Raw genomic sequence first — 57671 nt, forward strand, 5'->3', positions numbered from 1 at the left:
GGGAAAGTCCAGTCCCTTTTGCAATTTTCAAGGTGCGATTTACTGGAAATCGAAAAGTTTGCGGCCAGTTCCCATGGGAACTGGAAATCGGCTTAAAACTTGGTTCTAGAAATACTATACGAGGAGGGAACATCATGACAACGACGGCACGCATACGGGGCTTCATCACCGTAGCTCTGCTTCCGGCTTTTCTGCTGTACGCCTTTTTTGTCATCATACCGGTATTTTGGTCGGCATACTATGGTTTCTTCGATTGGAAGGGGATCGGCGCGGCTACTTTCATCGGATTCGATAACTATGCGGAGGTCGTGAAAGACCCGATATTCTGGAAATCGTTCAAAAACAACATGCTCATCGTCGCCGCCTCGGTATTCGGACAGGTGCCTATCGCCCTGATACTCGCCGTGCTGCTGATGAAAAGCACGCTGTTTCAAAGAATTATCCGCGCCTCGGTCTTTATGCCGATGGTTCTTTCGTCGGTCGTGGTCGGGATCATCTGGGGCTATATTTATCATCCGCAAATCGGGATTTTGAATTTTTTACTCGATAACATGGGGCTGGCTTCCTGGAAAAGAGCGTGGCTCTCCGATCCGAAAATTTCGATGTATGCGCTGATGGTGCCGATTATCTGGAATTATATCGGGCCTTACATGATTATGTTTATCGCGGCGCTGCAAAACATTTCCCCGGAAATCGACGACGCTTCGCAGATCGACGGCGTCGGACCGGTGCGCAAGCTGTTTGTCATCACCTTGCCGATGATCTGGGATACGATCAAGGTTGCCGTCGTGCTGTGCATTTCCGGCAGCTTGAAGGCGTTCGACCTCATCTACGTTATGACCGGCGGAGGCCCCGCCCATTCTACAGAGCTGCTCGCTTCGTACATGTACAACAACACGTTCAACGTATTCCGCTACGGCTACGGCAGCGCGGTGTCGACGGCAATTATTATTTTGAGCATGCTCCTCATTGCGGGCAGCCAATATTTAATGAAGCGCGAAGTTCGCTAACGACTAGGGGGGAATCCGATGGAACAGGCTTACCAAATAAAGACGACCGCCTTCCCTCAGGGAAAAAAGAGCGCGGCATGGACGCGAGGTCTGATCAACGCGCTGCTTGCGCTTTATGCTTTGGGCACGCTCTATCCGCTCATCTGGCTGTTTATGAGCGCATTCAAGTCCAACGAGGAGTTTTATTCGCAGCCCTTTGCGCTGCCTGCCGAGTGGCATTGGGATAATTTCGGCCGGGCTTGGAAAGTGTCGGCGATGGGCGTCTCGCTCGTCAATTCGACGATCGTGACGGTCGTATCGTTGGCGCTGACGCTCATTCTCGGCGCTTTGGCCGCCTATGCGCTGGCCCGGTTCGAGTTCAAGCTGAAGCCGATGATGATGGGTTTGTTTTTGCTTGGCATGCTAATTCCGATTCATAGCACGCTGGTGCCGCTGTTCATTATTATGAAAAAAGTCGGCCTGCTGGACACGTACGGAGCGCTCATACTGCCTTATACGGCGTTCGAGCTGCCGCTGGCGATTTTCGTCGCCGCCTCCTACTTAACCTCGGTGCCGAAGGAAATCGAGGAAGCGGCGCTGATGGACGGAACGGGATATTGGGGCATCTTCGTCCGGATCATGCTGCCGCTCAGCATTCCGGCTCTGTCTACGGTCGCGATTCTGGCTTTCCTCCGCTTCTGGAACGACTTTGCCTTCGCATTGGTTTTCATCAGCAAGCCTGCGCTCAAGACGCTGCCGCTCAGTCTCTCCGTCTTCGCCACCGGCTATGCGACCGATTATAAGCTGACGATGGCCGCCTTGTCCATCGCGGTGCTGCCGACGATTATCGTCTTCCTGCTGTTTCAGGAGCAAATTATGAAGGGGATGACGGCGGGGGCGGTAAAAGGGTAAAATGGAATCAGCAGGAAAACTGAGATTGCAATCTCAAAAATCGAGGAGGATGAAAGATGGCATTGACCAATCGCATCGGCGTGATCGTCGACAGCTTCGGCATAGGAGTGCGGGAAGGCTTGAAAAAAGCCAAGGAGGTCGGCGCCGACGGGGTGCAGATTTACGCGGTGAGCGGGGAGATGGACCCGGCCGCGCTGACGCCTTCGGCCCGCAAGGAGCTGAAGGCGTTTATCGCCTCGCTGGGCTTGGACATTTCCGCGCTGTGCGGAGACTTGGGCGGGCACGGCTTCCAGGACAAAGCCGCCAATGCGGCCAAAGTCGAGAAGTCCAAGCGGATTCTCGATCTGGCGCTGGATCTGGGTACGAGCATCGTCACGACGCATATCGGCATCGTGCCGGAGGACGAGAACGGCGAAGTGTATCTCAGCATGCAGGCGGCCTGCGAGGAGCTCGGGCAGTATGCCAAAAGCCTGAACGCCTACTTCGCGATCGAAACCGGGCCGGAGCCTGCCGCGCATCTGAAGCGGTTCCTCGATACGCTTAGCACGAACGGCGTCTCGGTCAACTTCGATCCGGCCAACATGGTGATGGTGACGGGCGACGACCCGGTGCAGGGCGTCCGCCTGCTGAAGGACTACATCGTCCATACGCATGTGAAGGACGGCATTCGTTACCGCGAGGTCGATCCGCGGGAAGTGTACGGCGCGCTCGGCTTCGAGCCGATGGATCACGGGAAAATCGCGCAGATGGTATCCTCCGGCGAAATTTTCAAGGAGGTGCCGCTCGGCGAAGGCAAAGTGCCGTTCGACGCGTATTTCGCCGCGCTGCAGGAGATCGGCTACCAAGGCTATTTGACGATCGAACGCGAGGTCGGCGACCGGCCGGAGGAGGATATCCGCAAGGCTGTCGAATTCATCCGGAGATACAAGTAAGGAAAGTTGCGAACGACTCCATGAAATTCCCATATTTCACCGCTGCTTGTTCAATGGTAAACTAATAGATAGCTATGGCGAATCATCCTATATCTATTAGCAGGAGGCTGTTATGTCCAAAATTTTGATGACCTACCCGGAAGGGAAGTTCAAAGCGCTGACGATGAGCTACGACGACGGGAGAGCCGCCGACCGCAGGCTGGTGCGCATATTTAACGATCACGGGATCAAAGGGACGTTTCACTTGAACTCCGGTCTGATGGGAACCGGCGACCGGATTGGGCAAGAGGAAGCGGCCGAGCTGTACCGGGGGCACGAAATATCCGCGCATACCGTGACGCATCCGACGATCGTCAGATCGCCGCGGGAGCAGCTGCTTGAAGAGATTGTCGAAGACCGGAAGGCTCTGGAGAAAGTCGCCGGTTATACGGTTCGCGGCATGTCTTATCCTAACGGCTCGTTCAACCGTCAAATCAAGGAGATGCTGCCGCACCTCGGCATTGAATATTCCAGAGTGGTTGAAGCTACCGGAGGCTTCGGTTTGCCGGACGATTGGATGGAGTGGAAGGCGACCTGCCATCACAAGCGGAATTTAATGGAATTGGCCGAAAGCTTCACACAATTACATAAACAGCAGTACTTGTACTTAATGTATGTTTGGGGACACAGCTACGAGTTCGACACCGACAATAACTGGGATTTGATCGAAGGCTTCTGCGAGTTTACCGGGAAACGGGACGATATTTGGTATGCGACCAATATCGAAATCGTCGATTATTTCAAGGCGTTCCGCCGGCTGCAATTTGCCGCTTCCAGCGAATTCGTATACAACCCGTCGGCGCAGTCCGTTTGGATCAGCGTGGACGGCACCGTCGTTGAGATTGGCGGAGGCAAGCAGGTTGAATTGAAGTAGAGGCGGGTACAATAAGGTATATTTGGAAACCGGACAGGAGAGGAAGCTATGGAAACGGGTAAAATGATAGCATATTTCGGCTCTTACGCCGGCAAACAAGCACCGGGCATTCATGTTTATGCCTGGGACGAGCAAGAAGGGACGCTGTCGGCGGTCGATGCGATTCCGGGGCTGATCAACCCGACGTTTATGGCTGTAAGCCAGCGGCAGGGGCTGCTGTACTCGTATACGCAGGCGGATGAAGGCCAGGACAGCGGAGCGGTGCTTACGTTCCGCATCGATCCGGCAACGGGCACGCTGGCCCCGGCCGGACAAGCGCTGTCGCTGGACAAATCGGCGACGCATATTAACCTGGATCACGCGGAGCAGTTTGCGCTTACCGTCAGTTATTCGGAAGGGACCGTCAATCTGTTCCCTGTGCAGGGCAACGGCGAGGTCGGCCAGCTTGCCGACAAGGCGCGTCATGAGGGTTCCAGCGTTGTAGCGAAGCGCCAGGACAGCGCGCATCCGCATTCGGTTTATACCGATCCGTCCGACCGGTTCGTCATCGTACCGGATCTGGGGATGGACAAGATCGTGGTATATCGGCTGGACAGCGAACAGGGCAAGCTGCAGCCGCATGACGAGGTTGCGATGGAGCCGGGCTCGGGCCCGCGCCATTTCGCCTTTCATCCGAACGGCAGACACGCCTATGTCATCAACGAGCTGAGCTCTACAGTGACCGCGTTCGTCTACGACGGGGACGCGGGCAAGCTGCAGCCGGTGCAGACGATTTCCACGCTGCCGGATGATTTCGCGGGCGAGAGCATTTGCGCGGAAGTTCAGATTTCGCCCTGCGGCTCGTACCTGTACGGCTCGAACCGCGGACATGACAGCCTCGCGGTGTTCGCTGTCGATCCGGAGAGCGGCGTCTTAAGCGCTGTGCAGACGATCTCGACCGGCGGCGCGCATCCGCGGCATTTCAGCTTGACGCCAAGCGGCGGCTACTTGCTTGCAGCCAACAAGGACTCCGATTCGGTCGTCGTCTTCAAGGTCGATCGCGACAGCGGCCGCTTGACGCCGAACGGACAGTCCATTTCGCTTCCGCAGCCGACCTGCGTACGTTTTTACCGGCTGCCGTAAGAGTCTGTCCGATGAACCGCGCAGAAGGTAAATATAATCAAAATGACAGCGGTCATGCAGCGTTAGCGGCAAAATAGGATATGCACAAAAGTAACTCCGTCGGACAGACTCCTTAAAAGCGCGGTGAGCAAGGGGCCGGAGAGTCGATAGAGAGTTGGAACGCTTCGCTTTTCGAGACTGGAAAAACGGCCCTCTCCATACGGAGCAGGGCCGTTTACTTTTACAAGCGCTAACGGACATAGAGGATGCTTAAGCTGTCGCAATCCGCCGATTTCAAATGCTGGCGGTCATCGCAGCGCTTATTGGGATTAATTGTCCATTAGAAATCCGATAAGCCGATTTTGGCAAAAATAGCGGCTGCGGTGTCCGTTTGGGATGGCTGCCGATTTTCCATTTTGGTTTGGTCGTCGCGGCTCTTTGTTTATTGCGGCGTTATCTCATTCGGCGAAGACGGCAAAGCTTCCTCCGCAAGTTCCCCGGCGTTCGCCGAGCGGCGGACGGGTTCAACGATATACGTGCTGCCGAACGGCGTGACGGTCCACTCGTGCCGATCCTCGGCGGATTGAAACAGCTTCTCCAGCAATTGATCGATATCCATAGTCATCTCCTGACGGTTTAAACGCGCGGAACGGATTAGACCGGAATTTATCTTCCGCCGCGGTACAATTGAAATTCGGTGCCGGGGTCGTCTTGAATCGGATCATAGTCTTGCTCGGCGATTCTATAGTAGGAATAGTGCCCATATTCATCGTAATAATGAAAGGGATTATCCAGTTGGTTAGGCAGGAAATAATCTTTGAGAAACGCGATGAATCGGCTGATCATGGTTCCACCTCGTCTTTGCGTTTTTATGTAAAGTATTTACATCTGTCGTTTTTCTATGCATCGTTTCGGACGAGAGGATAAGCGATAGCGCCGCGTTTTCTTGCCGCATTGGAAAGCTTAAGTTTACGAAAGCGTCAGCGCGGTAAAGATATTTCCCGTTGGCGACAAATTCTCATTTCCGCGCTCTGACGCTTAGATTGGCAAAGCTGAATAGAATGGTCAATACGCCGATGGCTGCGCTGATCCAGATCGTACGATCGGACAAAAGCGTGAAGGGCATAACCGCCATCACGAGACCTGTCAAAAGAGTGACAAGATGTGGAGGGGAATCGCCCGAAGCATAACGCAGCGACCAGAGCGATGCTATGATTTGAACGATGCCTAAGCCAACACTTATCCATGCCGCCGCATAAAGATCGGTATAGCCGAACACCGACGGAGCCGCAATAAACCATATGCCGAATAGTGTGATGAAGACGCTTCTTGTTTTCATGTAAAGCACCTCCCATAAGCTATCATATGAGGGGAGGATTGTCCTTGGTTCGCGGAATTAAAGCGATTTCATTTTTTTGTTGACAAAGCGCCGTGTTTATTTTAAAATTTTGGTAACGTTTCCGGTAACGTTACCAGCTGAATTAACTTACTGTTCACAATCCTATCGAAATTAGCTTGCGAATTTATTTTTAGCTTTAGGTTAAGCGCTTACCTTAGTTTTTCACAACGATTGCAAAATCTCGGCATTCATAAGGAGGCGACAGCAGGATGATGAACGTTTTGCTCATTACCGTCGATCAGCTGCGCTGGGACGCGCTGTCATGTGCGGGAGAGGGCGGGGCTCATACGCCTCATATCGACAGACTGGCCCGGGAGGGCGTCCGCTTCTCCCAAGCGTTCACCAACGCCCCGGCCTGCATGCCGGCTCGCTCATCTCTATTGACCGGCCGCTTTCCTCATGCGCACGGCGTTCGCGGCGGCGGTGTCCGCTTGTCCGAGCGGGAGGTGACTTTTCCGCAAATCGTAAGTCAGCGCGGCTATCATACGGCGCATATCGGCAAGCTTCATGTGCAGAATCATACGTACCGCGACCATACGGCGCCTCATCCGGGCTACGGCTTTCGGACGCTGCAGGTGACCGACGAGCGCGGCGTCTACCGAGATCCGTACACCCAATGGGTAGAGCGCAATTATCCGGAATATGCGGACGCGATCCGCATCGAGCCCGGTGCTTCGCGAGTCCGCAGCCGGACCGACCATGCGGAGACGACGGGGGCTTTTCCGGCGCGGGCTTCCCACAGCCGCTGGGTCGGCGAGGCGTCGGTCGAGTTTTTGCGCGAGTACGGGAACGCCCCGTTCCTGCTCTGGTCGAGCTTCTTCGACCCGCATTCGCCGTTTATCGTTCCGTCCGATCTGGCCGGCCGATACGATCCCGCGGATATGCCCTTGCCGAGAAAATGCGACATAACCTCCGATAATGAGGAAAGCATCCGCAAGAAGCGTGCCGCTTATTATACGCTGGTCTCGCATGTGGACGATTGCGTAGGAGAGATTCTTCGTTACTTGGACGAATCGGGCTTGGCGAAGCGAACGGCGATTTTGTTTTCCAGCGATCACGGAGAGTTTCTTGGCGATTACGGACGATGGGGCAAAGGACGTCCCGAAGATGAGAGCATTCGCATCCCGATGATCGTGAAGACGCCGGAGATGACGGAGGCGCCGCCCGTACCGCGCGTCGTCGACGACATCGTTCAGCTGTTCGATCTCGCGCCGACGATTTGCGACCTGACGGGGAGCATGAAGCCGCACTCGATGCAGGCTCGAAGCTTGCTGCCGCTGCTCGGCGGAGGGACGGACCCGGGGCGGCCGCCTTTTGCCCTGATCGAGCATAATTTCGAAACGTCGCGGACCGATGCGGCCGAAGTGTTCGAGAAAACGTTGCGCAGCAAAGATTTTCGCTTAACGGTTAGAAGCGGCCGCGATGACGGGGAGCTGTACGATTTGCGTACGGACCCTGCCCAAGATCGCAACGTCTGGGACGTCCCGGAATATGCGGAGATTCGCTTCGGGCTCGTCTGGCAGCTGCTGCAGCGTCTGCTGCAAACGGAAAATACGCTGCCCGTCCGCACTCAGCCGTTTTAGATTTACATTCGGAAGAAGGTATCGATTCAAAAGAACGAAAGGAGCATGATGCACATGCCAAGTCAAACAGCGCATCGGATTATCGATGTGGACAATCAGGAGACATTGCCCAAAAAATTCCGCATGACGACGACGCCGATTCCGCCGGGGACGGAGGAGCCGCCCAATCTGTCGGGATTAGCCGAATTGCGGGCGTCGGGGAGCGGACAATTTTCGCATAACGGGCTTCGGCTGATTCGGAAGGCGATAGGCCCGGGGCCGCTGACCGTTGTCGATTTGCGCCAGGAAAGCCACGGTTTTGTCAACGGGATGGCGGTTAGTTGGTACGGCGAGCATAACGGCTGCAATAAAGGCTTAACCCATGAGGACGTCTGTGCCGAAGAACGGCGGCTGCTGGATGAAGCCGGGCAAGCGCCCGAGCTTGTATTCGACCGGCTGCCGAATAAATCGGTGGATTTGGACGCAGCCTTGACCGGCCCGAGAAAGGTGCAGACCGAGGAGGAGCTTGTGCTATCCGAAGGAGCGGGATACATCCGGTTTTTCGTCACGGATCACCACCGGCCGCTTGACGGCGAGGTCGACCGGTTTATCCGCTATGTGAACGGGCTGCCCGCAGGAATGTGGCTGCATTTTCACTGCCGCGGCGGGGTGGGGAGGACGACCAGCTTCATGCTGATGTACGATATGCTGCGCAATGCGAAGGAGGTGGAGAGGGACGATCTGCTGCGCAGACATGTGCTCATCGGAGGCAAGGACGTGGGGAGGACGGACCCGCAGGACCAGTACAAATACGAGCCCGCGCTGGAGCGGCTGGCTTTCATTCATCGGTTTTACGATTATTGCGCCGGCAACCGGGACGGCTACGCTACGACATGGTCCGAGTGGCTTGCGGCGGAGGGCAAATAAATCGCGATTGCGGTCGGCGAGAAGCAAGTATCTTTTCGTTGACAACGATAGCGTTTTATTTTACACTTTTGGTAACGTTACCGGAAACGTTGCCAAAAGGAGAATGACACATTATGCCAACTATAAAAGATATCGCTAAACAGCTCGGGGTTTCCGTTTCTACCGTATCGCGGGCGCTCAATAACCATCCCGATATCCGGGAGGAGACGAAGCAGGAAGTGCTGGAGGCGATGAAGCGGTTCAACTACACGCCGAACGCCGTGGCGCGAAGCCTGATTCAACGCAAATCGAATACGGTCGGGTTAATGATCCCGGATATCACCGATCCGTTCTTCTCGGCGATGGCTCACGATGTCGAGGAAGTGCTGTCGGAGAACGGATATCAGGTCGTCTACGTCAACACGTCGCGGCGTCCCGATAAGGAGAAGCGGTTTTTGACCAGCGTGATGGAACGGAAAATGGACGGGATCATCGTGACGCCGGATTTTTTGGACGAAGAAGCTATAGAACTGCTGCAGCGTCTGGATATACCGGTCGTCTTTCTTCGCAGGCGGCCTCCGGCGGGGCTCGGGATGCCGTTCGTCGACGTCAATCATTACGAGGGTACCTGCAACGCGATGGATTACTTGTTCTCCTTAGGGCATCGGAGGATTGGATTTATCGGAATGCCGCGCTATTCGTTTACCGGTCAGGAACGGTACCGCGGATATGTCGACAGCTTGAATCGGCAAGGGATCGAGCCGGATTCGAAGGCTATATCGTGGAACGGCCGGACGATTGAATGCGGATATAAGGCGATGGGGCGGCTGCTCCAAGATGCGCCCGATATGACCGCGGTGTTCGCGGCGAACGACCTGCTGGGTATCGGAGCGCTGGAGTACTCGGCCCGCCATCATATTGCGGTTCCGGGGCGGATCAGCGTCATCGGCTTCGACAATCTGGAAATGACGAATTTGCATTGGATCAAGCTGTCGACGGTGGCGCAGCCGCGGAAGGAAATGGGACGCCAGGCGGCGGAGCTGCTCTTGCAGATGATGCAGAGCAACCAAAGGACGGCGGATTCGATTATATTGGATACCGAGCTGATCATACGCAGCACTTGTTCGCCCGTGAACGGGCCGGATGACAATAAGGAGTAGAGACTGCGCTAGAGTCTCTCCTTTTTCGCAAGGAATGATAACGCTTACTTTTTTGAAAAGCCCGGGAAATAGAGCTTAAACGACGGGCGAAAAGCGAAGACGCTGTTCGAATCGGCCGAATCATCGCCGGGAAGGGGCGCTTCGAGCGATGCTGAAATGCAGCGGAATAACAAGCGGCGCAGCGTTTATTTCGGCAAGGACCTAGTATGGCCCGAGTAAAAGATAAAGCGCTTAACCTGGGGCGGCTTATACATGCGGTGAAAGGAAAAAGCGGCCGCAGTCCGCGAATCCATCACGAATTTTAGAAGCCCGGTGAAAAAAGAGCGGAGGGGCCATTTGAATCTGGAAAAACGATTGGAAGATCAAACGGCACCGCAGCGGACTTTTTCGCCACATTTTTAGAAGCGTGGTGAAAAAGTGGCCGGAGAGTCGGTAGAGAGTTGGAACAGCGAGTGGAACCTCTATCGCCGCAGGACACGATGAAATCATCACACTCTTAGACAATAGGGGGATCACAATGCAGCGGACAAAGGTAAGATTGGCGGCAGCGGCGTTGATATGCTCGGCGATGCTGGCAATAGGCGGATGCGGCGGCACCGGCGGGGGAGCGGAGAGCAAAGGCAACGGGGCGCCGGGGGGCGCTCAAGCGTCGGCCGGATGGGCGGAGCAGGCGGGACTGAACAAGACGGAGACGGCGGCGGAGCTGTACGCCAAGGCGAAGGAGGAAGGAACCGTCGTCCTGTACTCGATGTCCAGCCGGGTCAGCGATGTGAAGGATTCCTTCGAGGCCAAATATCCCGGCGTGAAAGTAGAAGCTTATAATATCAGCTCGGTCGATATGCTCGAGAAGCTGATTCGGGAGCACGGAGCCGGCGTCTATAACGCCGATGTCATTTTCACGAAGGATACGGGCGGCACGTTCACGATGGAGCTGCTGAAGAAAGGCATCGTTCATAAATATATGCCGAGCGACATTGTAAGCAAAATGACGGAGCCGTACAAGAGCCAGGTGGAAGGGCTCGTGCCGTACGTGGAAGCCAGAGGCATTTTCTACAACTCCGAGGTATACCCGAAGCCGCCGATCACCAATTGGTGGGATTTGACCACGCCGGAGTGGAAGGGGCGCATCATGATCAGCGACCCGATGAAATCGGCCGATACGATGGATTTGTTCCTCGCGATGGTGCAGAACGCCGACGATATGAAGCAGGCGTACAAGGACAAATTCGGCAAAGACATCGATTTGAACGGTTCGCCGAACGCAGGTTATGAGTTTATCCGCCGCCTGTCGGCCAACGACCTCATCTTGACCAATTCCGGCGGGGACATCGTCAAGGCGGTAGGCAAAACCGGACAGACGAAGCCGCCGATCGGGCTCGCCGTATCGACGAAGCTGCGTGAAGCGCAGGGACAGGGGCTGAAGCTGGGCGTCTCCTACGACATCAAGCCGAAGGTATCCCATGTCGAGCAGGCGCTGCTGTACGTCGGCGACCAGTCGAAGCATCCGAATGCGGCCAAACTGCTGATCCGCTGGATGGCGGGAGAGGCGGACGGCAACGGAGCGGGACTGAAGCCGTTCAATATTTGGGGGGCGTGGCCGACGCGGTCGGATGTTAAGCAGGTGGAGGATTTGCCTCTGGAGAAGCTGAACGTCTGGAAGTACGATCCGGTATTTTTCTATGAAAACTCGCCCCAAATCCGCGATCTCTGGTTGAAGCAGCAGTAACGGGAGGAAGTTGCGATCGTAAGACCGTTTACGCATGCGCAGTCCGTTGTATTCATGTACGTATGATACAGGAGGTTTCATCACAATGAAGAAAAAGCGCAAAGCGGCGACCGGCCTGCTCGTCGCCTTTACCATGATGTTTATGCTTGCCGCCTGCGGCTCCGGCGCGGGAGAGAAGACCCACGGCGGAGGAGGCAAAGCGGGAGGGGCCGGCGGCGTGGCCGCAGCTTCCGAATGGGCGGAGCAAAACGGGCTGAACAAGACGGAAACCGTCGACGAGCTGTATGCGAAGGCGAAGCAGGAGGGCAAGGTCGTCGTCTACTCGCAGTCGAGCCGGATTAAAGACGTGAAGGCGAGCTTCGAGGCCAAATACCCGGGCATTAAGGTGGAAGCCTTCAATATGTCGACCAACGATATCGTGGAGAAGGTCATCCGCGAGCAGGGCGCCGGCATTTACAACGCGGATGTCATCTTCGTCAAGGATGCGAGCGGCGCCGTCTCGACGGAGCTGACGACCAAGAAGCTCGTTCACAGCTACATGCCGGCCGATTTGACGGCGAAGATGGTGGAGCCGTATAAGAGCAAGAGCGGGGGGCTGGTGCCGTACTTCAGCTTGCGCGCGATCTTTTACAATACGGATGTGTACAAAACGCCTCCGGTCACCAACTGGTGGGACCTGACGATGCCGGAGTGGAAAGGCAAGGTGCTGATGAACGATCCGATCGATTCGGCCGATATGATGGATCTGTTCCTGGCGATGGCGCAGCATGCCGACGAAATGAAGGAGGCGTACAAGGCCAAATTCGGCAAAGATATCGTTTTGAACGGGACGGAAAATGCGGCTTACGAGTTTTTCAAACGGTTTCTTGCGAACGATCCGGTTCTGCTTAAATCGAGCGACGAGGTCGTCGAAGCGGTCGGGTCTGCGGCGCAGGGCAAGCCGCCGATCGGCATCGGCGCATCCAGCAAGCTGCGGGAGGTTATAGAGAAAAAGCTGAGCATTGCGGCGACCTACGATGTGCTGCCCCGTATTTCCGTTGTCGGTCCGTCCTACTTGTACGTGGCCGACAAAGCGCCGAACGTGAATGCCGCCAAGCTGATGATCCGCTGGATGGCGGGCGAAGCGGACGGCAAGTCCGACGGGTTCAAGCCGTTTAACGTCATGGGCTCCTGGTCGACGCGCACCGATAACGGCCGCACCGATCAGCCCGGGATCGATCAGCTCAAAGTGTGGGATTACGACTCCGATTACTTTTACGCTAACTTCGTAAAGTTCAGAGAATTTTGGCTGAGAATGCAGTAGGACAGGGCAGGTACAATTTGTTTTTATTAAAGAAACAGGGGTGTTTTGGATGAAAAAAGCGAGGAATGTTTGCGCGTTACTGATGACTTTCAGCATGGTGATCGCAGCCTGCAGCACTTCAGCACCCAAGACGGCGGACCAGCCCGCAGGCGGAGCAGCCGCCGCAGCCGGAAGCGGCAAATCGGAGTGGGCCGAGCAGAACGGATTGTATAAGACAGAGACGGTGGAGGAGCTGTACGAAAAGGCCAAAAAAGAAGGCAAAGTGACCGTCTATTCGACCTCCGGGCGCATCAACGACGTAGAAAAGACGTTTGAGGCCAAGTATCCCGGCATTCAAGTGGAAGCCTTTGATCTGAAATCCAACGTCATTATGGATAAACTGATTCGCGAGCAGGCCGCCGGCATTTTCAACGCGGACCTCGTGCTGACCAAGGAAGTGGGCGGGGGCATCGAGGAAGAATTGGTGAAGAAGGGCGCGCTCTTCAAATACTTGCCGGCCGATATCGCCGAGAAGGTGTATGAGCCGTGGCGCAGCAAAGGCATCGCGTTCGTGCCGTATCTCGAATTCCGCACGCTCTTCTACAATACGGAGCAGAACAAGACGCCTCCGGTCAATAACTGGTGGGATCTGACGACCCCGGAATGGAAAAACCGGGTGCTGATGGTCGATCCGCTGCAATCCCCGGCGCAGATGGATATGTTCGTCTCCTTCGTCGTCAATGCCGATGAGATGGCTGCGGCTTACAAAGAGAAGTTCGGGAGCGATATCGTGCTGAACGGCACGACGAATGCGGGCTATGAATTTTTGCAGCGGTTTTACAAAAACGTTATCCTCGTCAAGGCGAGCGGGGACGGCCAGGATGCGGTCGGCAAGGCGGCTCCGAACAAACCGGCGCCGGTCTTCATCGGCGTATCCGGCGATATCCGCAAGATGGCCGACAAAGGCTTGAAGGCCGACATCATCTGGGATATGAAGCCGAAGCTGTCGGTCGTCGACGAGGGACTGCTCTTCGTCGCCAACAAGGCGCCGCATCCGAACGCGGCGAAGCTGCTCGTGCGCTGGATGGCCGGCGAGGCGGACGGCAAGGGCGAGGGCACGACGCCGTTCAACGAGGTCGGCTCGTGGATGACCCGTTCGGACGTGCAGCACAAGAACGGCAAAAACATCGATCAGCTGAACGTATGGCAGTACGACAGCGAGAAGTTTTACAAAGTATATCAGGATGTCGTCAACTTCTGGATCAAAAATCAATGATCTTCTTCCTAAAAATCGGTGACCTTCTTAAAAGTCAGTGACCTTCTAACGAAACGGAGTGTTGTTCCATGTTAGGTTTTTCGATTCAAAGCCCGGTGTTTCTCGGCAAGGCGAGCAAGGACAGCCCGAACGATCTGATCGCGCATTACGACCGGGTAGAGCAGCTGCTCGATGCGCTCAAAGCAGGCGGCGTCCGTTCGGTCGAGGTGCGGATATTGCCCCGCGGAGCCGACGAATGGGCTTACCGCGATCTGATTCAGCTGATCTGGGATACGGGGCTGCAGCTGACGGTTCACGGCCATGTGGCCGGAGAGCATCCGGGAACGAGCTTCGCCGAAATTTATCCTTCGATGAGCTATATATTGAAGCATTTCCATAAATACCAGAGCGGCTTGACGATGGCGCTGCATGCGTTCGACGCGAAGACGGGCTCCGAGGAGGAATTGCACCGCCAAACCGTCGCGCTGCTCGGCGAATGGACCGCGCTGATCGATGCGGAGAGCCTGCCGCTTCGGATCGGCATCGAGAACAACCGCAAGAAGGCGAGCAAGGTCGATCCGGGCGATTCGATCGGCGGCGTGCTGCGTATCGTAAGCGAGGTGAACCATCCCGCCGTCGGCGTTACGTGGGATATGGGACATTTCTACTCCAATCTGCTCGACGCGCATCAATTAAAGGCTCCTCCCGAGGAGCTGCTGACCGATCTGCCGGATGCGGAGTTTGTGGCGAGGGCGGTTCATACCCATATCCACGGCATCGGCAAGACCGGCACCCATAACCCGCTGACCGAGCGCAGCAGCCTGCCTCTGGAGCAGTACGTATCCGCTTTGCGGCAGGCGGGGTATGACGGCGTATATAATTTGGAGCTGACGATGAATAAATTCGAGCAGGATAGACCGCTGCGCGAGCAGGTTCTGGCTTCGGTAGAGCGCTTGCGAAATGCGGTTCGGACGGAAGCGACAACATAACAGCGACAGGCTGGAAAAAAGAGGTGTAGACGCGGTGAACAAAGTCGAATATCCCGGCAGACCCGTTCCGAAGTTTACGATGACGCGCTCATTGAACAGGGTTAAGGGCATCTTTACGAATCCACTCAGCTTGATCAGCATCATAGCGATTATTTTCCTGGGCTATACTATCGTCATTCCGCTGTGGGAGATCGTAGCGCATACGTTCACCTGGCATCCGGAGGACATTCGGGCCAATCCCGGCGCCGTACCGGGAGAGCTGACGATCAATCATTGGCTGCATGTGCTGTACAGCGATATCAGCTCGTCGATTTTTTACAAGCCGCTGCTGAATTCATTCAATATCGCCGTATTCGTCTCGTTCTTCTCGATGGTCATCGGCGGAGGGCTCGCCTGGCTCGTCACGCGCACCGACCTTCCCTATAAAAAGACGTGGGCGTTTCTGGCGATCATTCCCTACATGCTGCCTTCCTGGATCAAATCGTTCGCCTGGCTGATTGTCTTCAAGAACGACCGCGTCGGCGGAACGCAAGGGATGCTGCAATATGTGCTCGGCGTGAACCCGCCCGACTGGATTTCGTACGGCTTCTTCCCGATTTCCATCGTACTGGTCGCCCACTACTATACGTTCTTTTACCTGCTGATCGCGGTATCGCTCAGCTCGATCAACAGCTCGCTGGAGGAAACGGCGGATATTTTGGGGGCAGGCCGGTTTACGATATTGCGCAAAATTACGTTCCCGCTCGTCCTTCCGGCGATTTTGTCGGCGCTCATCCTGACCTTCTCCAAAAGCATGGGCACCTTCGGCGCCGCCGCCTTTCTCGGGCTTCCGGTCAAATATTATACGATCGCTACGATGCTGTACGGCAGCATGAAAAACCGGATGATTTCCGACGCCTACGTGCTCAGCCTGATTCTGATCATCATCTCGTCGCTGACGATCTACTTCAATCAGCGGGCGATCGGCAAGCGCAAGAGCTATGCGACGATCGGCGGCAAAGATTCGCGCAAAACCGTCACTCCGCTCGGGAAGTGGAAAATACCGGCCGTCGCCGCCGTCTTCCTGTTCATGTTCTCGGCGGGCATCTTCCCGCTGCTGCTGCTCTTATGGCAAACGTTCATGCTGCAGGACGGCAATTACAGCTTAAGCAACCTGACGACGCATTACTGGTTCGGCGATTCGGACTTCTCCATCGCTTCCGGCGAGGTAGGAATTCTCAAGAGCGACACAATCTGGCTCGGCTTAAAAAATTCTTTACAAATCGCATTGCTGGCAGCGTCAATCGCGGCTATAATGGGTTTAATATTCGGATACGTCATCTCCAAAGGACGTAAAAGCTTTTCCGGAAAATTGGTGGAGCAGCTTTCCTTCATGCCCTACCTCATTCCCGGCATATCCTTCGCCGCAATCTATCTTTCGATGTTCGCACAGCCGCATTTGCTGCTGCCTGCCTTGTATGGAACCTTGTCCATCGTCATTCTGATCACGATCGTCAAAGAACTGCCGTTCGCCACCCGCTCGGGTACGAGCACCATGCTGCAAATCAGCGGGGAGTTGGAGGAAGCGGCCAAGCTGCACGGAGCCTCCTGGTTCCGGAGATTCTTCAATATCATGGTGCCGCTGAGCCGCAAAGGGCTGATCAGCGCCTTCCTGCTCTTGTTCATAAGCGCGATGAAGGAGCTTGATCTGATCATTCTGCTGGTGACGCCGAAGACGAGCACGCTGACGACATTGACGTTCCGCTATGCGGAAAAAGGCTATCAACAGTATGCCGACGCTATCGTTATCATTATTATCGCGATTATTTTGATTACGAATTTCGTTGCGACCAAATACGGCAAAGCCGACCTTTCGAAGGGCATAGGAGGATAATATGAGCGGGATACAGCTGAGAAAGATTAATAAATATTTCGATAACAATCATATACTGAAGGATCTGGATTTGTTCATTGAAGACGGCGATTTCATGACGCTGCTCGGACCTTCGGGCTGCGGCAAGACGACGACGCTGCGCGTGATTACGGGACTAGAGAACCCGGAGGAAGGCGTCCTTACCATTAACGGCAAGGAGATGGTCAACGGCGCGAAGGGCTATTATGCGCCCCCTTCCAAGCGCGGACTGAATCTCGTATTCCAAAGCTATGCTTTGTGGCCTCATATGACGGTATTCGACAACGTGGCCTTCGGGCTGTCGATCAACAAGACGCCGAAGGCGGAAATCCGCGCCAAGGTGGAAAGCGCCCTGGAGAAGATGCGGATTATCCAGTACAAGGACCGCTATCCGTCGGAGCTGTCCGGCGGCCAGCAGCAGCGGGTGGCGATTGCGAGAGCGATCGTGACCGAGCCGAAGATTTTGCTGCTGGACGAACCGCTCTCCAATCTTGACGCCAAGCTGAGACTGGAAATGAGAGCGGAGCTGAAACGGCTTCACCGCGAGCTGAAGACGACGATTATTTACGTTACGCATGATCAGGTTGAAGCGCTTACGATGTCGACCAAGATCGCTGTGTTTTTCGAAGGCCATTTGGTTCAGGTGGATACGCCGAGAAATATTTACCGCCACCCGGTCGACTTAAGGGTCGCCGACTTTATCGGCAATCCCAAAATTAATTTCATCGACGCGGATGTCGCTTATCTTAACGGCAGCCTGACCGCGGAATCGGAGCTCGGCACGCTCGTCCTGCCGGGAGCTTCATCCGGAGCGGGAAGCGGCAAAGCGGTGCTTGCTGTATATCCGGAGGATATCCTCATCTCGTCCGAGAAAACGGAAGGCGCCGCAATGCTCAGCATTTATTCCGTGATGCCTGCGGGATCGGAGACGCTTATTCAGCTGACGACCCGGGGCGACAATCTGCTGCTGGCCAAGGTGATCGGAGAGCTGGACTATCCGGTCGGCAAAATGGTGTGGGTTACGATCCCGCAGGAGAAGGTCAATGTGTACGACAAGGAGACGGGCAGGCTGATTCCCCGAACGGAGGAGTCGGCGGCAAGCCCCGAATTGAAGCGAGGCATTATTTAATACATCTAACTTATTTTACTGGGCTGGGAGAGAAAGAAATTGACAATGACAAGCGGAAGCGTATGGGAAATCACTCACTGGGAGCTTGTGCTCCGGATGATATTGTCCGTCGTATTGGGCGGTTTGATCGGAATGGAACGGGAATGGAGCAATCATGCGGCGGGATTCCGCACGCATATTCTGGTTTGTCTCGGTTCGACGACGATTATGCTGCTGTCCAGCTACGGCTTTTCCCAATTTGTCAATGAGGCGAATGTGCGGACGGACCCGGCCCGTTTGGCGGCGCAGGTCATTAGCGGTATCGGTTTTCTGGGAGCCGGGGCGATTCTCCGCAACGGCAATATGATCAAAGGCTTGACGACGGCCGCCTCGGTATGGGTAGTCGCCGCCATCGGCCTCAGCGTGGGCGCGGGATTTTATATGGGCGCGCTGTTCTGCACCTTTCTCGTGCTGATCAGCCTGTTCCTGCTTAATAAGTGGGAGAAGCATCTGATGCGCCACCGCCGATATCAAGAGGTCGCCATTCAGATTATCGATAACCCCGGAGCGCTGGGCAAAATCGCTTCGATCTTCGGGGATCACGACGTACAGATCACCAACCTGAAGATGCTCCCCGATGAGCACGCCCCGGAAGACGGGTCCGCTCCGTCGATGCACCTGCATTTTAGCCTGAAGCTGAAAAAGCAGGAGCAGCTCATATCCGCCATGGAGCAAATCGCTTCGATGGATATGGTCGTTTCTTTGGAATCCCAGCTGGTCACAGGCCTGAAAAACAGTGGAAATAAGGAAGGTTCGGTTTCCATATAAAACAGACAGGGTGGCTGGAGCATGTGAAAAATATACTACTCATTTCCGATTTGGACGGAACCTTATTGAATCAAACGCAGCAAATTAGTCCCGAGAACGAGAGCGCGATCCGGCGGTTTATGGAAATGGGCGGCTTGTTTACTTTGGCCACAGGCCGGATGGAGGCGGCGGTGGAGCCGTTCGTGCGGAAGCTTGGCTTGGAGCTGCCCGTCATTTTGTACAACGGGGCCAAAATCGTACGCCCGGCAACGAATGAAGTGTTGTACGAACGCCGGCTGACCGTCCCTCCCGGCATCCGGAGCTTGCTGATGGCAAGCTTGCCGGGGCCGGAGGAAACGGCGCTGCTCGTGTACCGCGACGGCCAAGTATACGCCCCGGCTCGGAACGAGGTGCTTGAACGGCATGAACGCAAGGACGGCGTCGTCTGCCTTCCTTGGAACGACGAGATGATGGACGGTCCGGTGACCAAGCTGATGCTGATCAGCGCCTCTCCGGAGAAAATGAAGGGGATTGAGCAGGCTATTAGGGATAGCGCTTACCCTTGCGAGCTGGTATATTCGGAATCCAATTATTTGGAAATTTTGCCTCCGCATACGACCAAAGGCAGCGCGCTGACCGAGCTTATCCGGCTGCTTCAGCTCGATAAGCCCTACACGATCGCGGTCGGAGACAATCTGAACGATTTGGCGATGATCCGGCAGGCTGACCTCGGGTACGCCGTGGCGAATGCGCATCCCGAGCTTGCGGCCGCGGCCGATGCGGTGACGGTGCATCATGAGCGGCATGCCATCGCTGCGATTATAGGCGATTTTATCGAGAAGAGGAGAGAGCTGGCATGAGTTATTTGGAAACGGCGGGGAGAATCGCCAGGGAAGCGGGGCTGATGATTCAGGCGAAGATGGGCAGCGGCTTTGCCGCGGAAGAGAAAAGCTCCGTATTCGATGTCGTCACCGAAGTCGACCGGGCTTCGGAGCAGCTGATCCGCCAGAGGCTGGAGGAAGCTTATCCGGAACACGGGTTTCTCGGAGAGGAAGAATCGTTCGCTCATGCCGGCGAGCTGGCGGACCGGTTAGAGCGGGCCAAGAGCGAACCGTTCGTCTGGATCGTCGATCCGATCGACGGAACGAACAATTACGTGCAGGGCATTCCGGGATTTACCGTATCGATAGCGCTCGCTTCTTACGGAGAGCTTGTCGCCGGGGTCATCTACGACCCGTGCCGCGATGAAATGTTCTGGGCGGAGAAGGGCGAGGGCGCCTTTATGAACGGCAGCCCGATCGCGGTTTCCGCCGCGCCCGAGCTGCGGCTAACGGTCGTCGGGACAGGGTTCCCCTCCAAAGCGGCCAACCGGCAGGCGGTGATGGAGAGCTTGCGGACGATAGCGCCGCAATGCCGCTCCATCCGTTCGCTCGGCTCGGCGGCGCTGCATCTGGCTTATGTCGCGGCAGGCCGGCTCGGCGCGTTCTGGGAATACGGCCTGAACGCGTGGGATATCGCCGCGGGCGTGCTGATTATTGAGGAAGCGGGCGGCAAGGTTACCGACACGCTCGGACGGCCGTACAGTTTGACCGTATCCCATGTGGTCGGAAGCAACGGCAAGGTGCATGACGACTTGCTGAAGCCGATGATCGAGATCGGAATCTGATGACGCAAGAAAGGGTTTGCCTCATTTTGTATGGAGGCAGGCCCTTTTTTGCGTGTTTATTGTATAATAGAAGAAACGTTTTTTTGTCACACTGCCGTTATGGTTTCCATCACCGAATCGTGAATGCGCTAACAAGCGACGCTTATAATCCGAATTATTTGTACAAAGGGGGCATTCTTTCTGGACGAGCTTAATGAATTTGCCTTTCGCATCCGAGCCGCTATGAATAAAGTGCAGCGCAATATGAATACGAGAATGCAGCAGCAGTTTCAATCCGGCATCACCCGGGAGCAGATGTATTTGCTTAAAATCATTGCCGATGAACAGCCGTGCAAAATTACGGAATTGGCCAAACGTTTCGGTTTGAATCCGAGCACGATCTCTACGATGGTGAACCGGATGGAGAAAGAAGGCTTCATTTCCCGGGAATACGGCAATAACGACCGCCGCAATGTCTTTGTCTCCATTACACCGCACGGGCAAGACGTGTTAAAACAAAATTTGCAGCATTATAGCGGTATGCTTAAACATTACTTATCCCATTTGGAGCGCAGTGAAGTGGAAGCTTTTGTGCAAACGATCGAAAAGATCGCTTCTATCGACGATAAATAGCGCCCCTAAACGAGTGTTATAACCAATTTGTGGTAAATTTGACGTCCGCTTCGGAAATTTAGTAGGCTAGTTGTATAAGCGGAAGGAGGCTGGACGTTGAATTATTTTACTATTTTTGCATCGAGAAACGATATGGACGATATCGACGGCTTCATCATGAAGCTGTTCGCCAAAGGCCACACGATCAAGAAAAATGGCAACGATTATACGGTTCAAACGAACTCGCTGTTCAACAAACGGAAGATGACGATTCGGGTTTCGCATGAAAGTACGAATCCCGCTTATTTCGAAACGAATATTCCGGGAATGATCGGGTTTTACGATCGTATTCCTTTTGCCGACGAGAACCGGAAGGAGCTTGTGCTGACGCAAATCTCCGTATTGAACGCGCTGATTGCGGTAGAGGCGGAGAAAGCTCTTGGCGACGAACAGCTGCGGCAGTGCATGGCGCTGCTATCAGCCGTCGGGGGAATCGGCTTTATGCAGGACGGGACGCTGCTTGACGATGACGGACAAGTCATCGTGTATCCCGATGGAGCATCGGGCCCGGCAAACTTCCGTCCCAGGGCATGCACCGGCAAAGTGATGGGGCCGGAGAGGCCATCCGAGGAAGGCGAGCGCAGAAAGCGGGCGTCCATCGATTATATCCACGGCCGCGGTATCCCGTATCTGGATTCGCTGCCGCTGCTCCCGCCCCTAGCGGAATGCCAGTGGAAGTCGCAAGAGGAGATTGCGAGAAGAGCGGTTGCTCTCTTGATCGTGATTCAATACGCTTGCGATGCGGCCCAGGGCGGCGATCTCGCCGAATCGAGGGACTTCGTGCTGAGCACGCTGCGCAAATTCGGCGTGGAGGACGAGCTGACCGGGAACGAGCGCCATCTGCTGGAAGCGGAAGAACCGTCGCCGCAAGAGGCCGTCAATATCGCCTGGCAGTACGAAGCGTACTGGCCGCTCATCTGGGCGCTTCGGCTAACGGATACGCTGGATTTCCCGGATCGTACTTGCGACTGCAATTATGCGATTGAGGTCGTCTCCAAATGCGATTCGTTCGGGGAATTTTACCGGAGTACAACGCTGCGCAGCCGAGAAGAAATTCTGGACGAGGCCGACAAAATTTACCGTCTGCATTGGGCGTGCGTCAACAGCCGGATTCACGGGCAAGAGGCTCCGGCAGGCATGAACGAGAGCGTCGTTATGGAGCGGCGCAGGGGATTGTTCTGGATGGTCGGCTGTGATCGCGAGGACTGGGATCATATCCCGATGGATACATAGACATACATAAGGACCGTTCGTGGGCGAACCCGAGCGGTCCTTTTCAAGTGCGCCCGGCTATTCGCTCAAGGCGGCGGCAGCCAGTTCGGAGTAGATCGTATTGCCGTTGCGCAAGTCGTACTTCTCCGCTGCCGAAGTCGCCTGCCGGCCCAGATGCCGGGCCAATGCTTCCAGATCCATCTCCCCGTGTTCCGCCAGGAACGATGCCGGAAGACGGGGCTGATACTTCAAGCCGTCTGCGGCGACTCTGTGCAGCAGCTTCGACGAATACAGACGGAACAGCATCGTCTGATAAGGGTCCTCATGCTGCTGCGTCAACGCGACATGCTGCTCGAACAATTCGATGCCTTTCTTCGGGTTCGTCACGGCCAAATAGTCGATATGTCTGGCGATCGCTTCGATAAAGTCCCGTTTTCCTTTGATCAGCCGATATCCGCGGGTATGCGCCTTGGCCGCTTCTTCCGCGGACCGCGCACGGTGCAGCGGCAGCAGCAGATGCGCTAGCGTAATGTGAGGAACCTCGGCGCAGCGCATCGAGCCCGCCAAAATAGGCTTGGCGGCCTCCAGCGCCTTCAGATCGTCCCCCGCGGCCGCGTAATATTGGACGATCTGATTTTGCTCGCAGGCGTCGCAGTCGCTCATATAGTCCCGCCGAGCTTGCCGAAAGCGTTCCATGAACGTCTCGGCTTCCTGCATATTGCCCAAATCCATGGCCAGCCGGAAGCGGTAATACAGGTAAGTACGCGAGCTGTATCCATGCGCCTCGTACCGCTTGCCCAAGTCTTCGACCAGCGCTGCGATCTGCTGGAGCGGAATGTCCGGGAAGTGCGCAATCTCCCCGACAATCCATTTGTACGACCATAGCAGATCGTAGCTGTCGAATAATTCGGGATGGCGGTCGTATTGTCCGAGCTGCCAGGAGAAGGCGACGACGGCCTTGAGCGGGAAGCCGTTAAATATCGCGGTTCTTACAATATCGCTCCTTGTATCGTAAGCCAGTTCGAGCTCTCCTTCGGCGTCGGCGATCCGCACGGCCGCCTCCAGCACTTCCAGCTTCGCCGCGCCGTCGGGAAGCGTCCCGGCTTCCTGAAGCAGCGCTTGTAAATCCTGGTTCATACGGAAGTCCCCCCATTCTCGGCCGTAGCCTCAAGTCCCCAATCGATAAAACGGATAATGCCGCGGTTCATCGCCGACAGCTCCTGCCGGGTCATTGGATAGTGTCCCATCATGAGAGCGTTCGTGTACAGCACTTCCGCCGCGGCCGGGAGCATCTGCGGATGCGCGGCCGAAAATACGCGCTCGATCATCGGGTTGTCGAGGTTGAAATAGAGCGTGGAATACGCCGCTTCGTTCAGACTCACTCCCAAATTGCCGAGCACGGAAGCGAGCAGATCGGGACTCGATTCCTTGGCTTTCTCGATCGACCGCAGAGCGGACGATTCCTTGGATAACGTATAGAGCGCGGGCAGCTCGGCCGGCTTGAACCGCTTCAGCTGAATTTGGCATTTGAAGCTTTGCAGGGCTGCATCGGCCATGCGGATCGCTTCATAATACCGGTTCTTTTCTTCCAAGGTCAGGTCCGTAAACGCGAGAGACACATCCTCCGGAACGAGACGTTCCAGCTGCAGCTCCGGCTTCAAATAGGCCAGATGCTCCAGCAACTCGGCATTATAGATGTAGCCTCCGTTTAAGACGAGCTGCGACTGAGCCGCCGCAACATGGGCGATCTGCCGGTATTCGTCGACGGAGAGGGTATAGTAAAGCTTCTTTCCCTCGTCCAGCAGCTCTCCCAGCGCGCGTTCGCCGTAAGTGCTCTCAAAGGGAAGCCAGCGGTAAATGACGGAGAGAAGCTCCGTATCCTCGGCAGCCAGCGCCTTCATAGACAGCACATGCAGTCCGATCATATGCTGCAGCCGATCCGGCTCGTATTCCCCCATCCGCAGCAGCTCTTCCCGAATCGCCTGCCCCAGCTCGCTTCTGACTTCCTGAAGCCGCTCGTCCTCGTAGAAATGCTCCCGCGAGGCGGTCGGCTGCAGCTCGTCGGTCCATACGAGGCATTTGACGAAGAAAGCCCATTCCGGCAAAATATTCTCCGCTTGATCCGAAACGAGCATTTGCTTCAAATAGACTCGATGCGTCCGTCTGGCGTTCAGATTGACGCTGCGCGGCAGGATGTAGGCGATCCCGCCGGTCCGCCCGTTTGCCGTACGCAGCGGAATGAAGTCATGGAACCGCTCGCCGAGCAGCCGCTGACCGAAGGCGAGAACCTCCTGGCGGCTTCCGCGGGCCAGCTCCGGTTCCTCGATCCAGATCGGACGGGAGGCATTCACCGTCTCCTGGAGCCCGCTTGCCCGGAGAATCACCGGGTAAGGCAGCAGCGCTCCGTAGTAAAAGAGCAGCTCTTTGACCGTTTCCGGCTCGAAATACGATTCACAGCCGGGTTTGCAGCGCAAATAGATGCGTGTCCCCGTAGACAGGCGGGTTTCCAGCTTGCGGATCGTGTACGTGCCGTCAGGCTTGCCGCGCCATTCCATCGAAGGGCCGCCTTGAGCCGATTGCGTCAGCACGACAATTTCTTCGCTGACCATAAAGCAGGACAGCAGGCCGATGCCGAAGCGCCCGATAAAAGACGTCTCGCTCGCCAGGAAGTCTTCTCCGACCTTGGAAGAATGGCCGATCATGGCCAGGAAACGGTGAATATCCTCCTCGGTCAAACCGATGCCGTTATCGTCGACCGTCATCGTCAGATTGGAGCCGCTGCCGGCGATGTCTACCGTTACTTGCCCCCGGCTCGCGGGCTCCAGTTTGTTTCTTGCTGTAATGGCGTCCGTAGCGTTCTGCAGCAGCTCGCGCAAATATACCTTCGGACTGCTGTACAGATGGTTGGATAAAATATTAATCATGCCGCTTAAGTTGACTTGAAACCGGTACTCATTTTGTTCGCTCATCGGACACACTCCTTTTCATCTATTGCTCTAAAAGGGTGGTGAAAAAGTCCGCTGCGGCGTCCATTTGATCCTCCAATCGCTGTTGAAATCGGATTCTTTGGATTGTTTTTTCGTTTTTCTGTGGAGAGAACCCGTTTTCAAAGGCGAACGCTTACGCTTTTCCAGATTCAAATGGCCCCTCCGCTCTTTTTTCACCAGGCTTCTAAAAGCAGAGGCATTTTCTATGGCGGCGGTATAAGGAAGAGTATACCAGATTAGGAGGGGACCGCCCGTAGCCCGATCGTCCCATTTTGCAGCATCGCCTCTGGGATGCGGGCATGGCGAAAAGCGTCATTGCCGTCCATCCCGTTTTTCGGCATAATGGTATTGTCTGGAAACCAAACGGGATGGAGGCCAAAATAAGATGGAGCAAATTCGCAGCTGCCTGGAGCTGTTGGCGGGGATGAGGCTGATCGATTTATCGCACACGCTGGAGGAGGAAATGCCGGTATATCCGACGCATTCCCGTTATTTCCACACCAAGTGGGATTCCTTCGACACGGGAAGTCCGGCATTGGTCGGACAGCTGTTGATCAACGAGCATTGCGGAACGCATGTGGACGCTACGGGCCATTTTTTGCAAGAGGGGCATCCGGAGCACCGGTATATGGCGGAGACGCCGCTTTCGAATTGCATGGGACGGGCCGTGACGCTCGATTTTGCCCATTATACGGATCAGGACCTGGTATCTGTCGATGAATTGTGCGAATGGGAGCAAGCGAACGGACCTATCGAGCCAGGGGATATCGTGCTGTTTCGGTTCGGCTGGGACCGCCATTATGCGCCGCGCAACGTCGACCGCTCCTACACGGCCAGTTGGCCCGGAATCAGCGGGGAAGCTGCGGAGTATTTGGTTTCCCGGAAAATTAAGGCGGTCGGCTGCGATACGCTGGCGATTGACGGCTCCGGCAGCTCGGGCAATCCGGCGCATTATTCGCTGCTTGGCAGCGGCATTAACATCTTCGAGAACCTGAAGGGGCTCGACCGGACGCTCGGAGAGTCGTTCTTCATCGGCCTGCCGCTGAAAATCAAAGGAGGCTCGGGATCGCCGGTCCGGGCGGTAGCTTTTGTTCCGGGCAGGTAAGTGAGATGAAGCATAGAACCGAGATCGCATTCCTCGTTTGTATTTTGCTTTTCATCGCTGCGCTTTTTTCGCCTTGGGTGACGGAGAGCTTCGCACACGGCAGAATCGTTCAATCGTTTAAATCGAAAATCGTATTTGTATCCTTTTTAGGGACGGTTCATTCATGCGCGGCTTGTAAAATAAATTGATTCAAAACACTGGGGTTGTGAGCGAAAAAAGGACCTTAAGCCCGTTTTGTCGGAGACAAACGGGGGCTTAAGGTCCTTTGGCTTGCTGTACGAGAAGTTTAATTCTGCACCGGCCGCGGAAATTGCACGATGCGGTATTCGAAGGCGCTGACAGTCAGCGTCCCGGCAGGCACATCCGCCTGTGTCAGCGGGTCGAAGCCTTGCCGGGGCAGAGTAACGGTGCCTCCTTGGCCGTCCATATTCACGATGACCCACAGGTCGTGACGATCCGTATATCGCGGCGCTACGATCGTGCCTCGGGTGACGTCCGTCCGCAGCGTCACTCCGGCGTCGGCTGCGTAGCGGTCGATCAGCGCCTTCAGCAGCGCGTCTCCTTCGTCTCCCGCCGGAAGCGAGCCGAGCATGACGATTTTGCCGCGTCCGAGCGGCCGCTCGGTAATGAACGCCTTGCCGGGAGCGAGTCCCTGCTCGAGAATCCCGACCGCCGCAGCTTCCTTAGGCTCGAATACAGCGCTCCATAGGCTGAGCGGAGCGGACAGGCCGAACGCGCGGCCGATCGTTCCGGTGCCTTCCATCGGATACGTGTACAGCGTTTCTACGCCGGCCAGCGTCTCCAGCTCCTTGCCGAGCGCGGCGTCGGTATGGACGGTGTGATGCTCCGTTCTGCCGCCGCTCAGCGGTCCGACGATCCAGACGCCGCCCTGCTCTGCGAAGGCGCGGGCGCGCTGCACATAGTCCGGCGACAAATAATGAATGAACGGCGTCATCAGCAGCTTGTACCCCGACAGATCGGCTCCTTCCGGGATCAGATCGCGGTGAATGCCCATCGATAAGATCCGTTCGTAGAACGAAGTGACCAAAGCGCGGTGGTTCAGCTTGCGGTGAGGCTCGGTTTTGAGAAACGCTTTGGCCCGGTCGGAATAGGTTACGGCCACTTCGGCTTGAGCCGGACGGGACGACACGATGATCGGTTCGATGCGCTTGCGCGCTTCCTCTACCTCAAGGACGCTTTGGTAGCCGATCGTCGGCTTGCCCCAAGCGCTGATGACCGAGCCGTGCGGCTGCTCGCAGCCGGCCCGCTGCTGGCGCCACAGCCAATAGCAGAACGCCTCCGCGCCGAGGGCGTAGGCGGCGACCGCTTCGGAGCGCAAGTAGCCGTTCGGATGCGGCATGGCGTAGCTCTCCAGCGAAGCGCTGAACGAGGTGCTTGTTTCCATGATCCAGAAATCTTTGCCCCGCTTGAAGTTGCGGAATAAGTCGCAATTAATCAAATAGCCGGGCGTGTTGTCAAAGTTCGCATACGTGTCGAACGAAGCGAAGTCCAGATGCTGGAACAAGCGTTCATTGTCCACATGAAAGGCGACGCTGCTGTTATGCGTGATCGGCGCCTTTGAATATTTGCGGATGATCGCGGCCTGCTCGTCCGCAAATTCGGCGATTTTTTCCATCGAGAACAATTGATACATCGTCTTGAGCGAAGAGTTGTGCAGAAACGGCGCCGGTCCCGGCTGTGGGACTTGCTCGAAGCTGTGGTAATACTCGCTCCAAATATCCGTGCCCCAAGCTTCGTTTAACTGCTCGATCGTACCGTAGCGCCGCTCCAGCCATTCCTGCCACAAGCTCTTGCAGGTCGCGCACATGCACTCGGCTACATGCGCTTTAAATTCGTTGTCGATCTGCCAGCCGATGACGCCCGGCAAAGCGCCGACGGCGCGGGCGATATGCTCGGTGATGATAGCCGCTCTCGCGCGGAAATAACCGTTATTGGTGCAGGCGTGCTGCCGCGATCCGTGACCCATCGCCGTCCCGTTCTCATCCACGTACATCCGCTCCGGATGGCCGTGCGTCAGCCAAATCGGCGGTGTCGGCGTCGGCGTGCACATGACCGTTTCAATCCCGTTGTCGTACAGACGTTGAATGACGTCCGCGAAAAACGACATGTCGATGCGTCCTTCTTCCGGCTCCATCCGCGACCAGGCAAATTCACCGATGCGCGCAACGTTAATGCCCGCTTCCCTCATGTATTGAATATCCTGCTCAATAATCTCCTCGCTCCACAGCTCGGGATAAAACGCCGCCCCATGGTACAATCTTTTGCTCATATTCATCTCTCCAGACTGCCGTTTTGTCATATACATCCCATCTTATTAAAATGCCCCTTTCGGTTCAATTGCAATTTTTTGATAGGGCCGCTGCTGTGATTGCAACATTTTTGACGGGCTTGCACTTTCTTGCAGCAAGGCCGCCGTTATGCGGGCTGAGCCTCGAATTTCAGCGTTACACCGGATATGCCGAAATTAGGTTTACCCCCTGCAAAGGGCGAATGGTTAAATACAGATGATAGTCTGCTATGCCAAAGAGCGGTACAATTTCTATAGACGAATACAAGGTAAACGGATTTCCGGGGAGGACGATCTTTTGCCGCAAAATAAGCTCTTCATCATTTGCCTGACTCTCAGTCTTATCTTCGTGTGTGGACTCGCAGTCGTGGAGATATGGTCGGAAGCAAATGCATCATGGAAGACACTAGGGTTGCTGCTGTTATGCTGTATGGTTTCTTTTATCATCGGCCGGCTGCACCCGCGGCAAAGACGAACTTCCGCCGACGCAAGCAAGCATCCGCCGTCCAGCATCCCCCATCCATCGGCCGACCCGTCCTGCGAGTGGAATGCCCTTAAGCGGCGGCTTGAAGCCGAGCTTAACGGACAAAGGGCGGAGCTCCGCCACTATTATGCGCAAGAGCTGCTCTTAAGAGGGCTGCCGTCCGGACAGCGCGCATTCGGGTCTATCGGCATTCCGGCTGAGGCCGAATGGTTTGCCGTCATGGTCATTGAGCCGGAGCTGGCTCTGCAAACGCGCTTCGCGGAGCAGGACCGCGGGTTGATGATGTTCGCCATCCGCAATATGCTGGATGAGCTGATTCCGTCCGGCTCGCGGCTGCCGGCCGTCTCGAACGATCAGCAGCTGGCGCTGCTGGTCTTCGCTATCGGACCATCGCAGGAAGCGTTCAAGAACACGCTGAGCTCCTGGATACGGGAAGTTCAGAGCGCTTTGTTCCGCTATCTCTCCCTTCAGGTCAGCATTGGAGTCAGCCGAACGTTCAAGGAGCTGTCCAAGAGCTCTGCAGCTTATCAGGAGAGCGTCGAAGCGCTCAAATTCCGTATTTGGACGAAGGAGACGTCGGTATTTCTCTGTGAGGACCTGGATGCCGCAGTTCCGAATTCGGCGGCGCTCTATCCCGAACGGCTGGAGCGGGAATGGATTGAAGCGGTGAAGCAGGGGGAGCGGCTGCATGCAAATTTGCTTCTGCGGGAGCTGGTCGGCGAGTTGTTCGGCTCGGCGGGCAATCCCCGGATGCTGGAATTATGGCTTGTCAGGCTGCTCTTGACGCTTCTGGACCATATGCGCCAATGGGGAATGAGCGCCAAGCTATGGTCAAGCTATCCTGCATCTTACATTCGGCAGGTGCTGGCGCTGCGAACCGCGGACGAGGCGGAACGCTGGTTCCGGCAAGTCTGGATGGAACCATGTCTAACTACAATCGAGGAAAACATGAAATCATATAAAAGGAACCTGCTTGATCAAATCGTCACGATGATCAGGGAAGAATACGATACCGATTTATCGCTGGAATCGGTTGCCGGTCGTCTTCATTACAATCCCAATTATTTAAGCGGTTTGTTCAATAAAGAAATGCATATTACATTTAGCGAATATTTGTCCAAGCATCGCCATGATATGGCTTGCCAATGGCTGATCGAGACGCATCTGCCGGTCAAGGAGATCGCCTGCAAGCTCCAGTACAAAAATTCGCAAAACTTTATCCGCTCTTTCCGCAGAAGCCAAGGTATGACCCCGGGGGAATACCGGATGAAATATGGCCGGAAACGGCTTCTGGAAGAGGCGGTCGGTCTGGAGAACTGAAGGAAGCGGGCCGCGACCGTTCTTGTAAGGCATTTTCAATTGCATCCGAATGAATACGAAAGACGTTTTCGGAACCGATGTTCCGGGGGCGTTTTTTTATTGTTTAGTAAATGATGCGCAGCAAATTCCTGTGGAAATCCGGGGTCTCCCCCGAAAGTAATGTCTGCCCATAGAACGACCCCAAAGGAATGGTTAGACGCCGATCCAGCTTAGGCTGGATGCGGACGGAATAAGCTTCAGAGCATCACGTCACTACCCTGGAAATTACTCTTGGTACCCCATTTCCATTGTCTGTGGTGCCGCGTAGCGGCATGGATGGCTTTTGGGGGATTTGTTCTTTGCCCCGGATCATTGCCATGGCCGGCACAATCATTGAAACGGAAAATGCCTGTCAGAACAGCGACTGCGGCTACGAAGTTAAATTCGGACTATGGATTGTAATTGCATTCTGCTCCAAGATACAAGTAGATTGCCGGGGCGGACGAAGCGTCCGTCGCTTGCCTGCTGCTCCAGGTATCGTATTTACACCAATATCCCATTGCAGTACAATATTTGAATACTGTATAATGAACCGGTGTTACCCGGGCTGGGAAAAACGGCAGGCTTTCATCCTACTTTTGGCCTAATCGTCCTCGGGATTTAAGCGTTTTCAATCATCGTGCCCGGACAATTCCCGTGCAGGTCCGCCATCAAATTAGACAGGAGGAAAACGCCGAATGCCCAAATATTTATTTCGTTTGCTCAGCTTCAGCTTCATTCTCGCGGCGGTTCCTGTTAGCTTGATCGGTATCATCTCGTATATTATCGCCTCGGGCGATATTGAAGATAAAGTGAAAGAAGGCAACATGCAGGTGCTGCTGCAAACGCAAATGCGCGTGGAGCAAGCGCTAAAGACGCTTGAGCTGACCTCGCTGCAGTTCGTCAACTCGCCCACCGTAACCTCCTCTTTGAATGAAGAGCTCGGGTATGACGATTTTTCCAAGCTGAGGGACTTATCCAAAGGCTTGTATAATCTGCAAACGTTCACGAGCGTCAGAGAAGCGTATTTCGTCAATTTAAATAAAGATTGGATGGTCAGCTTCTCCATATTCCGTAAATTCAGCACATATCCGGGTCATGAGCAATTTGCTTCGTATGCGAAATACCCTAACAGTCTGTTCTGGATTACGAAAAGCCCTAAAACGGACGAAGTCGCGAAAAAGCCGGATATCGCCAAGATACCGGACGAAGCGGCCGAGACCGACGACGGCAGCGGCGGGGAGACAAGCTCTTCGAGCCCTCCGGCGCTCCGCATGGTGTACAAGATTCCCGTCATTCCAATGACGAGCCAGCCTAAGGGGCTGCTAATCGTTGAAATATTGAACAGCCAAGTGAAAGCGCTGCTTTCCAACAATAAGAAACTGGGCGATGTAAGCGTGCTCGACAGCGAAGGGCAGAACTTTTTGCTTGACGATAGCGAGACCGACTCGAACGCGGAAATTCACGCCCTGGTCGCGGAGAAAGTGCGCGAAACCGGCGAAGACTCCGGATTTTTTAACGCTTACGTTCACGACGAGGAGCTCGGCGTAACCTACCGTTCTTCGTCGTATAACGGATGGATCTATGTGTCCGTCGTTTCGATCGAGGACATCACGAAGCAGTCGAAGAAAATCGCTTGGGTGACGTTCATCGCCTGCACCGTCATTTTCATTCTCGTCGCTCTGGTCGCTTTTTACGGCAGCCGTCGGATGTATTCCCCGATCAAGAGATTGTTCGAATTTACGAAGGATATCCAGGTAGAGGGCCAGGAGCATAAGGATGAATTCGATTCGATCGAGCAGCGTTTCCGCACCTTGTTCAGCACGGAGCAGCAGCTTCAGCAGCAAGTGAAGGGGCAGTTTACGCAGCTGAAGGAATTTTTCGTACTCAAGCTGTTCACGGGACAGTTATCGGACGGCGATCTGGCTTACCGTTCGCAAATGTTCGGTTTTCCGACGGAATGGAATCGGCTCGGCGTCATTACGGTGCAGATCGATACGCTGCAGGAGGGCAAATACCGCGATCATGACAAGGAGCTGCTGCTGTTTGCCATCAACAATATGGTCGGCGAGCTCATTGCGCAGCAGGAACGGTTCAGCCCGATTTTGCTGGAGCAATCCCAGGTTACGCTGCTCATCTGCAATCTGGAGGACGATGCGGCTTGCAAGGAATACTTTTTCCGGACGGCGGAGATGATCAGAGAGAAAATCCGCGAGTATTTGCACTTGCCGATCAGCATTGGGATCAGCCGTCCCTTTGACCGGGCAACGGAAGCCAGCCGGGCCTACGGCGAGTGTCTGGAAGCGTTGAAGTGCAGAATAAGCCTCGGCAATGAAATCATCATCCACTACGACGATATCGACGCCGGCAAGAAAGATATGGAAATGACGGTGTACACCCAACTGAAGCTGCTGGAGGATCAGCTTATCAACGCAGTCAAGTTGGGAGATACAGAACGCGTGGACGGCGTGTTCGACAAATATATCGGGGTTATCGTGGAGAAAGGCATTCATTTCAACGAATATCCCGTTCTCATGATGCAGCTTATCTCCAAAGCGTTTCAACTTGTGCAGGAGCAAGGGGGAGCGGTGAAGAAAGTGCTCGGAGACAAGGCGACGATCGACCATTTCATCAAACTGAGCACGCTGGAGGAAATTGTAAAATGGTTCAAGGTCGAGCTGTTCGAGCCGATCATCGGCTTCCTGAACACGCAGGCCGAGTCGCAATACGTCAATATCGCCAATCAGATGGTGAAGCTCGTCCACGAGCGGTTCGATCAAGAAATCTCGCTGGAGGCATGCGCGACCATACTGAGCTTCCATCCGGTTTATTTGAGCCGGGTGTTCAAGAAGGAGATGGGTATCAATTTCAGCGAATACCTCGCCGAATACAGGATGAATATGGCGAAAACTTGGCTGGAGACGACCAATCTGAAAATTTCCGAAATTGCCGAGAAGCTCAACTATACGAATACGACGGCGTTTATCCGCACGTTCCGTAAAATCGTCGGCATGACCCCGGGGCAGTACCGGGACCAGTACAATAAGAAATAAACGCTGATAGGGCTCGAACCGTTCGCTGTTCGGGTCTTTTGGCGCAGAATGATCCTCAAGCGAACGTCAGGTTAAAAATTGCCGATAGCGTGTAACGCGCGGGCAAAGGCATAATGAGCTTGCCTGCCCGCCGCAAGCCTCCGGGCCGTAAGGCTCCGGCGGAACGCTTCTTGAGCTTCTACAGGAGGTGGACGGAACAATGAGAACAAAAGAAGTTGCTGCGGTGCTGACACTAATGCTCGCGAGCGGGATCGCCGCGGGCTGCAGCGGGCCGGGTGGAGCGGCGAATACGGCGAAGAAAGGGGAAGGCCAATCGCCGTTTATATTGACGATTGCGACGGCGCAGGTCGGCGACATTCCGGAGAAGGAAAGCGACGTGCTCGAAGCGATCGAGAGCTATACGAATACGAGGCTGGATATTCAGTGGATACCGACCGCAGCCTACGACGATAAGATCAATATTATGATCGCTTCGAATGAAATGCCTATGATGCTGAGAGTCAAGTACATTCCGACGGCGATCAGCGCGATGAAGTCGGGCATGTTCTGGGAAATCGGACCTTATCTGAAGGAGTACAAAAACTTGTCCGCGCAAAACGGGCAGTTTTACGACAATATTTCGGTCGACGGCAAAGTTTACGGAATCCCGATCTACCGCGATATCGCAAGAGCGGCCTTAATCTACCGCAAAGATTGGCTCGATGCGCTCGGGCTAAAGCCTCCGGCTACGGCGGACGAATGGTATCAGGCATTGAAGGCGACGGCTCTCAACGATCCTGACAAAAACGGGAAAAACGATACGTACGGCATGGTGCTGTCCAAAAAATACAACGACGGCTCCGCTTCCGTTACGACGCGGCTTGCCACCAGCCTTGGAGCCCCGAACAAATGGGGAGTGGAAAACGGCCGGTTTATTCCGGAATTTATGACGGAACCGTTTATGGATATGCTGCGGATGCTCCGTAAGGCGTACAGCGAAAAGCTGATCAATCCGGATTTTGCCGTGCTGGACGAATCCGAGGCGGAGAAGGCTTACGACCTCGGCAAAGGGGCGATCCGCATAGCCGTCGCCCAGAATGCCAAAAGCATGCAGGATCGCCTGCAGAAAACGAATCCGAACGGCATATTCGACGTCATCCCTTTGGCAGGGTCTAAAGGAACGAGAGTATCGGGAGAAATCGGCAACAATGGCCTGTACGTTTTTCCGAAATCGACGGTCAAAACGGAAGAAGATCTCAAGAAAATTCTCGCTTTTGCGGATAAAATGATGGACCCGCCGATGTCGACGCTGCAGCTGCGAGGGCTCGAAGGCAAGCATTTTGTCAAAACGGCCGACGGCAAGACGGAAATGAAAGATTTCAGCGCCTTCCAGCGCGAGGTCAAGCCGTACCGGGACAGCTTGTTCAATATAGAGGGCTATAACGTGCTTCCGCTTAAGGACACTCCGTTGGGGGAAAAAGGCAATGAGGTCGCTCGGGATAATCTCGAGTTCTCGGTTCCGAATCCGGCGCTTAATCTCGATTCTCCGACGTATACGGATAAGGGCAAAGAGCTGGAGACGATGATTATGGATGCGCAAACCAGGTTTATCTTGGGCAAAATCGATGAAGCCGGCTGGCTCTCCGAAGTGGATAAATGGCGGAAGGCCGGCGGAGATATGATGATTAAGGAATATGAGCAGGCTTATGCGAAGGCAGGCAAGAAATAACATCCGATCGAATAAGTATAGAGATCGATGCGCCAGTATTCCGGGCGATTTGTTCTGCGGGGCTGGCGCAAGTTCGACATTCGGGGAGGACAGTGCATATGACGGAGCGTGTGAAGGATAAGGAAGCTTCAATCGTCCGGCGGTATATCGAAGCGGTGCGGCAATTCGCCGAATTGGCGCTGGATAAGGCGCGGGATCGTTACGGGAAGGAAGCTACTCCGCTGTTTGCCGACGGCATTCATTCGCGGACTTATGAGCCGGTTCGCTGGCTATCTCAGGGACAGAGCTGGACTCTATCCAATTTGGCCAATCAGCAAAATTGGCTGCGGACGCTTGACGGACTCAGCGAGCTGACGGGAGAAGCCCGTTATCGGGAGGCGGCGGAAGCGGCGGTCCGCTACGCCTTGGATGAGCTGCGCTACGGCAAGCTGTTGTACTGGGGCGGGCACATGGCCTTCGACTTGGAGAGCAAGCAACCGGTGCATGCCGCCGATAAAGGGCCGCAGCATGAGCTGAAATGCCATTATCCGTATTATGAGCTGATGAACCGGGTAAACCCGGAGGAGACCGCGCGCTATATTGAGGCGCTGTGGGCCGGTCATATTACCGATTGGAGCAATCTCGAATTCAGCCGCCACGGGCAGCCGGTCCGTGATCTGCGGGAACAGGACGTATGGGAGCAGGATTATGCGGAGGACAGCCCGGTTTTTTTCACCGGGCGCGGACTTACGTTCATTAATGCGGGGAGCGATCTGTTCTACGCCGCGGCGATGTATCATCGCTTCTTCGGCGAAGAGAAGCCGCTGCAATGGGCTAAGCGGCTCGCCCATCGCTATGTTGAAACCCGCAACCCCGAGACGGGGCTCGGCGGTTACCAATTCAGCATCTCCGTGCTGCCGGGACAGCGGGGAGATAGGGCCGTCGATCAGTTCGGCGAGCAGCTTAAGGAGCATGCCCCGATCGAAGCGACTCTGACCACGGCAAGGCAGGCGCATACGATCATCGGAGAGGCCGCGCTGTGCCGCATGTCGCTGGCCGAGACGCTGGGTACTTCCGGGCGTGAATTTCTGGACTGGGCCGTCGAGGATTTGCTCGCCTACGGCGAGTATGCTTACGACCCGTTCGATCATTCGTTTCATCCTATGCTGACGAACGGGACGAGATTGACCGGGCTCGTGATGGAGAAGAGCGGTTACTACGGACGCGCCGGCGAACAGCTCAAGGCGGCTCAGGCGGATGTGCTGCTGCTGTGGTCGTATGTGAAGGCATATCGGCTGTCCGGGAATGCCAAGCTGTGGACCTTGGCCAGAAGCATCGGCGGCGGCCTGGGCTTCGGCGATATCGGCACGCCGGAAGGAGGGGCAACGGACTTGCCGTCGGAGCTTCAAACCGCCGATCCTGTCGCTATCTTCGCGCTGCTGGAGCTGTTCGAGACGACGGGGCAGCGCAAGTTTCTGCAGCTGGCCCAAAGAGTCGGCGACCGCATCGTGCTGTACCGCTTCCATCGCGGGCTGTTCATGCCAAGCCCCGATCACGAATATGCGAAGCTCGATGCGTTGGAGCCGCTGGCGCTGCTGCATCTGGCGGCCGCGATGCTGGGCGTGCGCGGGCGCATGCCGGCGTACTGCGGCGGAAGGCCGTTTTTTGCCGCGGCTTACGACGGACTCGGGCATCAAACCGATAATATTTTGCTGTATCAGAAAAATCTGCCTTCTTCGCCGCTTGCAGAATCGCTTTAACGTGGCAGAGGAAACTGGTATCATGGAAGCGGAAGCGTTCGACATGTTCCCGGGTTAAGGAAATCCGGGGACCGCAGCGGCCGAAAGATGTCTCACGCATGTGCAGCCGTCGATTTCACCACACTTTTACAAGGGAGATGGGAAACAACATGTCAGTAGGAATTTTAGCGCATAACGTAGGCACGCTGCCGTATAAAGAGCTGGCGGCCAAGGTAGCCTCTTACCAATTCAAATATGTTCAGCTTGCTTTGTCCAAAGCGATTTCGGACGTCGATTGCAGCTTGGGCAAATTAAGCCCGGGGCTTGCGAACAACATCGCCGAGGCATTCGACAGAAACGGCGTAAAAATTCCCGTGCTAGGCTGTTACGTCAGTTTGATCGAGCTTGACGACGCCGCTTTCCGCCGCAATGTGGACCGGTTCAAGGAGCATTTAAGAATGGCCCGGCATTTCGGTACGGCCATCGTCGCTACGGAAACCGGCGTGCCGGATACGGATCAATTCGACCGTTATCAGGCGCGGTTGAAATCCGCCGTTGAGGAGCTTGCCGAAGAGGCGGAGAAATGGGGCGTGTTCATCGGCCTCGAAGCGGCCAACCGTCATTTGATCGGCTCTGCGCCGCAGCTTGCGGAGTTGATCGATGAGATCCCGTCCTCCAATATCGGCGTCGTTATCGATCCGGTTAACTTGATGACGCAAAGCAATTACGAGAACCAGCATGAAGTGATGCAGGAAGCGTTCCGCCTTCTCGGCAGCCGCGTTGTCAGCGTCCATGCCAAGGACATGCGGGTGAATGAGAACGGGAAGCTGGAGACCGTCTCCTCCGGCAGAGGCATGCTGAACTATCGGATGTTTATGGAGCTGGTCCAGCAGCATAAACCGCAGGTTCATATTACTTTGGAAGGCGTCCAAATCGAGCATATGGATTTATCCCGCGATTATGTGCTGAAGCATCTGGCGGAGGTGTAGCGCGATGGCTCCCGATCATGGAATGCCCGAAGCTTGGCGCCCAAACGCGCTGATCAACCGCTTGTATGAGCGAAGCGTAAGCAAGCACGCCGATATCGCCGCGCTGCCTCTTGAGGAGCAGGAAGCGGCCAGAGCGGAGCTGAGAGGCAAGCTGAAAGAGCTGCTCGGCTCGATTCCGGAGCAGGCGGACGAGCTGAGCGCGGTCGTCATGGAAAGCGTGGATTGCGGCGATTACATACGGGAGAAGGTTGAGTTCCGCACATATGACGACTTGACGATGCTGGCTTATGTGCTGGTGCCGCAGGCCGCCGCCGCGTCCGGCTCCGAGCGCCGCCCTGCGGTGCTGGCCGTTCACGGGCATGGCTACGGCAGCAAGGAGGTTGTAGGTTTAACGCCGACGGGCGAGGACAATACCGGCAATCCGAATCTGTACAAGCATTTCGCCGTAGAGCTGGCAAGGCGCGGCTTCGTCGTCATTGCGCCGGAGCTGCTCGGCTTCGGAGAACGCAGGATGGCCGAGGATGCGAAGGCCGAGCCGGGCGGCAATTCCTGCTTCCGCCTCGCCTCTTCTCTGATGCTGATGGGGCAATCGCTGGCGGGCGTCAGAGTGTACGAGCTGCTCCGCACCGTCGATTACGCCTTCACCCGTCCGGAGATCGATCCGCAGCGGATCGGCGTCATGGGAATGTCCGGCGGCGGTATGGTGACGGCGCTTGCTTCGGCGCTTGACGTGCGCTTCGGGGCGACGGTCGTCAGCGGTTATACGAACCTGTTTAAGACGAGCATTATGGACCGTAACCATTGTCTCGACAACTATGTTCCGGGACTGCTGCAGTACGGCGAAATGCCGGACTGGATCGGCCTGATCGCGCCGCGGCCGCTCTTCATTGAATCGGGGAGCGGAGACACGGTATTTCCGATCCGCGGTTCCCGCGAAGCAGTCGCCAGACTGCAGCGCATCTATGACAGCGCCAATAACGGCGAAGCGTTCGGTTACGAAATATTCGAAGGCAAGCATGAAATCTCGGGAGCGCAGTCTTATCAGTGGCTCGTTTCGCAGCTAATGTCTTAAAGCCATCATAACTATAGGATCGGTCATAGGGGGGCGCCGTTTGCGGCGCGTCCCTTTTTTGACGGAATTTATAAGTTTTGGGGCTCCCCCGAAAGGAAAGTCTAGCCCTAGAACGATCCCAGAGGAAGGGTTAGACGCCGATCCAGCTGAAGCCGGATGCGGACGGAATAAGCTTCAGAGCATCACGCCACTTTTGGGGGATTTGTTCCGGGGGAGAAGCGGGCTTGCTCTTCTTTTTTTGCCCGGGGGCGCATAAGCTGTAACGTACATGCCGAGGCCGTCTTAAGAAAAATACAAGCGTGGCGCCCGCGGCCCGGCTTGTTACGCTTTGCGTTAGGGGGGAACCGGATGCCGATGCTGAAACGAAGGTGGAAGAGCAGCCCCACAGGCGCGAAAAAAATGAGACGCAATCTGCTGCTCCTCTTTCTCATTTTTGTATTGTTTGCGGTGCAGTCGTTTATTTACTTGGAAAAAAACTTGTGGCCGCCGCTCGTCAATTTGGCGAAAGTACGCCTGAAGCAGATCGCCACCCAGTCGATCAATACGGCGATCTCCGACAGATTGTCGCTGGGGACGAACTACGAGCAGCTGATCGACTGGAGAACGGATAAGAACGGCAAAATTACCGGCTTCATGCTGAACTACTCGGAGCATATGCGCATTACGTCGGATACGATCAAGACGGTAGAGGGACAGCTGCTTAACCTGCAGTCGATTCCGGAGCATATTCCGCTCGGTCAGGCTATGCACAGCTCCATTCTCGCTTCGTTCGGCCCGAATATTCCCGTCCGGCTGGTCCCAGCAGGCAATGTAAAGGTCGATTTGAACACCAGGTATCAAAATGCAGGCATTAACATGATTCTGGTGGAGGTGTATATCCATATCGTCGCCGAAGTGAGCGTGATCATCCCGTTCGATTCCGAGCCGGAAGTGGTGGAGACGGAGGTTCCCGTATCTTACGCTCTTGTCGTGGGCGACGTTCCGACGTATTACTTCGACGGCAAGGGAAATCCGGCGGGCAGCAATACGCCTCCGCCGAGCTTGGCGCTGCCTCCGGGCATCAACAGCATGATGAACAAGGACGGTTCCGCCGCCGCGGGAACGGGAGCGGGCGCTGCAGCCGGAAGCGCCAAGAGCGGCGCAGAATCGGCTGCCAAGTAAACGAGCCGGGTGCCGTTAGGCTCCCGGCTTAAGGCCGCTGCGCTGCGGCGTGGGCCTTAAGCGCTTTGCGTACGCTGCGCCTTCGAGAGACGCGGCACAGCCCGCGTATTTCGCCCGGCAAAGTCTACCGAAATAAACTCCGGCCCTTTGGGCGCGGAGTTCACGGAACCGACCGGTCATTTCTTTTTGCGCATGCGTTCTTCGCGCTCCCATTTGCGCAGATGCGGATATGGGTCGAAAGACCAATCCGTTAACCCGTTATCGCGGTACATGCCGTAATGCAAATGAGGCGGAAATTTGCCCGAAGTGCCCGGCTTGCCGTAGCCCGAGCTGCCGACCCAGCCGACGACTTGCCCTGGGGTGACGATATCTCCGGTCTTTACTTCTTTATTGAAGCCGGATAGGTGAGCGTAATAGTGATACACATTATTAAGATCGCGAATGCCTACCCGCCATCCACCGTACGGGTTCCAGCCCATTTCTTCTATAATTCCATAAGCCGCGCTGCGCACGGGTACACCGTAACCGGCAAACAAGTCGGTTCCTTCGTGAATTCGGTAACCGCCCCAACCGCGGCTTGCTCCCCAAGTGCTGCGGTAGGAGTAATCGGCCTTAAGCGGCAGCACAAAAGCATGCTCATGCAGCTCCAGCGTATCGAATTTGCCGTATATTTTGGCGAATTGCTGGACGCGTTCCACACTGCGGGTATTTTGGTAATATTCCCATAACCCGATCCGCAAATCTTCCTCGACGGAGCCGTGCTTGAGCAGGAGCATTGCCATCGAATACAGAACGTCAAGATCGTTCTTGCGGTCGGCTCGTCCGTCTCCGGACCCGTCTCTGCCAATTCCGTCGAATAAAGCGATCGTCCCGGGATTGGTATCGTCATGATCGGGATTCATCATCCCGCCCCATTGAAGCTCGGAGAAGTAGATGCCGACCAGTCCGTCATTTGCAGGACGTTTGCGGGCCAGATTGATCGTCCGTTCGTATTGATCGAGCGCTGCGAGGTAGTACCAGGGGATGCCCGTCACCGCGCCGACCTTCTCGAACAGATCTTTGCGTTCGGCAAAAACGATTTTCATGCTTTTGGCGTCTGTCCCCGGTTTTGGAGCTGTAGCGGCGGGAGCAGCCTGTGCAGGGCAAACCGCTCCGAAGAGAATGCTGCCGCATAATGAAATTGCAACAATAGGGTGCAACCATCTCGCTGCCATAAGCGAATAACCTCCACACACATTTAGTTAGCTATAGGATGTGAAGCGGATAATAATTTTATCCAAGGCAAGCCGCCCGGATACGGATGTCAGGAATGATTTTCAACGGCTCCAATTTTTGATATAATGTGGACAATTTGCAAGGTCGACAAATGTTTGCCGTCGGACACGGAAGGGGTAAGGGATGGATTTTCAACATAGGGAAGAGCATAGGGATGAAGGAATGCTGCTGCTTCAAGCGAATATCGACGACATGAACCCGGAGCTGTGCTCCTATGTCGGCGACCGGCTGTTCGAGGCCGGTGCGAATGATGTGTACTGGATTCCGATTATTATGAAAAAAGGACGTCCCGGCGTTATGCTGAACGTGCTGGCCGATGAAGCGAAGCTGGCGCAGGTAGAAGATATTATTTTCCGGGAGACGACGACCATCGGTTTGCGGTATATGCGTGCAACCTGCCACAGGCTGGGCCGGCAATTCCGAAAGGTGGAGACGCCGTGGGGAGCGATCAGCGTGAAAGCGGGGTACCATAATGGAACGATGGTGCAGTTTGCGCCGGAATTCAAGGAATGCGAGCAAGCCGCGCTAACTTACGGAGTCCCGCTCAAGCAAGTATACGACGAGGTGCGAAGATTATTTTTAAACGAAAGCAATAATTGAACCAGAAGGGAAAAAAGCCGACAATCGGCGGAAGCGATTGTCGGCTCTTTACGCATCGTTCGTCCGATTCTACTGCTTGATGCAGGAAGATGTCGGACTGCCGTGATCATGATCGTGCCGCTCATGGCTGTGCTCATGCAAATGACTGTGGCTATGGTTATGCTCTTCATGGCTGTGGGCATGAGGTTGTTCATGAGTGTGGTCATGGTCGTGCGAATGCGAATGTGAATGACCGTGCTCATGGCCGTGATGGTGATCGTGCGAATGATCATGGTCATGATGGTGATGGTTATGATCATGATGATGTTCATGTTCATGATGGTGATGCTCATGGGTATGATGAATGTCTTCATGAATCATTTGAAATTTATGCTTGTAAGGATCGGCTTTGCCGATAACGACTCTCAGCACGTTCGGCTGGTTCGGCAGATCCCGCGTTCCGGCTCCGTAGCCGATGGTCTCTACGATCATCGGAGGATAGCTTCTGGCGAATTCGTCGACCAGGCCGGAGATAATCCCGGCGCCCGTCGGCGTGGTCATTTCCACGGCGTAGGACGTCGGCGCAATCGGTAGCCCGCGCATCATTTCAAGCGTGGCCGGAGCGGGAACGGGATAAATGCCGTGATCGCAGCGAACCGTTCCGGAGCCGAGAGGGACAGGGGACGAATAGATTTTCTCTACGTCCAGAGAATCCAGCGCCAAAGCGACGCCGATTACGTCGACGATGGAATCGATCGCGCCGACTTCGTGGAAATGCACTTTATCGAGCGGAAGATCGTGAATTTTCCCTTCGGCGATTCCGATTTTTTCGAAAATGTCCAGGCTCATTTTGACCACGCGCTCATTGAATCCGGCCTGATGAATGATCTTTACGATCTCCGAATAATGACGGTGATGCGACGGCGGGTTGTCGGGATCGAGAATAACGTCCATTTTCAGCGCCGAAATTCCTTTTTTGTTGACGCGCTTCCACTCCAAAGCAAAGGGCTCGATCTTGATTTTGCGAAGCTCTTCCTCAACGTAGCTGCGGTCTGCGCCCGCATCGACCAAGGCGGCCAAGGTCATGTCGCCGCTGATGCCGGAGAAACAATCCAAATAAGCTATTTTCATCGTTAATCCCTCTTTAATGTAGTTTTGTAAATGAGTGCGGCGTTGTAGCCCGCACCGAAGCCGTTATCGATATTGACGACGGACACGCCCGAAGAGCAGGAGTTGAGCATCGTTAGCAGCGCGGCGAGACCTTGAAAGCTGGCGCCGTATCCGACGCTGGTCGGCACGGCGATGACGGGCTTGGCCACCAGGCCGCCGACGACGCTGGTCAAGGCGCCTTCCATGCCGGCCGCTACGACGATAGCCGTCGCATCGCGGATGACGTCGAGCCTGCGGAACAGGCGGTGGATGCCGGCTACGCCGACATCGTAGATTCTTTCTACGCGGCATCCCATGCATTCCGCCGTCAAGGCCGCTTCCTCGGCGACCGGCAGATCGGAAGTGCCGGCGCAGACGACGGCGATATATCCGGAGCCTTCCGGCTTGCGCGCCGCTTCCGTGCGGAACCAGGTCATGACGCGGGCTTCTTTGTGGTAGGAAACGCCTTCTATCCGGCTTTGCACGAATTCGGCTTTATCGCCGCTGACGCGTGTGGCCAGCACGCGATCCGAATGTTCGACGAGCCGGCCGAATATGGCCGCGATCTGCTCCGCCGTCTTGCTCTCCCCGTAAATGACTTCCGGGAAGCCGGTTCTGCGTTCCCGGTCCAGATCGAGTTGGGCGAAGCCGAGATCGTCGACACGGCCAGCCGGAGAGGCGTCCGCAGCCATCAGCTCGTCCAGATGCTTCCGGGCTTCTGCGACGTCAAGATCGCCCGAACGAACGAGCTTTAAGATTGCATCTACATTTATCATAAAAAAAGCATTCCCCCGGACATTATGTATTAAATAGAGGCGTTTTGCAGCCTGTTTGCGTTCTTTCCTAGTTTATCACAAATAAAATGGAAAGTGGATTGTTCCGGCGTTCGTTGATATAATAGCGTAAAGAGTATGGACAAAGAATTCAGAAAGCAGGGACAGAACTATGTCTACTCGTCAAATAGAGCGTAAACCGGATTGGCTTAAAATCAAGCTGACCACCGGGGATAATTTTAAAGAACTGAAAAATATGATGCGCGGCAAAACGCTGCATACCGTATGCGAGGAAGCCAAATGCCCCAATATTCACGAATGCTGGGCGAACCGGACGGCGACCTTCATGATATTAGGAGATATATGTACCAGGGCGTGCAGGTTTTGCGCCGTAAAGACCGGGCTTCCGACAGAGCTTGATCTGCAGGAACCCGAACGCGTAGCCGAAGCGGCGGAACAAATGGGCTTGCAGCATGTCGTCGTGACGTCGGTCGCAAGGGACGATCTGGCGGATGGAGGCGCGTCGATCTTTGCCGCCACGATCAAGGCGCTTCGCAAGCGGCTGCCGCTGTGCAGCGTCGAGGTGCTGATCCCCGATTTCCTGGGCAACGAACAATCGCTGAGGACGGTGCTCGAGGCAAAGCCGGACATTTTGAATCACAATATCGAGACGGTGGAGCGGCTTTCCGACAAAGTGCGGGCTAAGGCCAAATACCGCCGTTCGATACAACTGCTGGAGCGGTCGAAGCACATCGCGCCGCAAATTCCAACCAAGTCTAGCATTATGCTGGGCGTTGGCGAGGAATGGGACGAAATTTTAAAGACGATGGACGATTTGCGCGAAGTAGACTGCGACATTATGACGATCGGACAATATTTGCAGCCGTCGCTGAACCATCTCCCGGTAACGAAATATTATCCGCCGTCCGAATTCGCCGATTTGAAGGCGGAGGGCATGAAGCGCGGCTTCAGCCATGTCGAGTCCGGTCCGATGGTGCGGAGCTCATATCATGCTCATGAACAGGTCAAATCGGTAAAGCAGGCTTAACGTCCGTATGACCGATAACGGCTGCACTGCAGCCAGAATCGGGGTGCAGCATCGAACGGAATAGTTTGCGCACGGGCAGTCGGCATATCTTTTAGAAATGGGGCAAACAGTCAGGAGGGGACCGAATTCGTGATCCATATTGCCAATAAAACGTACGAAGTGGTAGTCGACCACAAAAACGGCTGGAAGCCCGAAGCCTTCCGCGACCGGTACAGCGAGGTGCTGGAACGGTATGATTTCATCGTCGGAGATTGGGGTTACAATCAGCTTCGTTTGCGAGGTTTCTTCAAGGATACGCACCCCAAGGCAACGAAGGAATCCTCTATCGCCACGTTACAGGATTATTTGAACGAGTACTGCAATTTTGGCTGCGCTTATTTTATTATCGAGAAGGTCTCTTCCAAGCAGCAGAACGGCCAGCACGACAGCGAGCCTGCCGGAGAAGCCGAGGAAAGCCGTCAGGAGCCTAAGCGCGAGGATCAGCTTGATGTGGAACAGCCGGAGCGACTGGAAAAACCGGAAAGGCCGGAGCGAGCGGAAAGACAGGAAAGAAATAAGCCGGCCAATGACTCGTCAAAAGAGTCTAATTCGGAAAAGCAGCCTCATTCGGAGAAGCAGCACGCTCCGTCGGAGAGACCGCCCCAACAGCAAAATCAAAATCAGCCTAACCGTAAAAATAATTCGAACGGATCGAATCACAGACAGCACCGGAATCATCACAAGCAAGGACAGCAGCGCCAGGCGCAGCACAATCAGCAGCATGTGAAGCAATAGACGGAGAGAAGGGGCGGGCCGGCATTAAGCCGGTTTGGCTCGCTGCCTTTACCGGGGCAGGCTTAAAGCAGCCAAACGGGCCTATCACAAATTGCTTAGACTTCGCTTTCGAGGGCAAAGAGCTCCCGGGAAGCGGCAAAAAGCCTTGACCGGCACCGGTCAAGGCTTTTTTTCGTGAATCGGTTCGTATCCTATGAACGCTTCCCGCACGCGGCTCCAGAACGGGAACGGGCGGAAACGGGCGAATTTGACCTTCTTGCCTGCCGCCACCATGCTGCGGATCGAGAGAATGTCGTCCCGCTGCATAATAATATGGTCGAGCGAGAGCAGAATGTTCTGTCCGGCCCGCGGATAAATATCGCAGTGATGATGCTTCGGCAGCAAAATCGGCGAACCGAGCGTACGGAACACGCGATTGTTAATCGAAGCGATCTCGGCAATCTGAATGGCGTCGAGCGATGGATGTACGATGGCTCCGCCCAAGCTCTTGTTATACGCCGTGCTGCCCGGAGGGGTCGATATGCAAATACCGTCTCCCCGGAACGTTTCGAACGGTTCGTCGTTAATATGAAGCTCGGCCATCAGCGTGACATCGACGCCTTTTAACGTAAACTCGTTGAAGGCCAGCTGTGTTTCGATTCCTTGAGGCGTCGTAATCTGTATTTCCACCAGCGGGTATTTGACGACCCGCAGATCGTTTTGCTGCGCGCTCTCGCCCATCATGTCGGCCAGCATTTCCACTTCGTCAGGCTTCCAATCGGCAAAAAAACCGAGCCGTCCGGTATGTATCCCGACAAAAGCGATCGTATCCAGCTGATCCTTATACTTGTGGAACGCGTGCAGCATGGTGCCGTCGCCGCCGATCGACAGCACCACATCGGGATTCGCTTCGTCATGATGCAAACCGCGTTCCCGGATCAGAGTATGGAAAGTTTGCATTAATTGAAACGATATATCGTCGCCGCGGTGAATGACACTATACTTCAAAAGAAATATCCTCCTAACGGTTATCCTACGGGTACCGTCCGCTTATTCGCCCGAACGGGTACAATATTCGTCGATTTGGTGAGTAAGACTTTCCGGAATGTTCCGGAATTCAACGGCAATCCGATAAGAATCATTGCTGAAATGGGAGACCCGGACGATCTCGCCGTTAATGACAAATTTATGCGGATGATCCGGCAAAACGAAGCTGAGCTCCAAAAACAACGGGTAAAAAATACGCGTATTCGTGACGAACGACAATCCGCCTGCCGAAATGTCCTGAATCTGCCCCGAGAAAGCGATGCCTTGATGGGTCGAGGCTTTGCGCACGCCGATGATGCGGCAGGTAAGCGGAGTACGCGCCGGCAGATGAATACGCTGAAACCGCCGGTTTTGGAACGTATTGAGCTCTTGCGGAGCCGATAAAGTCAACGAGCAAATATTGCGTTTGGTTTCGACATGGAGCAGATCGACGAAGGCGTAGTATAGAATCCCCCGCTCGCGGAAAGAGAATTCGATAAAGCATACATGATGCAGCTTCTCGAGCGGATTCATCGTATGAAATTCCATCGTGGCGACGAGCTGCTGTTCGTCTACTTTTTGCAGCATAAAACTATCCTCGTAGCAGAACGGCATGCCTTCTTTCGTCTCGCCGACGATAATCAGATTGCAGTTCGTACGAGGAACAACCATTTCAAAAGCCAAGGCTTGGTTCCAATTCATAGGATCACCATAGAGTCATAGTAATAAACATAATTCCATAATAATCAATATTTCCCCATAACACAATGCCGGCTGCGTCAGGAACTTGAAAAAGCTCCCTACTAAAGACCTAAGAGGCCTGAAAGCAGGGAGCTATGGATATGCCGTTGGCTCTACTATAAGCTGGTAACGAGCGGAAGCTCGAAGGAGCTTGCGAAGTTTGCGCTGACCGGATGAACGCGGACGGAAAAATGGGCTCTATGCTGCAGATGGGAAGGGATGACCGCCCGATATTGGACGACCCGGTCGCCCAGCTCCTTAAGCGGCTCCATGGCGACCACGACTGGATGCCAGCCGTCCGGGCGCTCTTCGTAATACACGAGCTCGACGGCCGTATCCCGATACCAGATCGGCCCGAACCGGATCGTCGCGGTCACTTCCTTGGAGGGCTGGCGCGCATCGGTTATTTTCGGCGGTGACGGCTTTCCGTTCGCGCCGTCGTTGACCTCCAGAATACGGACAAAATGCCAGTTGGCGTAAACGAACTGCTTGAAGTCGGCGACTTTGGTTACCGCGTCGTAATCGTCCGCAATCAGCGACAAAATCCGCTTTAACGTCGGAATATAAGTCTGGTTCGTATAGTCCATGACCATCCGATCCGTATTATATACCGGAGCGAGCGTCTGAATCGAGCGTTTCATCCGGGCGGCCCATTGATGCGGCAGCTTGCCTTGATTGTAATAGAGCGGAACGATCTCCTGTTCAAGCTTGCGATAGATCGATTCGGTGTTCTCCTTCTCCTGCATCTGCCAATCCGCTTCTTGGCTGCCGTCGATGCTCCAGCCGTTGCTGCCGTCGTAGCCTTCCTCCCACCATCCGTCAAGGATGCTGAAGTTAATGACGCCGTTCAGAGCAGCCTTTTGCCCGCTGGTGCCGCTGGCTTCATAAGGCCGGCGCGGATTGTTCAGCCATACGTCCACGCCTTGCACCAGATAGCGGGCCAAGTTCATATCGTAGTTTTCCAGAAGGACGATTTTACCGCGGAACCGGTCCATTTGGGATACCCGGTAAATCTCGCGGATCATCTCCTGGCCCGGGTGGTCCGCAGGATGCGCCTTGCCTGCGAACAGAAACTGCACGGGACGCTGCGGATCATTGACCAGCCGGTCGAGCCGCTGCAAGTCGTTGAAGATCAAATTGGCTCTTTTATAAGTGGCAAACCGCCGCGCGAAGCCGATCGTCAGCGCATCCGCGGATAGAAATCCGCGTACTTCCTCGACTTTGTCCGCGGGCAGATCGTTGCGCCTGCGCTGCTCCCTCAGATTGGCACGCGCATAGCGGATCAGCCGTTCCTTTAATTGCCTGTGGATTTCCCATAACGATTCCGACGGGATCAGCTCGATGGAGCGCCATAAATCCGCGTTCGTCTGATTGGCCTGCCAATTGCCGGGGAGGAAGCGATCGTACAGTTCTTTTAGCTCGGGAGCCAGCCAGGTAGCAAGATGGACGCCGTTCGTAATATGGCCGATAGGCACTTCGCGCTCGTCGATATTGCCGTGGAAGGAACGAAACATCTCGCGGGACACTTGACCGTGAAGCTTGCTGACGCCGTTGCGCAGCGCGGCGGTGTTCAACGCCAGATGAGTCATGTTGAACAGCGGTTTGCTGTCCTCAAGCCCCAGCTTCATCCAAGCCTGCTTATGCTCTTTCCACCGGGAGAACAGCGTGCTGAAGTAATATTCGACCATAGGGATCGGAAAAGCGTCGTGGCCCGCCGGAACGGGCGTATGGGTCGTAAATACCGAGCTGGCACGGATAATCTCGACCGCCACATGGAAAGGGACACCGTTCTCAAGCTGCTCCCGGATACGTTCAATCGCCTGAAAGGCGGCATGCCCTTCATTGATATGGTACACGGCGGTAGGCAGATTAAGCGCCCGCAGCGCTTTGACGCCGCCAACGCCAAGCAGCACCTCCTGGGCGATCCGAATATCCTGGTTGCCGCCGTACAATTGACCGGTAAGCTCACGATCCCACGGGCTGTTGCCTTCGATGTCCGCATCGAGCAGGTATACCGAGTTGCGTCCGACGAGCACTTGCCATATATGCAGCGTGACGATGCGATCTCCCAAGTTTACCTGGACGGCGAGACGTTCTCCTTGATCGGTCAGTACCGGGAGCAAAGGAAGCTTCGTAAAGTCATAGACGACGTCTTCGGCTTGCTGCGACCCTGCCGTATTGATTTTTTGATTGAAATAGCCTTTTTTGTAGAGCAATCCGATTCCGGTAAGAGGGATGCCGAGATCGCTCGCCGATTTGCAATGATCGCCCGCGAGAATGCCCAAGCCGCCGGAGTAAATGGGCAGCGATTCATGAAAGCCGAACTCGGCGGAAAAATAAGCGATTCGGTAAGCGAGCTGCTCCGGGTACGTTTTTTCAAACCAGGTCGGTTCGCTGCGGTAATGATCCCACTGTTTGAGCACGTGCTCGTATCGCTGAAGAAAACGGTCATCACGGCTCAGGCTTTCCCAGACGGCCGGGTCCGTCTCGACTAGCAGGCGAACGGGATTGTGGAGAATTTGATCCCAGCGCTCCCTGTCAATTTGGGCGAACAGCTCCAAAGCATCTTGATTCCAGCTGAACCATACGTTGTATGCCAATTCGGGCAAGCGTTGTATCGCTTGGGGAAGATTCATGTCCGTATAAGGAAATTTTGTATTCATGCCATCACCAACCTTTGCTTCGTACGTCACTTGGACGCTCTTATTATCTTGTTATACCAACCTCTTCATACATGCTTTCACTACGAAGCGCAGGATGAATAACAGGATGAACAGCATGAGGACAAGTGCAAAAGTCATCACCCCCCAGGGCAGCGTGAAACGCCATAGAGTAGTCAATGGCGATGTGACGTCCATAGCGGGAACGAAGGCGGCCAGCGCGCTGCGGGAAGGCTGCATCGGCTCCCACAGCACAAATACGGCGAAACAAGCCATTAAAGCATGAAGCAGACGGGATACGAAAAAAGGAAAATACCGTAAATTCGTGCGGTGCAGCACGCTGACGACTTGGGCATGTACGGATAATCCCGCCCAGGAAAGCACGAAAGCGGCGATAGCCACTTTGTACATAAGCGGGATGCCGTCCCCGGCTCCGCCCGCCGATTTGGCGCCCAGCGTAACCTCGAAAATGCCGTTGACTACCGCATGGGAGAGCGGCAGAGGAACGTCGAACTGCTGAAGCACCGCATTTATCCCTATGTAGAAAATGTTCATGATATGCGCAGAGCTCATCACTTCAATTACTGCGGAGAAGAGTACGACCAACCCTCCCAACACGAAAACAAGCTGCAGCGACGACGAAACGGCCTGCTTGAGCATCTCTCCGATGGGACGCCCGTCCCGCATACGGGAGGCGTGCATCGTCTCGAAGGCGCGCGTCCAAATGTTCGATCCCGCCTTGGATAAGGCTGCGGAATCGGCGGCAAGCGGCGAGGACGGCTCGCCCTTGCGCCCGTGATAACGCATCAGCACCCCGAGCAGCATAGCCGTGCCGTAATGCGCGGCAGCCAGGATGCCGGCCAGGCCGGCGTCATGGAAGAAGCCGACGGAAACCGCGCCGATCAGGAAGATCGGATCGGACGAGGTGGTAAAGGAGACCAGCCGCTCGCCTTCCTCCCGGTTGATCAGCTTTTGCTCCCACAGCTGGCTTGTCAGCTTGGCCCCGATCGGGTACCCGGAGGCGAAGCCCATGGCTACGACGAAGCCTCCGATGCCCGGGATGCGAAATACCGGCCGCATCAGCGGATCGAGCAGCGTGCCGAAGAAATGGACGAGACCGATCCCGAGCATCATTTCGGATATGACAAAAAAAGGGAAAAGCGCCGGGAACAAGACATCCCACCAAATGGACAGGCCTTTGAGGGACGCGCGGAACACTTCCGCGGGGAAGGCGAGCATGAGGAGCAGCAAACATAGCAGCAGCGCCGAGACTAACGTCATGGCGGCATATTTCTTCAGTAGCATGGCACAATCCTCCTAAGCACGAGTGAGACCGTCATTTACTTATATGTACAAGGTGTGCGAGACATGCCTGGGCCCGAAGCGGACAAACTGTCAGAAAAATATGATAGTTTGCCGCAAAATTGCTGAATTTACGAATAAGGTATGGTACAATAGTACCAATATGAGAATAAGGGGTTGATCCGAATGACAGGTGTGATTGCTGGAATTCTCGTATGTGCTTTTGTGTATGTCATCAGGGAAACCTTGATGACCTCCGGTGAAGAGGATTTGGAAAGTTAAACGCACCCTTCCGCTACAGAGCAGCGGATTCTTCAGATCGGATGCTAATCGCGCGAGCATTAGCATCTTTTTGTTGCTTATACCCTTTCTGAAAGTCAGGTGAGGAGAACGATATGTCCGATCAACAGGACTTGCGGCAGGAGCTCACCCCTTACGAGCTGATGGGAGGGGCTGAGACGATCCGCCGAATTGTAGAGGCATTTTATCCGCTGGTGCAGGCGAACTCGCTCATAGGCCCGCTGTTCCCGGAAAACATCCATCCGGTTATGGAAAAGCAGTATATGTTCCTGACTCAATTTTTCGGCGGACCGCCGCTATATTCGAATCAGTACGGGCACCCGATGATGCGGGCCCGGCATTTGCCCTTCGAGATTACTCCGGAGCGGGCCGAAGCATGGCTGGGCTGCATGCGTCAGGCTTTGGACTCCTTGGGACTTGAAGCCGAAGTGAAAACCTTCATTCTGGAGAGATTGAAAGGTCCCGCTTATCATTTCATTAATAAGACATCATCCTAGAAGGAAGTGAGCTTGTGGCTGTCGAGCCCTTATTTCAAGTCAAGATCGATTGCGCATACTGCGAAACGTCCTTTCAGACGTCGAGAGTCAGACCGAGCTTTAAAAAAGCGACGCGAACGGACACCGATTTCTGCGTCCATTACAAAGACGTGAATCCGGATTATTACGTCGTTCGCGTTTGCCCGGCATGCGGTTACGCCGCTACGGAAAATATGTCCGAGCAGTTCTCTCCCGCGCAGAGGGATATGTTTCAGACGAAAATCGCCGCTCAATGGACGAATAAGGATTACGGCTTGGAACGCAATTGGGATGATGCGATGCAGACTTACAAGCTGGCCCTTGTATGCGCGCAGCTGAAGAACGAGAAAGGGCGCGTCATAGCCGGCCTGCTTCATCATATCGCCTGGCTGTACCGGTATAAGAACGATGAAGAGCAGGAGCGGCGCTTTTTGCAATTCGCTCTTGAAGCTTATACGGGAGTGTTCGAAACGGAAGGAGCCGAGCTCAATAACGCGAGACTGATGTACTTGCTCGGAGAATTGAACCGGCGGCTTGGCCGCTACCACGAAGCGGTGCAATGGTTCAGCCGGGTCGTCAACGACAAGCGAATTATGGATTCGGCGATGATACGCGCCTGCCGGGAGCAGTGGACCGCTACCCGCGAAGAGATGCTGGCGGAACGGATGGAGCCGCCGGAAGAATTGGCCTAGAGAACGAGTGCGGCATAGCTTAAACATCAATAACGCATGAAGCTGAAACCGGACTGCGCGCGTGGGACCGACTCGGGCCTATGATAGAGCGCCGCGCGCGAAAGAGGTCGTATGCTTGATGCGTTATTTGGCTGCGGCCGTAAACAGCTCCGGCCAATAGACGGAGAACCGGTTTTTGCCGCTATGCTTGGAAATATAAAGCGCTTCATCGGCCTCCGATATAATCTGCAGCAGCTCGTCTTCACAGCTTAGCGAGACGGAAATTCCTATGGAGACGGTCGTTTGGGAGTTGTCGGCGCCGAAGCATCGCTCCGCCACCGTATCGCAGAGTTGCTGCGCATAGCTCTGCAAATGGCCGTAGTCGACGGAGTGGCTCATAATAATAAACTCTTCGCCGCCGTAACGGGCTATGTAATCCTTCTCGTTGATGGAAGCGCGCAGCAGTTGTCCGACTTCCCGCAGCAGCAGATCCCCTTGCGGATGTCCGAACGTATCGTTATACCTCTTGAAATTATCGATATCGATCATCATGATGGATATCGGATGCCGCCGGATCGTGTCGCCTGCAATCGTCATAAAGCTGCGCAGGTTCGGAAGCCCGGTCAGTCCGTCTTGATTGGCCTGCAGCTCAAGCCGCCGCTGCAGCATCCAGGTGCGGTTGTCATCGTTGTACATCATGATCAGCACGACTACGGCCAAACTCGATACTACCAGCATCATTAAGTGAGAGAAGAGCAGCGGCACGGAAAACGTGAAATCCATATACCCGTGCACCGCTAAACGGGCCGCAGCCAGAACTAGGCAGACGTGGATACCGTCCATGAACGGAATCATTGCGTGGCCGTTATTGCAGTCCTTGCGGTGAAAGAACGAGCTGACCAGAGCGGGGAGCGCCAAATCCAGCACAATTTGGACAAGCCCATGGGCCTCTCCGGTCCCAATAATGTAGCAGGACGGGAGCAGCACGGATAACAATGAAACGGACGGCCCGAAACGAAGCCCCGCCATCACGATCGGCGCAAAGCGCAGGTCGGTCAGCGGAGAATCGCTCGGAAACGGCTGCAGCATCATAATGATGCAGGCAAGTCCTGTCAACAGCGAAGCGCTGACGGTCTCGTACCGTTCCATGAACAGCCTGTTTTTCAATTTTAATGCCGCGTAGCTAAGAGCAATTAATGTGCAGGCGTGCGTAAAGGGCATATCGTACATGCTATGAGTTCCACTCCTGATTAGAGCCGGCATTCGCTGCAACCCGTCCTATGGTCAGCGTCGGTTTCTTAAAGGTTGATTGGCTAGCAAATAATCGCGATCCGCTTCTACCACCGTAACCTTGTTATGGCAGCAGGGGAATACCAACAATCGTTTAACGCCTTGACTAATTTCGGAAAGATCTTTCCGTTTGAAAGGGAGGAGGACATTGGACTTGCTGCAAAAAGGGCATTCCTGAACGTAAATATCCTCTTGGATTTGCTCGTAGGGCCATGTATTCTCGAAGGGTATCATACGATCAGGACTTCCTTTCGGAATGCTCGTTCCCATTGTCCTCGTTGTTCTCATCACTGGAAGCGCTTTTAGCAAGCTCTGCCAGCTTTTGCAGTAAAATATGCTGGGGCATGTGCATCAGATGCTCCAATGGAACGTTTAATTGCTTGGCCAGCTTCTGGGCTGTCTCCGGCGAGATCTGTAATGGTTTCATGTTGTCTACCACTCCTGTCAATAGATCTATAGTCACCATTTAAACACACCCTTGCTCACAATTCAACCAAAATTTGGTGGATCGGCCGTTTGGGCTTATACGTGTTTTATGGTTTAATATGTATTGTATCTAATTTTACGGAAAGGTGCGATGTTTGCATGAAAACGCCACTGCCGCAAACGTGGAATTTGGAACGTTTTTTTCCCGGAGGGAGCCGTTCCGAAGCGTTCCAGAGCTTTTTGGAGACGCTGGAGCAAGAAGTTGCCGCCTTCTCGGCGATGCTGGGGGAGCTTGCGCCGCCGCAAACCGCGGACGCTGCCGGGTTGATGCCCGCACTGGAGTTGCTGCAGACGATAGATAACAAGATCAGGGAAGCCGATTCCTTCGTAGGCTGTCTTGCCGCCGAAAATCAGGCGGATAAACGAGCCGTCATTTTGGGCGGCAAGGTGAAGACGTTGTCCGCTTCCTACGCGTCCGCCTTGACTCGCTTCGACCAGCTGCTGACCGGTATCGGCGACGACGTATGGTTGCAGCTTACCGCAAGCCCGGAGCTGGCCTCCGTCGCTTATCCTTTGAGCGAGCGCCGGGCGCTGGCCGCGGAGAAACTGCCGCCGGAGCTGGAGGCGCTGGCGAACGATCTGGCCGTCGACGGCTATCACGGCTGGGGAGAAGCTTATAATACGACGGTCGGCAAATTCCGCATTTTGTGGGAGGAGAACGGCAAAACCTCGGAATTGTCCGCGGGTCAGGCGGCGAACCGGATGCACAGCCCCGACCGCGCGGTACGTGAGAAGCTGTTCAAGCTGTGGGAGGAGCAATGGGCGGAACATGCCGATTATTGCGCCGACGCGCTGAACCATCTGGCCGGTTTCCGGCTGAAGCTGTACGAGCGGCGCGGCTGGGACGGCATACATAAGGAACCGCTTGCGATCAACCGAATGTCCAAGGAGACGCTGAACGCGATGTGGGGCGTGATCGAGCGGGGCAAGGACGCATTCGTACAGTATTTGGACCGCAAAGCGAAGCTGCTCGGGATCGGCAAGCTGAGCTGGAGCGATGTGGAAGCCCCGGTGGGGCAGGGCAGCAAGCATTTCAGCTATGACGAAGGGGCGCAGCTCATCGTGGAGCAGTTCCGCCGCTTCAGCCCCAAAATGGCCGAGTTCGCCGAGATGGCGTTCGAATCCGCCTGGATTGAAGCGGAAGACCGTCCCGGCAAAAGACCGGGCGGCTTCTGCACATCGTTCCCGATCGCGGAGGAGACGCGCATCTTCATGACCTACGCGGGCACCGCCTCCAACGTCGCCACGCTGGCGCATGAGCTTGGCCATGGCTATCATCAGCATGTGATGAACGATCTGCCCGCGCTGGCCCAAAATTACGCGATGAACGTAGCCGAGACGGCCTCGACCTTCGCCGAGATGGTGGTCGCCGACGCGGCGGTGAAGAGCGCTTCGACCGAGGAGGAGCGGCTGACGCTGCTGGAGGATAAAATTCAGCGCTCGGTCGCGTTCTACATGAACATTCATGCGCGCTTCCTGTTCGAAACGCGGTTTTACGAGGAACGAGCCCGAGGAATCGTCAGCGTCGAACGTCTGAACGAGCTGATGGTCGAGGCGCAGAAGGAGGGGTATAGGGACGCGCTAGCCGAATATCATCCTCATTTCTGGGCGTCGAAGCTGCATTTTTACATTACGGAAGTGCCGTTCTACAATTTTCCTTACACGTTCGGTTATATGTTCAGCGCCGGCATTTACGCCGAAGCGCTGCGGCAAGGAGATGCGTTCGAGAACAAATATATCGCGCTGCTCCGCGACACGGGAAGCATGACCGTGGAGGAGCTGGCCGAGAAGCATTTGGGCGTCGATTTGCGCCAGCCGGATTTCTGGCAGCGTGCGATGGATTTGTCGCTGGAGGACGTCAAAGCGTTCATGAGCTTGACGGAATAGGCGGCGGGAAGCCAGGAAGCCGGGCCGGCGAAGCGGCTGCCAGGGGGCTAGTCTTGACGCTCCGCCCGGGCATGACAAAGCCGGAGTGATTGACTCACTCCGGCCCTTTCGGCGGCTTACAGTTTGAAAATTTGAATCGTTTGCTGCAGCTTGGTCACCAGCTTGGTCATTTGCTCGGATTGCTCGACGATCGCTTGAACCGAGCTGATCTGCTCGTTCATGGAGGCGGATACCTCTTGCGTGCCGGCGGCGGACTGCTCCGTAATGGCCGATATGTTCTCCATCGTTGCCGAAATGCGCTGGGCGCTGTCCAGCATTTGCTCGCTTTCGCGGGCGAAGGCCGTAATTTGCTCGGATATAAACTTCACGCTATTTACGATTTCGGCAAAGACGGTTTCGGTTTCGTCGATCAATTGGGTTTGCTTATGTACGATTTGTTCGTTTTCGGTAATATGTGCCAACGCTTCGCGAATGCCTTCTTCGATGTTGCGCACGAGGAAGAACACTTCCTTGGTCGAGGTGGTCGACTCTTCGGCCAGCTTGCGCACTTCCTGAGCGACAACGGCGAATCCTTTGCCGTGCTCTCCGGCGCGGGCCGCTTCGATAGACGCGTTCAGCGACAGCAAATTCGTTTGCTCCGCAATATCGGAGATCGTGCGGGTAATTTGCGAGATGCCGTTCGCCTGCTCGGCCAGCTTGTCGATCGTCTGCGATACGTTGGCGGTAGCGGCGACGTTGCGCTTCATGCCTTCGCTCTGCGTTTCGACGGCCTGCAGTCCCTTCTCCACAAGGGTGATCATCTGCCCGGAGCGGGAGTCCATTTCCTTGGTCG

The 57671-nt window shown here is 55.1% G+C and carries 49 protein-coding genes and 1 pseudogene (1 of these 50 running past the window's edge); 33 read left to right on the plus strand and 17 right to left on the minus strand.

What is annotated here, in order from left to right; genetic code table 11:
- Positions 1–134 precede the first annotated feature (134 nt).
- The 5 genes from N0M98_RS25430 (at position 135) to N0M98_RS25450 (ending at position 4868) form a co-directional block, all read left to right on the plus strand.
- A complete protein-coding gene (locus N0M98_RS25430; RefSeq protein WP_259619552.1) occupies positions 135–1010 on the plus strand; it encodes a carbohydrate ABC transporter permease in 876 nt (291 codons plus the stop codon).
- 18 nt (positions 1011–1028) lie between these two features.
- Positions 1029–1901: a carbohydrate ABC transporter permease gene (locus tag N0M98_RS25435; RefSeq protein WP_259619553.1), complete on the plus strand. Its 873-nt coding sequence runs from the start codon at positions 1029–1031 to the stop codon at positions 1899–1901.
- Positions 1902–1957: 56 nt separating this feature from the next.
- Positions 1958–2833, plus strand: a complete 876-nt coding sequence (locus N0M98_RS25440) for a sugar phosphate isomerase/epimerase family protein (RefSeq protein WP_259619554.1) — start codon at positions 1958–1960, stop codon at positions 2831–2833.
- Between the two features lie 112 nt (positions 2834–2945).
- A complete protein-coding gene (locus tag N0M98_RS25445) occupies positions 2946–3746 on the plus strand; it encodes a polysaccharide deacetylase family protein (RefSeq protein WP_259619555.1) in 801 nt (266 codons plus the stop codon).
- A 48-nt stretch (positions 3747–3794) separates the two neighbouring features.
- Positions 3795–4868 (plus strand): lactonase family protein, encoded by a 1074-nt coding sequence (locus N0M98_RS25450; protein WP_259619556.1) that lies wholly within the window; start codon positions 3795–3797, stop codon positions 4866–4868.
- Positions 4869–5289: 421 nt separating this feature from the next.
- Here N0M98_RS25450 and N0M98_RS25455 read toward each other — a convergent pair whose 3' ends face one another.
- The 3 genes from N0M98_RS25455 to N0M98_RS25465 all read right to left on the minus strand — a co-directional run bounded on the left by N0M98_RS25455 (position 5290) and on the right by N0M98_RS25465 (position 6186).
- Complete coding sequence (locus N0M98_RS25455; RefSeq protein ID WP_259619557.1) at positions 5290–5466, minus strand: hypothetical protein; 177 nt, start codon at positions 5464–5466, stop codon at positions 5290–5292.
- A gap of 47 nt (positions 5467–5513) precedes the next feature.
- Positions 5514–5693, minus strand: coding sequence for a hypothetical protein (locus N0M98_RS25460; RefSeq protein WP_249865448.1), 180 nt, complete (start codon positions 5691–5693; stop codon positions 5514–5516).
- A 172-nt stretch (positions 5694–5865) separates the two neighbouring features.
- Positions 5866–6186 (minus strand): SPW repeat domain-containing protein, encoded by a 321-nt coding sequence (locus N0M98_RS25465; protein ID WP_249865447.1) that lies wholly within the window; start codon positions 6184–6186, stop codon positions 5866–5868.
- Between the two features lie 269 nt (positions 6187–6455).
- Between N0M98_RS25465 and N0M98_RS25470 the strand changes: the two genes are divergently transcribed.
- From N0M98_RS25470 to N0M98_RS25535, 14 genes are all read left to right on the plus strand, one after another.
- Positions 6456–7829, plus strand: coding sequence for a sulfatase family protein (locus N0M98_RS25470; RefSeq protein ID WP_259619558.1), 1374 nt, complete (start codon positions 6456–6458; stop codon positions 7827–7829).
- A gap of 54 nt (positions 7830–7883) precedes the next feature.
- The gene (locus tag N0M98_RS25475) at positions 7884–8735 is read left to right on the plus strand and encodes a protein-tyrosine phosphatase family protein (protein WP_259619559.1); all 852 of its coding nucleotides are present in this window, start codon (positions 7884–7886) and stop codon (positions 8733–8735) included.
- Positions 8736–8848: 113 nt separating this feature from the next.
- Complete coding sequence (locus N0M98_RS25480) at positions 8849–9874, plus strand: LacI family DNA-binding transcriptional regulator (protein WP_249865444.1); 1026 nt, start codon at positions 8849–8851, stop codon at positions 9872–9874.
- A gap of 517 nt (positions 9875–10391) precedes the next feature.
- On the plus strand, positions 10392–11600 hold the full coding sequence (locus N0M98_RS25485) for an ABC transporter substrate-binding protein (RefSeq protein ID WP_259619560.1): 1209 nt from the start codon (positions 10392–10394) through the stop codon (positions 11598–11600).
- 85 nt (positions 11601–11685) lie between these two features.
- Entirely contained in the window at positions 11686–12903 is a 1218-nt protein-coding gene (locus tag N0M98_RS25490) for an ABC transporter substrate-binding protein (protein WP_259619561.1), read from the plus strand.
- A 49-nt stretch (positions 12904–12952) separates the two neighbouring features.
- Entirely contained in the window at positions 12953–14158 is a 1206-nt protein-coding gene (locus N0M98_RS25495) for an ABC transporter substrate-binding protein (protein ID WP_259619562.1), read from the plus strand.
- A 68-nt stretch (positions 14159–14226) separates the two neighbouring features.
- Complete coding sequence (locus N0M98_RS25500; protein WP_259619563.1) at positions 14227–15126, plus strand: sugar phosphate isomerase/epimerase family protein; 900 nt, start codon at positions 14227–14229, stop codon at positions 15124–15126.
- Between the two features lie 34 nt (positions 15127–15160).
- Positions 15161–16999 carry an ABC transporter permease gene (locus N0M98_RS25505; protein WP_249865439.1) on the plus strand — a complete coding sequence of 613 codons (1839 nt, stop codon included), beginning with the start codon at positions 15161–15163 and terminating at the stop codon, positions 16997–16999.
- Between the two features lies 1 nt (position 17000).
- Entirely contained in the window at positions 17001–18146 is a 1146-nt protein-coding gene (locus N0M98_RS25510) for an ABC transporter ATP-binding protein (protein ID WP_249865438.1), read from the plus strand.
- A 45-nt stretch (positions 18147–18191) separates the two neighbouring features.
- Positions 18192–18953, plus strand: coding sequence for an MgtC/SapB family protein (locus N0M98_RS25515; protein WP_249866283.1), 762 nt, complete (start codon positions 18192–18194; stop codon positions 18951–18953).
- 23 nt (positions 18954–18976) lie between these two features.
- Positions 18977–19792 carry an HAD family hydrolase gene (locus N0M98_RS25520; RefSeq protein ID WP_249865437.1) on the plus strand — a complete coding sequence of 272 codons (816 nt, stop codon included), beginning with the start codon at positions 18977–18979 and terminating at the stop codon, positions 19790–19792.
- A complete protein-coding gene (locus tag N0M98_RS25525; RefSeq protein WP_259619564.1) occupies positions 19789–20598 on the plus strand; it encodes an inositol monophosphatase family protein in 810 nt (269 codons plus the stop codon). Before N0M98_RS25520 ends, N0M98_RS25525 begins: the two co-directional genes overlap by 4 nt.
- Positions 20599–20841: 243 nt before the next feature.
- Positions 20842–21210 carry a MarR family winged helix-turn-helix transcriptional regulator gene (locus N0M98_RS25530; RefSeq protein ID WP_259619565.1) on the plus strand — a complete coding sequence of 123 codons (369 nt, stop codon included), beginning with the start codon at positions 20842–20844 and terminating at the stop codon, positions 21208–21210.
- Between the two features lie 96 nt (positions 21211–21306).
- Positions 21307–22482 carry a DUF4272 domain-containing protein gene (locus N0M98_RS25535; RefSeq protein ID WP_259619566.1) on the plus strand — a complete coding sequence of 392 codons (1176 nt, stop codon included), beginning with the start codon at positions 21307–21309 and terminating at the stop codon, positions 22480–22482.
- 57 nt (positions 22483–22539) lie between these two features.
- On the opposite strand, the gene N0M98_RS25540 is transcribed toward N0M98_RS25535, so the two are convergent.
- Positions 22540–23598 (minus strand): hypothetical protein, encoded by a 1059-nt coding sequence (locus N0M98_RS25540; protein ID WP_249865433.1) that lies wholly within the window; start codon positions 23596–23598, stop codon positions 22540–22542.
- Positions 23595–25430, minus strand: a complete 1836-nt coding sequence (locus N0M98_RS25545) for an HSP90 family protein (protein ID WP_259619567.1) — start codon at positions 25428–25430, stop codon at positions 23595–23597. The genes N0M98_RS25540 and N0M98_RS25545 overlap by 4 nt, the downstream gene beginning before the upstream one ends.
- Before the next feature lie 403 nt (positions 25431–25833).
- On the opposite strand from N0M98_RS25545, the gene N0M98_RS25550 reads away from it, so the two are divergent.
- A complete protein-coding gene (locus N0M98_RS25550) occupies positions 25834–26553 on the plus strand; it encodes a cyclase family protein (protein WP_259619568.1) in 720 nt (239 codons plus the stop codon).
- 286 nt (positions 26554–26839) lie between these two features.
- On the opposite strand, the gene yesZ is transcribed toward N0M98_RS25550, so the two are convergent.
- The gene (gene yesZ / locus N0M98_RS25555; RefSeq protein WP_259619569.1) at positions 26840–28843 is read right to left on the minus strand and encodes a beta-galactosidase YesZ; all 2004 of its coding nucleotides are present in this window, start codon (positions 28841–28843) and stop codon (positions 26840–26842) included.
- 448 nt (positions 28844–29291) lie between these two features.
- Between yesZ and N0M98_RS25560 the strand changes: the two genes are divergently transcribed.
- The 7 genes from N0M98_RS25560 to yunB all read left to right on the plus strand — a co-directional run bounded on the left by N0M98_RS25560 (position 29292) and on the right by yunB (position 40384).
- Positions 29292–30665, plus strand: a complete 1374-nt coding sequence (locus tag N0M98_RS25560) for a helix-turn-helix domain-containing protein (RefSeq protein ID WP_259619570.1) — start codon at positions 29292–29294, stop codon at positions 30663–30665.
- Between the two features lie 716 nt (positions 30666–31381).
- Positions 31382–33736, plus strand: coding sequence for a helix-turn-helix domain-containing protein (locus N0M98_RS25565; protein WP_259619571.1), 2355 nt, complete (start codon positions 31382–31384; stop codon positions 33734–33736).
- 199 nt (positions 33737–33935) lie between these two features.
- Complete coding sequence (locus tag N0M98_RS25570; protein WP_259619572.1) at positions 33936–35444, plus strand: extracellular solute-binding protein; 1509 nt, start codon at positions 33936–33938, stop codon at positions 35442–35444.
- 98 nt (positions 35445–35542) lie between these two features.
- Positions 35543–37183, plus strand: coding sequence for a hypothetical protein (locus N0M98_RS25575; protein ID WP_259619573.1), 1641 nt, complete (start codon positions 35543–35545; stop codon positions 37181–37183).
- A gap of 149 nt (positions 37184–37332) precedes the next feature.
- Complete coding sequence (locus tag N0M98_RS25580) at positions 37333–38151, plus strand: sugar phosphate isomerase/epimerase family protein (RefSeq protein ID WP_249865425.1); 819 nt, start codon at positions 37333–37335, stop codon at positions 38149–38151.
- Between the two features lie 4 nt (positions 38152–38155).
- Positions 38156–39223 carry an alpha/beta hydrolase family protein gene (locus tag N0M98_RS25585; RefSeq protein WP_259619574.1) on the plus strand — a complete coding sequence of 356 codons (1068 nt, stop codon included), beginning with the start codon at positions 38156–38158 and terminating at the stop codon, positions 39221–39223.
- A gap of 348 nt (positions 39224–39571) precedes the next feature.
- Entirely contained in the window at positions 39572–40384 is an 813-nt protein-coding gene (gene yunB, locus N0M98_RS25590) for a sporulation protein YunB (protein WP_259619575.1), read from the plus strand.
- 176 nt (positions 40385–40560) lie between these two features.
- Here yunB and N0M98_RS25595 read toward each other — a convergent pair whose 3' ends face one another.
- Positions 40561–41598, minus strand: coding sequence for a M23 family metallopeptidase (locus tag N0M98_RS25595; RefSeq protein ID WP_249865422.1), 1038 nt, complete (start codon positions 41596–41598; stop codon positions 40561–40563).
- A gap of 184 nt (positions 41599–41782) precedes the next feature.
- On the opposite strand from N0M98_RS25595, the gene larC2 reads away from it, so the two are divergent.
- A complete protein-coding gene (gene larC2, locus N0M98_RS25600; protein WP_249865421.1) occupies positions 41783–42259 on the plus strand; it encodes a nickel pincer cofactor biosynthesis protein LarC2 in 477 nt (158 codons plus the stop codon).
- A 69-nt stretch (positions 42260–42328) separates the two neighbouring features.
- Here larC2 and larC read toward each other — a convergent pair whose 3' ends face one another.
- Both larC and larB read right to left on the minus strand, forming a co-directional pair.
- A complete protein-coding gene (gene larC, locus N0M98_RS25605) occupies positions 42329–43369 on the minus strand; it encodes a nickel pincer cofactor biosynthesis protein LarC (RefSeq protein WP_259619576.1) in 1041 nt (346 codons plus the stop codon).
- 2 nt (positions 43370–43371) lie between these two features.
- Positions 43372–44163: a nickel pincer cofactor biosynthesis protein LarB gene (larB, locus tag N0M98_RS25610; protein ID WP_259619577.1), complete on the minus strand. Its 792-nt coding sequence runs from the start codon at positions 44161–44163 to the stop codon at positions 43372–43374.
- 166 nt (positions 44164–44329) lie between these two features.
- Here larB and lipA point away from each other — a divergent pair.
- Both lipA and N0M98_RS25620 read left to right on the plus strand, forming a co-directional pair.
- Positions 44330–45208 (plus strand): annotated as a pseudogene (lipA, locus tag N0M98_RS25615) (lipoyl synthase); the annotation flags it as partial.
- Between the two features lie 129 nt (positions 45209–45337).
- Positions 45338–45982, plus strand: coding sequence for a YutD family protein (locus N0M98_RS25620; RefSeq protein ID WP_259619579.1), 645 nt, complete (start codon positions 45338–45340; stop codon positions 45980–45982).
- A gap of 159 nt (positions 45983–46141) precedes the next feature.
- Here N0M98_RS25620 and N0M98_RS25625 read toward each other — a convergent pair whose 3' ends face one another.
- The 4 genes from N0M98_RS25625 to spoVV form a co-directional block, all read right to left on the minus strand.
- Positions 46142–46969, minus strand: a complete 828-nt coding sequence (locus tag N0M98_RS25625; RefSeq protein ID WP_249865416.1) for an NAD kinase — start codon at positions 46967–46969, stop codon at positions 46142–46144.
- 42 nt (positions 46970–47011) lie between these two features.
- Positions 47012–47689, minus strand: a complete 678-nt coding sequence (locus N0M98_RS25630) for a flagellar brake protein (protein WP_249865415.1) — start codon at positions 47687–47689, stop codon at positions 47012–47014.
- A gap of 155 nt (positions 47690–47844) precedes the next feature.
- Entirely contained in the window at positions 47845–50391 is a 2547-nt protein-coding gene (glgP, locus tag N0M98_RS25635) for an alpha-glucan family phosphorylase (RefSeq protein WP_259619580.1), read from the minus strand.
- A 51-nt stretch (positions 50392–50442) separates the two neighbouring features.
- On the minus strand, positions 50443–51693 hold the full coding sequence (gene spoVV / locus N0M98_RS25640) for a dipicolinic acid transporter SpoVV (protein WP_249865413.1): 1251 nt from the start codon (positions 51691–51693) through the stop codon (positions 50443–50445).
- Positions 51694–52085: 392 nt separating this feature from the next.
- Between spoVV and N0M98_RS25645 the strand changes: the two genes are divergently transcribed.
- Together N0M98_RS25645 and N0M98_RS25650 are read left to right on the plus strand one after the other, a co-directional pair.
- The gene (locus N0M98_RS25645; protein ID WP_249865412.1) at positions 52086–52487 is read left to right on the plus strand and encodes a globin domain-containing protein; all 402 of its coding nucleotides are present in this window, start codon (positions 52086–52088) and stop codon (positions 52485–52487) included.
- 14 nt (positions 52488–52501) lie between these two features.
- On the plus strand, positions 52502–53197 hold the full coding sequence (locus N0M98_RS25650; protein ID WP_249865411.1) for a DUF2225 domain-containing protein: 696 nt from the start codon (positions 52502–52504) through the stop codon (positions 53195–53197).
- A gap of 123 nt (positions 53198–53320) precedes the next feature.
- On the opposite strand, the gene N0M98_RS25655 is transcribed toward N0M98_RS25650, so the two are convergent.
- The 3 genes from N0M98_RS25655 to N0M98_RS25665 are packed head-to-tail and all read right to left on the minus strand — an operon-like array spanning position 53321 to position 54893.
- Positions 53321–54406, minus strand: coding sequence for a diguanylate cyclase (locus N0M98_RS25655; RefSeq protein WP_249865410.1), 1086 nt, complete (start codon positions 54404–54406; stop codon positions 53321–53323).
- A gap of 54 nt (positions 54407–54460) precedes the next feature.
- Entirely contained in the window at positions 54461–54700 is a 240-nt protein-coding gene (locus N0M98_RS25660) for a hypothetical protein (RefSeq protein ID WP_249866282.1), read from the minus strand.
- Between the two features lie 4 nt (positions 54701–54704).
- Entirely contained in the window at positions 54705–54893 is a 189-nt protein-coding gene (locus N0M98_RS25665; protein ID WP_249865409.1) for a YycC family protein, read from the minus strand.
- A gap of 158 nt (positions 54894–55051) precedes the next feature.
- On the opposite strand from N0M98_RS25665, the gene N0M98_RS25670 reads away from it, so the two are divergent.
- On the plus strand, positions 55052–56839 hold the full coding sequence (locus N0M98_RS25670; protein WP_259619581.1) for a M3 family oligoendopeptidase: 1788 nt from the start codon (positions 55052–55054) through the stop codon (positions 56837–56839).
- Between the two features lie 116 nt (positions 56840–56955).
- Here N0M98_RS25670 and N0M98_RS25675 read toward each other — a convergent pair whose 3' ends face one another.
- On the minus strand, positions 56956–57671 hold the 3' portion of the coding sequence (locus tag N0M98_RS25675) for a methyl-accepting chemotaxis protein (protein WP_249865407.1). Its footprint extends 541 nt past the window's final position; 716 of the gene's 1257 nt are visible here — the last part of the coding sequence; its start codon lies off the right edge, out of view — the gene reads right to left on this strand; it ends in the stop codon at positions 56956–56958.

This window comes from Paenibacillus doosanensis (assembly GCF_025060755.1).
Classification (GTDB): domain Bacteria; phylum Bacillota; class Bacilli; order Paenibacillales; family NBRC-103111; genus Paenibacillus_S; species Paenibacillus_S doosanensis.

Bases quoted from the DNA above. Each gene is read 5' to 3' on its own strand.
- N0M98_RS25430 (WP_259619552.1), top strand. From the start codon at position 135: ATGACAACGACGGCACGCATACGGGGCTTCATCACCGTAGCTCTGCTT.
- N0M98_RS25435 (WP_259619553.1), top strand. From the start codon at position 1,029: ATGGAACAGGCTTACCAAATAAAGACGACCGCCTTCCCTCAGGGAAAA.
- N0M98_RS25440 (WP_259619554.1), top strand. From the start codon at position 1,958: ATGGCATTGACCAATCGCATCGGCGTGATCGTCGACAGCTTCGGCATA.
- N0M98_RS25445 (WP_259619555.1), top strand. From the start codon at position 2,946: ATGTCCAAAATTTTGATGACCTACCCGGAAGGGAAGTTCAAAGCGCTG.
- N0M98_RS25450 (WP_259619556.1), top strand. From the start codon at position 3,795: ATGGAAACGGGTAAAATGATAGCATATTTCGGCTCTTACGCCGGCAAA.
- N0M98_RS25455 (WP_259619557.1), bottom strand. From the start codon at position 5,466: ATGGATATCGATCAATTGCTGGAGAAGCTGTTTCAATCCGCCGAGGAT.
- N0M98_RS25460 (WP_249865448.1), bottom strand. From the start codon at position 5,693: ATGATCAGCCGATTCATCGCGTTTCTCAAAGATTATTTCCTGCCTAAC.
- N0M98_RS25465 (WP_249865447.1), bottom strand. From the start codon at position 6,186: ATGAAAACAAGAAGCGTCTTCATCACACTATTCGGCATATGGTTTATT.
- N0M98_RS25470 (WP_259619558.1), top strand. From the start codon at position 6,456: ATGATGAACGTTTTGCTCATTACCGTCGATCAGCTGCGCTGGGACGCG.
- N0M98_RS25475 (WP_259619559.1), top strand. From the start codon at position 7,884: ATGCCAAGTCAAACAGCGCATCGGATTATCGATGTGGACAATCAGGAG.
- N0M98_RS25480 (WP_249865444.1), top strand. From the start codon at position 8,849: ATGCCAACTATAAAAGATATCGCTAAACAGCTCGGGGTTTCCGTTTCT.
- N0M98_RS25485 (WP_259619560.1), top strand. From the start codon at position 10,392: ATGCAGCGGACAAAGGTAAGATTGGCGGCAGCGGCGTTGATATGCTCG.
- N0M98_RS25490 (WP_259619561.1), top strand. From the start codon at position 11,686: ATGAAGAAAAAGCGCAAAGCGGCGACCGGCCTGCTCGTCGCCTTTACC.
- N0M98_RS25495 (WP_259619562.1), top strand. From the start codon at position 12,953: ATGAAAAAAGCGAGGAATGTTTGCGCGTTACTGATGACTTTCAGCATG.
- N0M98_RS25500 (WP_259619563.1), top strand. From the start codon at position 14,227: ATGTTAGGTTTTTCGATTCAAAGCCCGGTGTTTCTCGGCAAGGCGAGC.
- N0M98_RS25510 (WP_249865438.1), top strand. From the start codon at position 17,001: ATGAGCGGGATACAGCTGAGAAAGATTAATAAATATTTCGATAACAAT.
- N0M98_RS25515 (WP_249866283.1), top strand. From the start codon at position 18,192: ATGACAAGCGGAAGCGTATGGGAAATCACTCACTGGGAGCTTGTGCTC.
- N0M98_RS25525 (WP_259619564.1), top strand. From the start codon at position 19,789: ATGAGTTATTTGGAAACGGCGGGGAGAATCGCCAGGGAAGCGGGGCTG.
- N0M98_RS25530 (WP_259619565.1), top strand. From the start codon at position 20,842: ATGAATACGAGAATGCAGCAGCAGTTTCAATCCGGCATCACCCGGGAG.
- N0M98_RS25540 (WP_249865433.1), bottom strand. From the start codon at position 23,598: ATGAACCAGGATTTACAAGCGCTGCTTCAGGAAGCCGGGACGCTTCCC.
- N0M98_RS25545 (WP_259619567.1), bottom strand. From the start codon at position 25,430: ATGAGCGAACAAAATGAGTACCGGTTTCAAGTCAACTTAAGCGGCATG.
- N0M98_RS25550 (WP_259619568.1), top strand. From the start codon at position 25,834: ATGGAGCAAATTCGCAGCTGCCTGGAGCTGTTGGCGGGGATGAGGCTG.
- yesZ (WP_259619569.1), bottom strand. From the start codon at position 28,843: ATGAGCAAAAGATTGTACCATGGGGCGGCGTTTTATCCCGAGCTGTGG.
- N0M98_RS25560 (WP_259619570.1), top strand. From the start codon at position 29,292: ATGGTTTCTTTTATCATCGGCCGGCTGCACCCGCGGCAAAGACGAACT.
- N0M98_RS25565 (WP_259619571.1), top strand. From the start codon at position 31,382: ATGCCCAAATATTTATTTCGTTTGCTCAGCTTCAGCTTCATTCTCGCG.
- N0M98_RS25570 (WP_259619572.1), top strand. From the start codon at position 33,936: ATGAGAACAAAAGAAGTTGCTGCGGTGCTGACACTAATGCTCGCGAGC.
- N0M98_RS25575 (WP_259619573.1), top strand. From the start codon at position 35,543: ATGACGGAGCGTGTGAAGGATAAGGAAGCTTCAATCGTCCGGCGGTAT.
- N0M98_RS25580 (WP_249865425.1), top strand. From the start codon at position 37,333: ATGTCAGTAGGAATTTTAGCGCATAACGTAGGCACGCTGCCGTATAAA.
- N0M98_RS25585 (WP_259619574.1), top strand. From the start codon at position 38,156: ATGGCTCCCGATCATGGAATGCCCGAAGCTTGGCGCCCAAACGCGCTG.
- yunB (WP_259619575.1), top strand. From the start codon at position 39,572: ATGCCGATGCTGAAACGAAGGTGGAAGAGCAGCCCCACAGGCGCGAAA.
- N0M98_RS25595 (WP_249865422.1), bottom strand. From the start codon at position 41,598: ATGGCAGCGAGATGGTTGCACCCTATTGTTGCAATTTCATTATGCGGC.
- larC2 (WP_249865421.1), top strand. From the start codon at position 41,783: ATGGATTTTCAACATAGGGAAGAGCATAGGGATGAAGGAATGCTGCTG.
- larC (WP_259619576.1), bottom strand. From the start codon at position 43,369: ATGAAAATAGCTTATTTGGATTGTTTCTCCGGCATCAGCGGCGACATG.
- larB (WP_259619577.1), bottom strand. From the start codon at position 44,163: ATGATAAATGTAGATGCAATCTTAAAGCTCGTTCGTTCGGGCGATCTT.
- N0M98_RS25630 (WP_249865415.1), bottom strand. From the start codon at position 47,689: ATGAATTGGAACCAAGCCTTGGCTTTTGAAATGGTTGTTCCTCGTACG.
- glgP (WP_259619580.1), bottom strand. From the start codon at position 50,391: ATGAATACAAAATTTCCTTATACGGACATGAATCTTCCCCAAGCGATA.
- spoVV (WP_249865413.1), bottom strand. From the start codon at position 51,693: ATGCTACTGAAGAAATATGCCGCCATGACGTTAGTCTCGGCGCTGCTG.
- N0M98_RS25645 (WP_249865412.1), top strand. From the start codon at position 52,086: ATGTCCGATCAACAGGACTTGCGGCAGGAGCTCACCCCTTACGAGCTG.
- N0M98_RS25655 (WP_249865410.1), bottom strand. From the start codon at position 54,406: ATGTACGATATGCCCTTTACGCACGCCTGCACATTAATTGCTCTTAGC.
- N0M98_RS25660 (WP_249866282.1), bottom strand. From the start codon at position 54,700: ATGATACCCTTCGAGAATACATGGCCCTACGAGCAAATCCAAGAGGAT.
- N0M98_RS25665 (WP_249865409.1), bottom strand. From the start codon at position 54,893: ATGAAACCATTACAGATCTCGCCGGAGACAGCCCAGAAGCTGGCCAAG.
- N0M98_RS25670 (WP_259619581.1), top strand. From the start codon at position 55,052: ATGAAAACGCCACTGCCGCAAACGTGGAATTTGGAACGTTTTTTTCCC.